Origin of the sequence: Amycolatopsis thailandensis (assembly GCF_042723255.1) — a bacterium.
Taxonomy (GTDB): Bacteria; Actinomycetota; Actinomycetes; order Mycobacteriales; family Pseudonocardiaceae; genus Amycolatopsis; species Amycolatopsis thailandensis.
This window is the reverse complement of sequence record NZ_JBHXJK010000051.1, coordinates 1-48,007: the sequence shown is the minus strand read 5'-3', so window position 1 is coordinate 48,007 and position 48,007 is coordinate 1. Positions and strand designations below refer to the sequence as shown.

At 69.4% G+C, this 48,007-nt stretch carries 41 protein-coding genes; 17 read left to right on the top strand and 24 right to left on the bottom strand.

Annotation, left to right across the window (positions count from 1 at the left end; translation table 11 throughout):
- Positions 1 to 121: 121 nt before the first annotated feature.
- Together ACFWMR_RS21420 and ACFWMR_RS21415 are read right to left on the bottom strand one after the other, a co-directional pair.
- Positions 122 to 988 carry an ATP-grasp domain-containing protein gene (locus ACFWMR_RS21420; RefSeq protein WP_378379618.1) on the bottom strand — a complete coding sequence of 289 codons (867 nt, stop codon included), beginning with the start codon at positions 986 to 988 and terminating at the stop codon, positions 122 to 124.
- Positions 985 to 1,293, bottom strand: coding sequence for a hypothetical protein (locus ACFWMR_RS21415; RefSeq protein WP_037344035.1), 309 nt, complete (start codon positions 1,291 to 1,293; stop codon positions 985 to 987). The genes ACFWMR_RS21420 and ACFWMR_RS21415 overlap by 4 nt, the downstream gene beginning before the upstream one ends.
- 95 nt (positions 1,294 to 1,388) lie before the next feature.
- Between ACFWMR_RS21415 and ACFWMR_RS21410 the strand changes: the two genes are divergently transcribed.
- Both ACFWMR_RS21410 and ACFWMR_RS21405 read left to right on the top strand, forming a co-directional pair.
- The gene (locus tag ACFWMR_RS21410) at positions 1,389 to 2,360 is read left to right on the top strand and encodes a quinone oxidoreductase family protein (RefSeq protein WP_378379617.1); all 972 of its coding nucleotides are present in this window, start codon (positions 1,389 to 1,391) and stop codon (positions 2,358 to 2,360) included.
- On the top strand, positions 2,357 to 2,887 hold the full coding sequence (locus ACFWMR_RS21405) for a GNAT family N-acetyltransferase (protein WP_378379616.1): 531 nt from the start codon (positions 2,357 to 2,359) through the stop codon (positions 2,885 to 2,887). The genes ACFWMR_RS21410 and ACFWMR_RS21405 overlap by 4 nt, the downstream gene beginning before the upstream one ends.
- Before the next feature lie 84 nt (positions 2,888 to 2,971).
- On the opposite strand, the gene ACFWMR_RS21400 is transcribed toward ACFWMR_RS21405, so the two are convergent.
- The 4 genes from ACFWMR_RS21400 to ACFWMR_RS21385 all read right to left on the bottom strand — a co-directional run bounded on the left by ACFWMR_RS21400 (position 2,972) and on the right by ACFWMR_RS21385 (position 7,216).
- On the bottom strand, positions 2,972 to 3,214 hold the full coding sequence (locus ACFWMR_RS21400; protein ID WP_378379615.1) for a cold shock domain-containing protein: 243 nt from the start codon (positions 3,212 to 3,214) through the stop codon (positions 2,972 to 2,974).
- Positions 3,214 to 3,789 carry an FKBP-type peptidyl-prolyl cis-trans isomerase gene (locus tag ACFWMR_RS21395; protein WP_378277315.1) on the bottom strand — a complete coding sequence of 192 codons (576 nt, stop codon included), beginning with the start codon at positions 3,787 to 3,789 and terminating at the stop codon, positions 3,214 to 3,216. The genes ACFWMR_RS21400 and ACFWMR_RS21395 overlap by 1 nt, the downstream gene beginning before the upstream one ends.
- Before the next feature lie 10 nt (positions 3,790 to 3,799).
- On the bottom strand, positions 3,800 to 6,055 hold the full coding sequence (locus ACFWMR_RS21390; RefSeq protein WP_378379627.1) for a HelD family protein: 2,256 nt from the start codon (positions 6,053 to 6,055) through the stop codon (positions 3,800 to 3,802).
- 180 nt (positions 6,056 to 6,235) lie between these two features.
- Entirely contained in the window at positions 6,236 to 7,216 is a 981-nt protein-coding gene (locus tag ACFWMR_RS21385) for a heme o synthase (protein WP_093934265.1), read from the bottom strand.
- A 298-nt stretch (positions 7,217 to 7,514) separates the two neighbouring features.
- On the opposite strand from ACFWMR_RS21385, the gene tkt reads away from it, so the two are divergent.
- From tkt to ACFWMR_RS21350, 7 genes are all read left to right on the top strand, one after another.
- The gene (gene tkt / locus ACFWMR_RS21380) at positions 7,515 to 9,617 is read left to right on the top strand and encodes a transketolase (RefSeq protein WP_378379614.1); all 2,103 of its coding nucleotides are present in this window, start codon (positions 7,515 to 7,517) and stop codon (positions 9,615 to 9,617) included.
- Positions 9,618 to 9,631: 14 nt separating this feature from the next.
- Positions 9,632 to 10,744 carry a transaldolase gene (gene tal, locus ACFWMR_RS21375; RefSeq protein ID WP_378379613.1) on the top strand — a complete coding sequence of 371 codons (1,113 nt, stop codon included), beginning with the start codon at positions 9,632 to 9,634 and terminating at the stop codon, positions 10,742 to 10,744.
- Between the two features lie 8 nt (positions 10,745 to 10,752).
- Entirely contained in the window at positions 10,753 to 12,372 is a 1,620-nt protein-coding gene (locus ACFWMR_RS21370) for a glucose-6-phosphate isomerase (protein ID WP_378379612.1), read from the top strand.
- A complete protein-coding gene (gene zwf / locus ACFWMR_RS21365) occupies positions 12,369 to 13,898 on the top strand; it encodes a glucose-6-phosphate dehydrogenase (protein ID WP_093934261.1) in 1,530 nt (509 codons plus the stop codon). The genes ACFWMR_RS21370 and zwf overlap by 4 nt, the downstream gene beginning before the upstream one ends.
- Positions 13,895 to 14,908 (top strand): glucose-6-phosphate dehydrogenase assembly protein OpcA, encoded by a 1,014-nt coding sequence (opcA, locus tag ACFWMR_RS21360; RefSeq protein WP_378379611.1) that lies wholly within the window; start codon positions 13,895 to 13,897, stop codon positions 14,906 to 14,908. The genes zwf and opcA overlap by 4 nt, the downstream gene beginning before the upstream one ends.
- On the top strand, positions 14,905 to 15,660 hold the full coding sequence (gene pgl, locus ACFWMR_RS21355) for a 6-phosphogluconolactonase (RefSeq protein ID WP_378379610.1): 756 nt from the start codon (positions 14,905 to 14,907) through the stop codon (positions 15,658 to 15,660). The genes opcA and pgl overlap by 4 nt, the downstream gene beginning before the upstream one ends.
- 488 nt (positions 15,661 to 16,148) lie before the next feature.
- Entirely contained in the window at positions 16,149 to 17,351 is a 1,203-nt protein-coding gene (locus ACFWMR_RS21350) for a sensor histidine kinase (RefSeq protein WP_167406117.1), read from the top strand.
- A 7-nt stretch (positions 17,352 to 17,358) separates the two neighbouring features.
- On the opposite strand, the gene ACFWMR_RS21345 is transcribed toward ACFWMR_RS21350, so the two are convergent.
- From ACFWMR_RS21345 to ACFWMR_RS21315, 7 genes are all read right to left on the bottom strand, one after another.
- Positions 17,359 to 17,700, bottom strand: coding sequence for an RNA polymerase-binding protein RbpA (locus ACFWMR_RS21345; protein WP_034311760.1), 342 nt, complete (start codon positions 17,698 to 17,700; stop codon positions 17,359 to 17,361).
- A 65-nt stretch (positions 17,701 to 17,765) separates the two neighbouring features.
- Complete coding sequence (gene secG, locus ACFWMR_RS21340; RefSeq protein WP_005152283.1) at positions 17,766 to 17,996, bottom strand: preprotein translocase subunit SecG; 231 nt, start codon at positions 17,994 to 17,996, stop codon at positions 17,766 to 17,768.
- Positions 17,997 to 18,136: 140 nt separating this feature from the next.
- Positions 18,137 to 18,922, bottom strand: a complete 786-nt coding sequence (tpiA, locus tag ACFWMR_RS21335; protein WP_093934258.1) for a triose-phosphate isomerase — start codon at positions 18,920 to 18,922, stop codon at positions 18,137 to 18,139.
- Complete coding sequence (locus ACFWMR_RS21330; protein WP_378379626.1) at positions 18,922 to 20,130, bottom strand: phosphoglycerate kinase; 1,209 nt, start codon at positions 20,128 to 20,130, stop codon at positions 18,922 to 18,924. The genes tpiA and ACFWMR_RS21330 overlap by 1 nt, the downstream gene beginning before the upstream one ends.
- A gap of 9 nt (positions 20,131 to 20,139) precedes the next feature.
- Positions 20,140 to 21,144, bottom strand: a complete 1,005-nt coding sequence (gene gap / locus ACFWMR_RS21325; protein WP_378379608.1) for a type I glyceraldehyde-3-phosphate dehydrogenase — start codon at positions 21,142 to 21,144, stop codon at positions 20,140 to 20,142.
- Between the two features lie 178 nt (positions 21,145 to 21,322).
- Positions 21,323 to 22,510, bottom strand: a complete 1,188-nt coding sequence (locus tag ACFWMR_RS21320) for a winged helix DNA-binding domain-containing protein (RefSeq protein WP_378379607.1) — start codon at positions 22,508 to 22,510, stop codon at positions 21,323 to 21,325.
- 135 nt (positions 22,511 to 22,645) lie between these two features.
- Positions 22,646 to 23,074, bottom strand: coding sequence for a nitroreductase family deazaflavin-dependent oxidoreductase (locus ACFWMR_RS21315; RefSeq protein ID WP_378379606.1), 429 nt, complete (start codon positions 23,072 to 23,074; stop codon positions 22,646 to 22,648).
- Between the two features lie 87 nt (positions 23,075 to 23,161).
- Here ACFWMR_RS21315 and ACFWMR_RS21310 point away from each other — a divergent pair, with 87 nt between their 5' ends.
- The gene (locus ACFWMR_RS21310) at positions 23,162 to 24,100 is read left to right on the top strand and encodes an AraC family transcriptional regulator (RefSeq protein ID WP_378379605.1); all 939 of its coding nucleotides are present in this window, start codon (positions 23,162 to 23,164) and stop codon (positions 24,098 to 24,100) included.
- On the opposite strand, the gene ACFWMR_RS21305 is transcribed toward ACFWMR_RS21310, so the two are convergent.
- The 5 genes from ACFWMR_RS21305 to ACFWMR_RS21285 are packed head-to-tail and all read right to left on the bottom strand — an operon-like array spanning position 24,084 to position 31,541.
- Positions 24,084 to 24,599 (bottom strand): type II toxin-antitoxin system VapC family toxin, encoded by a 516-nt coding sequence (locus ACFWMR_RS21305; protein ID WP_378379604.1) that lies wholly within the window; start codon positions 24,597 to 24,599, stop codon positions 24,084 to 24,086. The two genes, ACFWMR_RS21310 and ACFWMR_RS21305, sit on opposite strands and share 17 nt — an antisense overlap.
- Positions 24,487 to 24,753 (bottom strand): type II toxin-antitoxin system Phd/YefM family antitoxin, encoded by a 267-nt coding sequence (locus tag ACFWMR_RS21300; protein ID WP_378379603.1) that lies wholly within the window; start codon positions 24,751 to 24,753, stop codon positions 24,487 to 24,489. Before ACFWMR_RS21300 ends, ACFWMR_RS21305 begins: the two co-directional genes overlap by 113 nt.
- A gap of 53 nt (positions 24,754 to 24,806) precedes the next feature.
- Complete coding sequence (locus ACFWMR_RS21295; protein WP_378379602.1) at positions 24,807 to 29,282, bottom strand: hypothetical protein; 4,476 nt, start codon at positions 29,280 to 29,282, stop codon at positions 24,807 to 24,809.
- 10 nt (positions 29,283 to 29,292) lie between these two features.
- Positions 29,293 to 30,033 carry a hypothetical protein gene (locus ACFWMR_RS21290; protein ID WP_051137743.1) on the bottom strand — a complete coding sequence of 247 codons (741 nt, stop codon included), beginning with the start codon at positions 30,031 to 30,033 and terminating at the stop codon, positions 29,293 to 29,295.
- Between the two features lie 56 nt (positions 30,034 to 30,089).
- Positions 30,090 to 31,541: a hypothetical protein gene (locus ACFWMR_RS21285; protein ID WP_378379625.1), complete on the bottom strand. Its 1,452-nt coding sequence runs from the start codon at positions 31,539 to 31,541 to the stop codon at positions 30,090 to 30,092.
- 109 nt (positions 31,542 to 31,650) lie between these two features.
- On the opposite strand from ACFWMR_RS21285, the gene ACFWMR_RS21280 reads away from it, so the two are divergent.
- From ACFWMR_RS21280 to ACFWMR_RS21270, 3 genes are all read left to right on the top strand, one after another.
- Positions 31,651 to 32,088 (top strand): PPOX class F420-dependent oxidoreductase, encoded by a 438-nt coding sequence (locus ACFWMR_RS21280; RefSeq protein ID WP_093934248.1) that lies wholly within the window; start codon positions 31,651 to 31,653, stop codon positions 32,086 to 32,088.
- Between the two features lie 339 nt (positions 32,089 to 32,427).
- Positions 32,428 to 34,932, top strand: a complete 2,505-nt coding sequence (locus tag ACFWMR_RS21275; RefSeq protein ID WP_378379624.1) for a PQQ-dependent sugar dehydrogenase — start codon at positions 32,428 to 32,430, stop codon at positions 34,930 to 34,932.
- A gap of 120 nt (positions 34,933 to 35,052) precedes the next feature.
- Positions 35,053 to 35,562, top strand: a complete 510-nt coding sequence (locus ACFWMR_RS21270) for an NUDIX domain-containing protein (protein ID WP_093934246.1) — start codon at positions 35,053 to 35,055, stop codon at positions 35,560 to 35,562.
- Here ACFWMR_RS21270 and ACFWMR_RS21265 read toward each other — a convergent pair.
- A complete protein-coding gene (locus ACFWMR_RS21265; RefSeq protein ID WP_244199666.1) occupies positions 35,537 to 36,148 on the bottom strand; it encodes a TetR/AcrR family transcriptional regulator in 612 nt (203 codons plus the stop codon). The two genes, ACFWMR_RS21270 and ACFWMR_RS21265, sit on opposite strands and share 26 nt — an antisense overlap.
- A gap of 85 nt (positions 36,149 to 36,233) precedes the next feature.
- Here ACFWMR_RS21265 and ACFWMR_RS21260 point away from each other — a divergent pair, with 85 nt between their 5' ends.
- The gene (locus tag ACFWMR_RS21260; RefSeq protein WP_378379601.1) at positions 36,234 to 37,097 is read left to right on the top strand and encodes a sterol desaturase family protein; all 864 of its coding nucleotides are present in this window, start codon (positions 36,234 to 36,236) and stop codon (positions 37,095 to 37,097) included.
- Here ACFWMR_RS21260 and ACFWMR_RS21255 read toward each other — a convergent pair.
- Entirely contained in the window at positions 37,094 to 38,002 is a 909-nt protein-coding gene (locus ACFWMR_RS21255; RefSeq protein WP_378379600.1) for a hypothetical protein, read from the bottom strand. The genes ACFWMR_RS21260 and ACFWMR_RS21255 overlap by 4 nt on opposite strands.
- Positions 38,003 to 38,079: 77 nt before the next feature.
- Between ACFWMR_RS21255 and ACFWMR_RS21250 the strand changes: the two genes are divergently transcribed.
- Positions 38,080 to 40,995: an FHA domain-containing protein gene (locus tag ACFWMR_RS21250; RefSeq protein ID WP_378379623.1), complete on the top strand. Its 2,916-nt coding sequence runs from the start codon at positions 38,080 to 38,082 to the stop codon at positions 40,993 to 40,995.
- A gap of 77 nt (positions 40,996 to 41,072) precedes the next feature.
- On the opposite strand, the gene whiA is transcribed toward ACFWMR_RS21250, so the two are convergent.
- From whiA to uvrC, 4 genes are read right to left on the bottom strand one after another with little or no spacing between them, the layout of a single operon-like run.
- Positions 41,073 to 42,062, bottom strand: a complete 990-nt coding sequence (whiA, locus tag ACFWMR_RS21245) for a DNA-binding protein WhiA (RefSeq protein WP_005152315.1) — start codon at positions 42,060 to 42,062, stop codon at positions 41,073 to 41,075.
- Positions 42,053 to 43,057 carry a gluconeogenesis factor YvcK family protein gene (locus ACFWMR_RS21240; RefSeq protein WP_308436844.1) on the bottom strand — a complete coding sequence of 335 codons (1,005 nt, stop codon included), beginning with the start codon at positions 43,055 to 43,057 and terminating at the stop codon, positions 42,053 to 42,055. Before ACFWMR_RS21240 ends, whiA begins: the two co-directional genes overlap by 10 nt.
- Positions 43,044 to 43,901, bottom strand: coding sequence for an RNase adapter RapZ (rapZ, locus tag ACFWMR_RS21235; RefSeq protein ID WP_101606758.1), 858 nt, complete (start codon positions 43,899 to 43,901; stop codon positions 43,044 to 43,046). Before rapZ ends, ACFWMR_RS21240 begins: the two co-directional genes overlap by 14 nt.
- A gap of 50 nt (positions 43,902 to 43,951) precedes the next feature.
- Positions 43,952 to 45,910, bottom strand: coding sequence for an excinuclease ABC subunit UvrC (gene uvrC / locus ACFWMR_RS21230; protein ID WP_378379599.1), 1,959 nt, complete (start codon positions 45,908 to 45,910; stop codon positions 43,952 to 43,954).
- A 249-nt stretch (positions 45,911 to 46,159) separates the two neighbouring features.
- On the opposite strand from uvrC, the gene ACFWMR_RS21225 reads away from it, so the two are divergent.
- A complete protein-coding gene (locus ACFWMR_RS21225; RefSeq protein ID WP_378279143.1) occupies positions 46,160 to 46,894 on the top strand; it encodes a S1 family peptidase in 735 nt (244 codons plus the stop codon).
- A gap of 94 nt (positions 46,895 to 46,988) precedes the next feature.
- Positions 46,989 to 47,768: an exodeoxyribonuclease III gene (locus ACFWMR_RS21220; RefSeq protein WP_378379598.1), complete on the top strand. Its 780-nt coding sequence runs from the start codon at positions 46,989 to 46,991 to the stop codon at positions 47,766 to 47,768.
- Positions 47,769 to 48,007 lie beyond the last annotated feature (239 nt).

Below are 48,007 nucleotides of genomic sequence, written 5' to 3'. Positions count from 1 at the left end.
ACCCCGCCATACGTTATCCTGTGGGTAGTGGGGGGATATCATTTTTTTATACTACACCGCAATGCTGGCCACCACTTCGGACGAAAAGTGTCCTATGGGGACCCCTCATGACACGCGCGCGTCAGGCGAGTTGCTGCCGCACAGCGGAGGCGAAGCGCCAAGCGGCGGCCGCGTCGGTCTGCCGGAAACCGAGCGAAGGCTCGACGAGCTCCAGTTCCAGCAGCAGCGGCCGTCCGTCCGGCCCGGCGACGAGGTCCACACGGGCGTAGAGCAGTTCCGCGCGCAGGATGCCGAGCAGCGCCGCCGTCGCGTCCAACGCGTCTTCGGCCAGCGCGCGGAAACCCGCGGCAGGCTGTACCGGCGCGAGGTTTTCCGTCACGTACAGCCCGGATTCGTCGAGTTCCCGGCCCAGCATCGCGGCCTTCGAGAACGCGTGCGAGTACACGCCGCCGAAGTACACCAGCGCGATCTCGCCGTCACTGTCCACACTGGACTGGTACGGCTGGAGCAGCACGGTGTTCCCGTCCGCCTGCAATCCGGACAGGTGCGCGGCGGCCGCGTCGCCCGCGGTGAACCGGCCGGCGCCGCGCGAACCCGCGCCGATGGCGGGCTTCAGCACGAACTCGCCCTTGGGCCAGCCCGGAGCCTTGTCGTCCGGCGCGATCAGCGTCGTCGGCACGACCGCGACCCCGGCGTCGCCTAGTTCGGCCAGATAGGACTTGTCGGTGTTCCAGCGCACGACTTCGGCCGAATTGGCCAACGACGGCACGGATTCGGTCCAGGACAGGAACTCGTCGTGGCGCTCGGCGTAATCCCAGGTGGCACGCAGCACGACGATGTCCGCGGCGCCGAAGTCGACCGTCGAGTCGTCCCAGGCGGCCCAGCGGGTCTTGAAGCCGAGGTCGGCCAGCGCCTCGGGAACGGCGTGCTCGTCGCCGTCGCCCTCCGGCAGCGTGGAGCAGGCGACGAAGATCGCGGAGCCGCTCACTTCCCCGCCATCCGGCGGCGGTGCTCGGCGCCGATCTTGGTGGCCTTCACGGTTTCGCTGTCCCATTCGGCGGGTTCGAGGTCTTCGACGGCCTCGACCAGCGCCTCGCCGGCCTCCACGGAGGCGACGACGACGTCACCGAGCGCACCGTCGGCACCCACGAGCACGACCCGCGCGCCGATCCGGCCGATGTTCTCCACCACCGCGCGCGACGGCTTCCCGTGCCGCTTCACGAAGTCGCGGGCGGCCGCGACCTGGCGCGACGTGGGGGCGGCGGTCTCGGTCTTCTCTTCGGTCTCAGCCACGCGCCGAGCTTAACCGCGAAAGGCCCGGGACGCGGAATAACCGTGGCGTCGGCCATAGTTGTCCCGGTCGGAAGGACCTTGAACTAGGAGGACGTATGCCCGCGGCAGTGCAGATCCGGCGAACCGGTGGTCCCGAAGTCCTTGAACTGGCCCAAGTCGAGGTCGGCGAACCCGGTTCCGGCGAACTGCTCGTGGACGTCGCGGCGGCGGGCGTCAACTACATCGACACCTACCACCGCGAGGGCATCTACCCGGTCGACACCCCGTTCGTCCTGGGCATGGAGGGTGCGGGCACGGTGGCCGCGGTCGGCGCGGACGTGACCGGTTTCACCGTCGGCGACCGGGTCGCCTGGCAGGGTTCGCTGGGCAGCTACGCCCAGCGCCGTCTGCTCCCCGCCACCATCGCGGTGAAGATCCCGGAAGGCGTTTCCGAGGAGACCGCCGCGGCCACGATGCTCCAGGGGATCACGGCGCACGCGCTGATCGCCTCGACCTACGAGGTCAAGGCCGGTGACGACGTGCTGATCCACGCCGCGGCGGGCGGCATGGGCCTGCTGCTGGTCCAGCTGGCCAAGGCCCGCGGCGCGCGGGTCATCGGCACCGTCTCCACCGACGAGAAGGCCGGACTCGCCAAGCAGGCGGGCGCGGACGACGTCATCCGCTACGACCAGGTCGACTTCGCCAAAGCCGTCCGCGACCTCACCGGCGGCAAGGGTGTCGACGTGGTCTACGACGGCGTCGGCAAATCCACTGTGGACGGCAGCCTGGCGAGCCTGAAGATCCGCGGCTTGCTCGCCCTCTACGGCGCGGCCAGTGGCCCGGTCCCGCCGATCGACCCGCAGCAGCTCAACCGCAGCGGCTCGGTGTACCTCACCCGCCCGACCTCCGCGCACTACGTCCTCACCCGCGAGGAACTGGAGTGGCGGGTGAGCGAACTGTTCGCCGCCGTTCAGGACGGCTCGCTGAACATCCGGATCGGCGGCCGCTACCCGCTGGCCGACGCCCGTCAGGCGCACGAAGACCTTCAGGGGCGGCGCACCACCGGCAAGCTCCTGCTGATCCCGTGACGGCGCCTTGGCCGGAAGACGTCCGGCTCACGGGCGAGGGGCTCGTCCTGCGGGAGTGGATCGAAGACGACGTCGCGTACCTGCCGGGACTGTTCGACAATCCCGCCGTCGCCCGGTTCACGCCGCTGCCGTCACCGTTCGACGAGGTGGCGGCGAAGGGGCACTTGGAAAAGGCCCGGCTCCGCCGTGCGGACGGCTCGGGACGGCGGCTCGCCATCACGACCGACGGCGATGAGCCACTCGGCGAGGTGGTGGTGTTCCTGCAAGAAGAGGGCCACGTCGAGCTCGGCTACGCGGTCGGCCCGGCCCACCGCGGGCAAGATCTCGCGGCGCGGTCTCTGCGGGTGCTCACCGCTTACGCGCTGGAACTCGGGCTCGGGCCGCTCCGGCTGAAGATCGACGCGGGGAACGCGGCGAGCGAGGCCGTCGCGCGCCGGGTCGGCTATGCCCTGACCGACGCGCCTCCGGAGCCGAAGGTCGAAAAGGGACTGGAGATCACCCTGCTCACCTGGGAATACGCCGGCTGACGGGAAGTACATGATGGCCCCCTTCCTGTACCTAGGCGCAAGGAAGGGGGCCATCATGTACTTCGGGCAAAGGCACCGGGCCGGTCAGATCGACCGCACCCAGATCGCCCGCAGGCGGAATTCGTCCTGCTCGGCGTGTTCGACGGTGAGTTCCACCTCGCCGTCGACCTGGAGCTGCCGAAACTCACCGGGCGGGACACCGGTCACCGTCGAGTAGTGGACCCAGATGGGATCGGCGAAGTCGGCCGACTCGACGACTCCCCAGCCGTCGTCCACCAGCCAGGAGCGGACCCGGCCCCGGTGAACGCGTCCGTCGGAAGTCCCCATCAGCCCTTGTCGGTCGGGACGCTCACCGCGTCGGTGACGAACACCAGGGTCTCGTTCGGCGCGATGCCGCGGCCGCCCTCGCCGTAGCCGAGGTCCGGCGGGATGATCAGCAGCCGCCGCGCGCCCTGCTTGATCCCTTCGAGACCCTGGTCCCAGCCCTTGATGACCATGCCGGCGCCGAGGGTCAGGTCGAACGGCTCGCCCCGGTCGAAGGAGCTGTCCAGCTTCTGCTTGTTGGACCAGGTGACCAGCGAGTAGTTCATCTTCAGGTTGGCGCCGGACTTGGCGCCCTCACCGGTACCGGGCTCGAGGTCCTTGGTGATGAGCTTCTTCGGCGGGTCGCAGTCGTCCGGGATGGTGATGGTCGGCGCCTCGCCGAACTTCCCGGTGGTCTTCACGTCCTCCGCCGTGCACTCCTTGCCCGTCGGGGCCTTCGAGGCCGGGGCCGACGTCGAGGCCGACGCGGGGGCCGCGCCGGACGACTGGACCGAACCTGCGGTGTTCTCTTTCTCGCCACAGGCCGCCAGGGCGAGCACGCCCGCGCCGATGACCACGATCTTGCCGAATGTGCGCATGCGGCCGACCTTAGCCAAGACCCTCCAGCGCGGGAACAACCTCACCGGTCTGCACTACGCCCATCCGACGGGTCGCCCTGGTCAGGGCCACATAAAGGTCGTTGAGCCCGCGCGGGGACCCGGCGACGACCTCGTCCGGGGCGACCAGCACCACCGAATCGAACTCCAGGCCCTTCGCCCGCTCGACAGGCATCACCGACACCCGGTCACCCGTCTCGCCCAGCGCCTCGGAGAGCGAAGCGATCAGTGACGCCGGGCACAGCACGGCGACCGTCCCACCGTCCACAGCGGACAGTTCGGCGTCGACGATCCCCGGCAGTTCCGCGGTGAGGCCGGCAGGCGCCACGGAACGCAGCCAAGGCTCGAAACCCGTCTCCCGCACCGAAACCGGCGCTTCCAGTTCCGGGTTGACGTCGGCGAGCACCCGGGACGCGACGGCCATGATCTCCGCCGGGGTCCGGTAGTTGACGGTCAGCTCTTCGAGCCGCCAGCGATCGGCGACGTACGGCGAAAGCACCTCTCCCCAGGACCGCGCGCCGCCGGAAGCGCCGGTCTGGGCGACGTCGCCGACCAGCGTCATCGACCGGTTCGGCGACCGGCGCATCAGCAGCCGCCAGTCCATCGCGGTCAGTTCCTGCGCCTCGTCGACGATCATGTGCCCGAACGTCCAGGTCCGGTCCTGGGCGGCCCGCTGCGCCGCGGTCATCTCGCTGCGGCGATGCTGGCGCTCGGCGAACAGTTCCGCGTCGAGGACGTCGCCGACCCGCAGCAGTTCCTCGTCGATGATCTCCTCGTCCTGTTCGAGGATGTCGAGCACGCCTTCCGCGTACGCGCGGTCTTCCCGCTCGCGGCGGGCGCGCTCGGCACGGGCGTCGGTGTCGTCTTCGCCGAGCAGCTCGGCGAGCTCGTCGAGCAACGGGACGTCCGACGGGCTCCACTGCGCGTCCGTCGGGCTGTGGAGATGCTCACGATCGGTGTCGGACAAGGCTTTCCCGGCCGCGCTGCGCAACCGTTCGCGGTCGGCGAACAGCTCGTCGAGCACGATCTCGGGAGTGAGCTGGGGCCACAGGCCGTCGATCGCGGCGGCCACGTTCTTGTCCGCGGCGACCTCGGCCCGGATGTCCTGGACGTCGCGCGCGTCGAGCAGGTCCTCCCCCAGTTTCCGGGCGGCCTGGCGGGTCAGCGCGTCGAGCAGGTCGGACACGAAGATTCGGCGGGCGAGGTTGTGCGGACGGCGCGACCGGCGGGCCCGGGTCCGCGCTTCGGTGCAGGTCTTGCGGTCGAGCATGAGGATCTCGCGCTCGAATTCGATCTCCAGCACCGGTTCCGGGACGCGCTGACGGTCGCGGACAGCGTTGGCGAGGACGTCGGCCATCACCTGGCGGCCCTTGATCTCGGCGGCCTCGCGGGTGACCGGCCCGGTGGCGTCCAGGCCCGGGTACAGCTGCCCCATCGTGGCCAGCAGCACCCCGGTCTCGCCCAGCGACGGCAGGACCTGCCCGATGTAGCGCAGGAACGTGCTGTTCGGCCCGACCACCAGCACGCCGCGCGTGGTGAGCTGCTGGCGGTGGGTGTAGAGCAGGTACGCCGCGCGGTGCAGCGCGACCGCTGTCTTGCCGGTGCCCGGGCCGCCCTGGACCACCAGGACGCCGTTCGGCGACGCGCGGATGATGCGGTCCTGCTCGGCCTGGATGGTGGCGACGATGTCGCTCATCTCACCCGTGCGACGGCGTTCGAGCGCGGCCAGCAGCGCCGCCTCCCCCGCGAGACCGAGGTCCTGCCCTTGATCGGCGGCGGAGAGGTCGAGGATCTCGTCGTCGACGCCGACGACCTTCCGGCTCAGCGACCGGATGTGCCTGCGCCGCCGGACACCTTCGGGTGAAGCGGCGGTGGCGAGGTAGAAGGGCCGCGCGACCGGCGCGCGCCAGTCGACGAGCAGCGGGCGGTAGTCGTCGTCCTCGTCGAACAGCCCGAGCCGCCCGATGTAGGTGGTCTCTTCGGCGTGATCGGGCAGGAAGTCGAGGCGGCCGAAGCACAGGCCCTGCTCGACCGAGCTCAGCTGGGACAGCCTGTCGGTGTACAGCGTCGTGGCGACGTCGCGTTCGGTGCGCGCCTGCGGGGTGCCGCCGGTCTGGCGCAGCGTCTGGTCGAGCCTGCGCTGGGCGTCGACGCGTTCGGCGTCGAGCTTGCGGTAGAGGGTGGTGACGTACTCCTGCTCGAGCGCGACATCCTGCTCGAGCGCGTCGAGTTCCCGGTCCGGGGACACGGACAAAAGCAGCCTGCTTTCGGAGGTGGGACAGGGCCGAAGTGTCTACAACGGCGCCGTCCATCATCTCATTCCCGCTGTCGCACCCCGGGGGTCCGGCGCCCCCTATGCAATTAGTCCTCTGGATGCGGTAGTTGCACGCGCAAGTACCGCATCCAGAGGACTAAATGCGAGATGTCCCTAGAAGGGCAGCCCGATGGCGGGAAGCCCGATCGCCGAGTCCACCGCCAGCGCGACGAACACGATCATCAGGTACGTGTTCGACCGGTGGAACAGCGACATCGGCTTGGTCTCCTCGCCACGTCGCACCGCCGCGTTGAGGCTGTGCGCGTAGAAGAGGAACCAGCCACCGGCGAGCAGCGCGAACGTGGTGTAGATCCAGCTCGTCACCGGGACCAGCAGCAGCGTCCACGCGACCATCACCCACGAGTAGATGACGATCTGCCGCGCCACGTGCTGCGGGGTGGCGACCACCGGCAGCATCGGCACGCCGGCGCGCTCGTAGTCGTCGCGGTACTTCATGCCCAGCGCCCAGGTGTGCGGCGGCGTCCAGAAGAAGATGACGCCGAACATCACGAACGCGGGCCATTCGACGGTGCCCGTGACGGCGGCCCAGCCGATGACGACCGGCATGCAGCCCGCCGCGCCGCCCCACACCACGTTCTGTGACGTACGCCGCTTCAGCACGAGGGTGTAGACGAAGATGTAGAACAGGATCGTCGCGATCGCGAGGATCGCCGAGAGCAGGTTCACCGTGAAATAGAGCACGGCGAACGACAGGACCCCGAGCGTGAGACCGAAGATCAGCGCGCCGCGCCGGGGCACCGACTCCTTCACCAGCGGACGCCGTTTGGTGCGGTTCATCACCTTGTCGATGTCCGCGTCGATGACGCAGTTCAAGGCGTTGGCGCTACCGGCGGCCATGGTGCCGCCCACGAGCGTCGCGAGCACCAGCCACGGCGACGGGATTTCCCGTCCGGCCAGGAACATCGCGGGAATCGTGGTGACGAGGAGGAGCTCGATCACCCTGGGCTTCGCCAGGGCGGCGTACGCGCCGACGACCTGGCGGATTGTTCGCCGGCCACCGTGCGGTCGTTCACCGGTCGGATGTACGGCGCTGGTGCTGTCACTGCGTCCGTGCGCAGCGTTCACCAACGACATTTCACTCCCTGCGTCAGTTTTCGGGGCGGGCCCACCAGGCTTCCGGGTGATGTGGCGGCCCCGGATCCCCGTGCTCTGAACCCTTCCCCGATGTTAGACGTGCTGTTTCCAGAGGGTGATCGCGGGTCCTCGACCGGCCGAACCATTAGGCTGGCCGCGGTAGGTCGCGGCGTGCCTCTGCGAACGGCCCGGAGCAGGAATATCGTCCCTTCCGGATCGATTGAGATTAGTAGCGGTACACGTGGGTTACCCACGAGGGAAGAGAAGCCACAACCTGATGACGGGGAGTTCGAGTTCAGTGTCCGAAACCGCCTCTACCAGCGAGAAGAACCCACTCCTCCGGCGCAACGTGCCCGCCGACTGGACCGACATCGACACGCGGGCCGTCGACACCGTTCGGGTGCTCGCCGCGGACGCGGTCGAGAACTGCGGCAGCGGTCACCCCGGCACCGCGATGAGCCTGGCGCCGCTCGCCTACACGCTCTTCCAGCGGACGCTGCGTCATGACCCGGCGGACCCCGAATGGCCCGCGCGTGACCGCTTCGTCCTCTCCGCCGGTCACTCGAGCCTCACCCTCTACATCCAGCTGTACCTCGCCGGGTTCGGCCTGGAGCTGGAAGACCTGAAGCAGCTGCGCAAGTGGGACTCGAAGACCCCGGGCCACCCGGAGTACCGCCACACCAAGGGCGTCGAGACCACCACCGGCCCGCTCGGACAGGGCCTGGCCAACGCGGTCGGCATGGCGATGGCGGCCCGTCGCGAGCGCGGCCTGCTGGACCCGGACGCCCCGCAGGGCGAGAGCATCTTCGACCACCACGTCTACGTGATCGCCTCCGACGGTGACATCGAAGAGGGCGTCACCGCCGAGGCCTCCTCGATCGCCGGCCGCCAGGAGCTGGGCAACCTCATCGTCTTCTGGGACGACAACGAGATCTCGATCGAGGACGACACCAAGATCGCGCTGTCCGAGGACGTCGTGAAGCGCTACGAGGCCTACGGGTGGCACACCCAGGTCGTCGAGGGTGGCGAGGACGTCGTCGCGATCGAAGAGGCCATCAAGGCCGCGAAGGCCGAGACCGAGCGCCCGTCGTTCATCGCGCTGAAGACCGTCATCGGGTACCCGGCGCCGAAGAAGATGGGCACCGGCAAGGCCCACGGCGCCGCGCTCGGCGCCGAAGAGGTCGCCGCGGTCAAGGAGTACCTCGGTTTCGACAAGGACCGGGACTTCCAGGTCGACGACGAGGTCATCGCGCACACCCGTGCCGCCGTCGACCGCGGCAAGACCGCCCGTGCCGAATGGCAGGAGAAGTTCGAGGCGTGGGGCACCGCCAACCCGGAGCGCAAGAAGATCGCGGACCGGATGGCCACCCGCTCGCTGCCCGAGGGCTTCGCGGACAACCTGCCGACGTGGGAGCCGGACGCCAAGGGCATCGCGACCCGCAAGGCCTCCGGTGAGGTGCTCAACGCGCTCGCCGACCCGCTTCCCGAGCTGTGGGGCGGTTCCGCGGACCTCGCGGAGAGCAACAACACCACGATGAAGGGGGCCGACTCGTTCGGCCCGGAGAAGGCTTCCACCGACATGTGGAAGACCAGCCCGTACGGCCGGACGCTGCACTTCGGCATCCGCGAGCACGCGATGGGCTCGATCCTCAACGGCATCGCGCTGCACGGCGGCACCCGTCCCTACGGCGCGACGTTCCTGATCTTCTCCGACTACATGCGCCCGCCCGTGCGGCTGGCCGCGCTGATGAAGGCGCCGGTCACCTACGTGTGGACGCACGACTCGATCGGCCTGGGCGAGGACGGCCCCACCCACCAGCCGATCGAGCAGCTCTCCTCGCTGCGCGCGATCCCCGGCCTCAACGTCGTCCGCCCGGCGGACGCCAACGAGACCGCGTACGCGTGGAAGGCCGTCCTGGAGGACGTCCACCACCCGTCGGGTCTCGCGCTCACCCGGCAGAACGTGCCGGTCCTGGAGGGCACCAGCGCCGAAGGCGTCAAGCGGGGCGGTTACGTCCTCGCCGAGGCGTCCGACGGCAAACCCCAGGTCGTGCTGATCGCGACCGGCTCCGAGGTCCAGCTGGCCGTCGAGGCCCGCAAGACCCTGGAAGCCGACGGCATCACGGCGAGCGTCGTCTCGATGCCGTGTGTCGAGTGGTTCGACGCGCAGGACCAGTCCTACAAGGACTCGGTCATCCCGCCGTCGGTCAAGGCACGCGTCTCCGTCGAAGCCGGGATCGCCCAGTCGTGGCACCGCTTCACCGGTGACGCCGGGGAGAACGTCTCGATCGAGCACTTCGGTGCCTCGGCCGACGCCGGCACTCTGTTCCGCGAGTTCGGTTTCACCGCGGAAGCCGTCGTCGACGCCGCCCGTCGCTCGATCGCCAACACCAAGAACTGAAGGGGTACGGAAGCATGAGCAACGACAAGCTCGCGCAGCTGTCCGAAGCCGGGGTTTCGATCTGGCTCGACGACCTGTCCCGTGAGCGCCTGAACACCGGCAACCTCGCCGACCTGATCCGCGACAAGCACGTCGTGGGCGTGACCACCAACCCGACGATCTTCGCCAACGCGATGTCGAAGGGCGAGGCGTACGACGAGCAGACCAAGGAGCTCGCCGCCCGCGGCGCCGACGTCGAGGCCACCATCCGCGAGCTGACCACCACCGACGTGCGCAACGCCGCGGACCTGTTCCGCGACGTCTACACCGCCACGAACGGGGTCGACGGCCGGGTGTCCATCGAGGTGGACCCGCGGCTGGCCAAGGACACCGACAAGACGGTGGCCGAGGCGCAGGACCTGTGGAAGACCGTGGACCGGCCGAACGTGCTGATCAAGATCCCGGCCACCGAAGAAGGCCTCCCGGCGATCACCAAGACCCTGGCCGAGGGCATCAGCGTCAACGTCACGCTGATCTTCTCGGTGGAGCGGTACAAGGCGGTCATCGAGGCCTACTTCGCCGGTCTGGAGCAGGCGAAGGCCAACGGCCACGACCTCAAGGGCATCCACTCGGTCGCGTCGTTCTTCGTGTCCCGTGTGGACAGCGAGATCGACAAGCGGCTCGGCGCCATCGGCACCGACGCGGCCACCGCGCTGCGCGGTGAGGCCGCCATCGCCAACGCGCGCCTCGCGTACGCGGCGTTCGAGGAGCTTTTCGCTTCGGACCGCTGGAAGGCTCTCGCCGAGGCGGGCGCGAACGCGCAGCGCCCGCTGTGGGCCTCCACCGGCGTGAAGGACCCGCAGTACTCCGACACCCGCTACGTGGACCAGCTCGTCGTCAAGGACACGGTCAACACGATGCCGGAGAAGACCCTCGACGCGTCCGCGGACCACGCCGACGTCACCGGCGACACGGTGACCGGCAAGGGCCCCGACGCGCAGGCCGTCTTCGACAAGCTGCGTGTGGTCGGCATCGACATCGACGACGTGTTCAAGGTCCTCGAGGACGAAGGCGTCGAGAAGTTCGAGAAGTCGTGGACCGAGCTTCTCGAGACCGTCACCGGGCAGCTGGAAAAGGCAAAGGACTGATCTGGACCATGGCAGGGGAAACGACCGGCGTCGAAATCGTCGACGCCGCCCTGGCCGGCGAAGCCGCTCCGTTCGCGGAGCGGCTCGTCGCCGACCAGGTCGCATCGAAACTGGCGTCCCAGGACGCCACACTGTGGGGTCCCGAAGCCGAGTCCGAAGCGTCGATCCGTCTCTCGTGGACGACGCTGCACAAGTCCTCGCGGCCGTTGATCGGCGAGATCGAGGCACTGCGGACCGACCTGCGTTCCGAGGGCGTCGACCGCGTCGTCCTCGCGGGCATGGGCGGTTCGTCGCTGGCCCCCGAGGTGATCACCGCGACCGACGGCGTGCCGCTGACGGTCCTCGACACCACCGACCCGGGTCAGGTCGCCGACGCGCTCGCCGGTGACCTGGAGCGCACGGTCATCGTCGTGTCGTCGAAGTCCGGCGGCACCGTCGAGACCGACAGCCACCGGCGGATCTTCGCGAAGGCCTTCGCCGACGCGGGCATCGACGCGGCCCGGCGGATCGTGGTCGTCACCGACCCGGGTTCGCCGTTCGCGGAACTGTCCGAAAAGGAGGGTTACCGCAAGGTCTTCCTCGCCGACCCGAACGTCGGCGGCCGGTATTCGGCGCTGACCGCGTTCGGGCTCGTCCCGGCCGGTCTGGCCGGCGCGGACGTCGCCCGCCTGCTCGACCAGGCCGCCTCGGTGGCGGACTCCCTCGCGGCCGACACCGTGGACAACCCCGCGGTCAAGCTCGCGGCGGCGTGGGCGGCGGCGCACGAAAAGGGCGCCGAGAAGGTCGTCATCGCGGACACGGGTTCCGGCATCAAGGGCTTCGCCGACTGGGCGGAGCAGCTGATCGCCGAGTCCACCGGCAAGCAGGGCACCGGTCTCCTTCCGGTCGCCGTCGAAGGCCCGGACTCCCCCGGGTTCGCCGACGCCAAGGACGACGCCACCCCGGTGGCCGTCGGCCAGGCGGAAGGCGCCGCGAAGATCGCCGTGACCGGCTCGCTCGGCGCGCAGTTCCTGCTGTGGGAGTTCGCGACCGCGTTCGCCGGACGGCTGCTCGGGATCAACCCGTTCGACCAGCCCGACGTCGAGGCCGCCAAGAAGGCCGCGCGTTCGCTGCTCGACAACCCGGACAAGCTCAAGGGCGGCGAGGAGCCGTCCACTGTGGACGGCGCGGTCGAGGTGTTCGGATCGGCGGGAGTCGCCACCGACGGGAAGCTCGCGGACATCCTGCGGGCTTTCTTCGACTCCGCACCGGAAACCGGCTACATCGCGGTGCAGGCGTACCTCGACCGGCTCGACGACGCGTCGACGTCGATCCTGCGCGGCGAGATCGCCAAGCGCACCGGCCGCCAGACCACCTTCGGGTGGGGGCCGCGGTTCCTGCACTCCACCGGGCAGTACCACAAGGGCGGGCACCAGAACGGCGTCTTCCTGCAGATCACCGGCGCCGTCGAAGAAGACCTCGACGTCCCGGACAGGCCGTACACGCTCGGCGTGCTCCAGCACGCGCAGGCACTCGGCGACGGCCAGGTGCTCGCCGAGCACGGCCGTCCGGTGCTGCGCCTGCACCTCACCGACCGGGCCGCCGGCCTGGCCGAACTGGTCCGCGCGGTACAGGAGGCAGGCGAGTGACCCGGGCCTGGAGCAACCCGCTGCGCGACCCGCGCGACAAGCGGCTGCCGCGGATCGCCGGGCCGTCCAGCCTGGTGATCTTCGGCGTGACCGGTGACCTCGCCCGCAAGAAGCTGATGCCGGCGATCTACGACCTCGCCCACCGCGGGCTGCTGCCCGCCGGGTTCTCGCTGGTCGGATTCGCCCGCCGGGACTGGGAGCACCAGGACTTCGGCGAGCTCGTGCACGACTCGGTCAAGGAGCACGCGCGGACGCCGTTCAAGGAGTCGGTGTGGAACCGGCTCGCCGAAGGCATCCGGTTCGTCCAGGGCACCTTCGACGACGACGACGCCTTCGACAGGCTCGCGCAGACGGTCAAGGACCTCGACGCCGAGCGCGGGACCGGTGGCAACACCGCGTTCTACCTGTCGATCCCGCCGAGCGCGTTCCCGGTGGTGACCAAGCAGCTCGCCCGCTCCGGCCTCGCCGACGCGAGCGACGAGACCTGGCGCCGCGTCGTCATCGAGAAGCCGTTCGGCCGCGACCTCAAGAGCGCCAAGGAGCTCAACGAGATCGTGAACGACGTCTTCCCCGAGGAGTCGGTGTTCCGCATCGACCACTACCTCGGCAAGGAGACGGTGCAGAACCTGCTGGCGCTGCGGTTCGCGAACCAGCTGTTCGAGCCGATCTGGAACGCCAACTACGTGGACCACGTGCAGATCACCATGGCCGAGGACATCGGTCTCGGTGGCCGCGCGGGGTACTACGACGGCATCGGCGCCGCTCGCGACGTCATCCAGAACCACCTGCTGCAGCTCCTCGCGCTGACGGCGATGGAGGAGCCGGTCTCGTTCGCTCCGCGCGCTCTCCGCGCGGAGAAGGTCAAGGTGCTCTCCGCGACGAAGCCCCTGGGCCCGCTCGACGAGACCACCGCGCGCGGGCAGTACGCGGGCGGCTGGCAGGGCGGCATGAAGGTGCCGGGTCTGCTGCAGGAAGGCGGCTTCGCGAAGGACTCGACGACAGAGACCTACGCCGCGGTGACGCTGGAGGTGCAGAACCGCCGCTGGGCGGGTGTGCCGTTCTACCTGCGCACCGGCAAGCGGCTCGGCCGCCGGGTCACCGAGATCGCCGTGGTGTTCAAGCGGGCGCCGCATCTGCCGTTCGACTCGACCTCGACCGAGGAACTGGGCCAGAACGCGCTGGTGATCCGGGTGCAGCCCGACGAGGGCATCACGCTGCGGTTCGGGTCGAAGGTGCCGGGGACCACGATGGAGGTCCGCGACGTCACCATGGACTTCGGCTACGGCCACGCGTTCACCGAGTCGTCGCCGGAGGCCTACGAGCGGCTCATCCTGGACGTGCTGCTCGGCGAACCGTCGCTGTTCCCGGTGAACGAAGAGGTCGAACTGTCCTGGGAGATCCTGGACCCGATCCTCGACCACTGGGCCAAGAAGGGCGCGCCCGAGGCGTACCCGCCCGGTTCGTGGGGACCGCCGTCCGCCGACGAAATGCTGGAACGTACCGGCCGGAACTGGAGGCGTCCGTGATCATCGACCTGCCGTCGACCACGACGTCGCAGCTGAACAAGAAACTCGTCGAGATCCGCGAACAGGGCGGGCAGGTCGCGCTCGGCCGGGTGCTGACGCTGGTCATCGTGGCCGACGACGACGACCGGCTCGAAGAGGCGATCGAGGCCGCCAACGAGGCCAGCCGGGAGCACCCCTCGCGGGTGATCGTGGTGGCCAAGGGCGCGCGGACCGCCGCCCCGCGGATCGACGGCCAGATCCGGGTCGGCGGCGACGCCGGCGCGAGCGAGGTCATCGTCCTGCGGCTCTACGGTCCGCTGGCGGCGCAGGGACAGAGCGCGGTCGTGCCGCTGCTGCTGCCGGACGCGCCGATCGTCACCTGGTGGCCGGGCACCGGTCCGAAGGCCCCGGCCAAGGACCCGCTCGGTGAACTGGCACAGCGCCGGATCACCGACTCCGCCGCGGAAAAGGCTCCCATAAGAGCACTCACCACCCGGGCGAAGTCCTATGTGGAGGGTGACACCGATCTGGCGTGGACCCGGCTGACCAGCTGGCGCGCGCAGCTCGTGTCCGCCTTGGACCTGCCGCCGCACGAGAAGGTCACCGGCGCGACCGTGACCGGCGAGGCCGACTCCCCGTCCACCGAGCTGCTCGCCGGCTGGCTGGCCGAGTACCTCAAGGTGCCGGTGAAGCGGGTCAAGAGCACCGGCGCCGCCGGCATCATCTCGGTGACGCTGGACCGGCGGTCCGGCCCGGTGGAACTGCACCGGCCGGACGGGCGGGTCGGCACGCTGACCCAGCCGGGCCAGCCGACACGCCGCATCGCCCTGCAGCGGCGGGACAACAAGGACTGCCTGATCGAGGAGTTGCGGCGGCTCGATCCGGACGAGATCTACGAGGCTTCGCTGAACGGGCTCGGCAAGATCTCGTCGGGTACCGCGTCCAAGGCCGCCCCGGCGAAGAAGGCGGCTCCGGCGGCGAAGAAGGCTCCGGCCGCCAAGAAGGCACCTGCCGCGAAGAGCGCCTCATGAGCAAGACCGAGGTAGTCGTCTACGAGAACCCGGACCTCCTGGCCGCCGCCGCGGCGGCCAGGCTGGTCACCCGGATCGTCGACGTCCAGGCCGCCAAGGGGTCCGCTTCGGTGGTGCTCACCGGCGGCGGCACGGGGATCGCGATCCTGCGCGAACTGCGCGACTCCAGTGCGCGGGACGCCATCGACTGGTCGCGTCTCGACCTCTACTGGGGCGACGAGCGGTTCGTCCCGGCGGACTCGGACGACCGCAACGAGAAGCAGGCCCGCGAGGCGCTGCTCGACCACGTCCCGCTCGATCCGAAGCGGGTGCACGCCATGGCACCCTCGGACGGCGAGTTCGGCGACGACGTGGATGCCGCCGCCGCGGCCTACGCGGAGGTCCTGGCTGCCAACGACGCGGCGTTCGACATCATGCTGCTGGGACTCGGCGGGGAGGGGCACACCGCCTCGATCTTCCCGGACAGCCCGGCGGTGCACGAGAAGGAACGCTCGGTCGTCGCGGTACGCGACTGCCCGAAGCCGCCGCCGACCCGGATCTCGCTGACCCTGCCCGCGATCCGTCGCGCGCAGGACATCTGGCTGGTCACCGGTGGCGACGCGAAGGCGGACGCCGTCTCGCAGGCGCTGGCGGGCGCGGGCGAGGTCGAGATCCCGGTAGCGGGGGCACGCGGCAGCCGTCGCACGCTCTGGCTGCTGGACCGGGGTTCCGCCTCGAAACTCACGAAGGTCTATCAGTCCCCGACAGCCTGACTTCGTAACGCGTGAAGGCCCCCTTCCCTCGGCCCCGGTTTTGGAATGATCGGCCGAAGGAAGGGGGCCTTCGCGCGCATTCGGCGGTTTCGTGACACCCCCATGGCGGACGTCCGCGGGGCGGCTTCTTCCCTACGCTGAAGGAACCCGAGCTCCTGTCCCCGGCCCACAGTCACCGTCCGAACGCGAAAAGTGACATAGATCAACTCTGACCGGTTTCGTCGTCAGAACCGGACCACTCACCCGTCGAAGTGATCAGCGGACCACCGAGCCCGGGTGGTCCGGTGTGGATTCGACCGACCGAACGTTCATGCACTTGTCCGCAGAACGGACAGTGACCGGACAGTCGCTAGCCCGACTGGGGGAAACTTACCGCCCTTGTACATCCACCCGTTAGCATCCGCACATTTGTTCGTTCCTGCGCGTCCCGATCGGGCGAAGAACACGTCTCACCATTCAAGTCCACAAGACGAGTGAGGTCGCCAGCGATGAGCACAGAGGGTCTCTCGATGCCAGGTATCTCGGTGGGCGGCTCCGGAGCGGACGCCGCCGACCGGATGCGCCGTGCCGCCGGGGTCATGTCGTTCGCCAAGATCAAACGTCCGGCGCTGGTCGCGCTGGGCATCGACACGCTCGCGATCTTCCTGGCGGCCCTCGACGTCTGGCTGGTGATCCCCGAGAAGGCCCAGCCGTACTCCATCTACCTGTCCGGCGCCGCGTGCCTCGGCCTCGCCTTCCGCCGCAAGCTGCCGTTCCTCGCGGTGATCGTCACCGTCCCCGGCTTCCTGGCCGGCTGGTCGCAGCTGGCCGCGATGATCGCGCTGGGCTTCCTCGCCACCCGCAAGCAGATGCACTGGCAGACCTGGACCGGGTTCGCGCTCGTTTTCACCTGCCGGTTCGTCCAGTGGCCACTGGCCGACTTCGTCGAGCTCAGCTGGCGCGAACACGTCCTCGACGGGATCTACGGGGTCATCGTCGCCGGGATGCCGGTGGCCATCGGCCTGCTCATCGGAGCGCGGACCGAGATCTCGCAGAAGCTCGCCGAACTCGCCGCCAGCCGCGACCGCGAACGCCGCTTCCACGCCGACGCCGTCCGCGCGGAGGAGCGCGCCCGCCTCGCGCGGGAGATGCACGACGTCGTCTCGCACCAGATCACGCTGATCGCGATGCAGGCGGGCGCGCTGCAGGCGCAGACCTCCGACGCCCGGTCGCTCGAAACCGCGCAGGTCATCCGGAAGCTGAGCACGAAGACGCTCGAAGAACTGCGCTCGCTCGTGAGCGTGCTCCGCTCGGGCTCCGAAGAAGACGGGCCGCGGCCGGGGATCAACGAACTCGACCGGCTGATCCGCGGCTCGGACGTCCCGGTGCACCTGACCGTCGAGCGGATCCCCGATCTCCTGCCCAGCCAGGTTTCGGCCGCCGCCTACCGGACAGTGCAGGAATGCCTGACCAACGTGCACAAGCACGCACCGGGCGCCACCGCGACCATCCGGATCCAGGGTGAGCACGGTTCGCTCAAGGTCGAAATACGCAACGAGCGCGCTCGGACCCCCGGTGCGGCCCTGCCCTCGGGAGGGCACGGGCTGACCGGTCTGGCCGAACGCGCTCGACTGCTGGGTGGGAGCTTCGAGACCGCCGACACCGAGGACGGCGGGTTCCGGGTGCGTGCCCGGTACCCGCTCGACCGGTGAGGGACTGCTAGATCTCCCGGCGCTGGCGCAACCGCTCCAGCGCCTCGGCGAGAATGGCCTCGCCGTCGGCGTCGGAACGCCGTTCCTTCACGTACGCCAAGTGAGTCTTGTAGGGCTCGGTCCGCGGCGCGGCAGGCGGGTTCTTCTCGTCCTGCCCACCGGGGAGTCCGCAGCGCGGGCAATCCCACTCGTCGGGAATCTCGGCGTCCATCGAGAACGAGGGCTGCGCCTCGTGTCCGTTGGCACACCAGTAGGAAATGCGGCGCCGCGGCGCCGACTCACCCCGCTCCGATTCGCCCGAAGGCCCGGCACCCACACGGGTGCCCCGAATCGCGTTACCGCCAACCATGAATCCTCACACCTATAGGGATCGGCGGCGCGCCCCCCATAGGCACGCCGAAACACCTGGATCGATCAGACCTTGAGCAGGAGCCCGAGGCCGATGATGCTGATCAGCCACACAGCGCCCAGCAGCAGCGTGATCCGGTCGAGGTTCTTCTCGGCCACGCTCGAGCCGGACAGGCTCGACTGCATACCGCCACCGAACAGCGAAGACAGACCACCGCCACGGCCGCGGTGCAGCAGCACCGCTACCACCAGGAAAAAGCTGGAGGCGATCAACAGGATTTGCAGGAACAGCTTCATGTCATCCTCTGCGCTCTTGGAGAATGCAGGAAAACGGTGTGCCACCGGCGGCTCATGACCGCCAGAACACACCGTACTCCTGGACTCGTCCACTGCTGTGTGACGGACCGGATACCCAGGTTACCCGGTAGGTGCCCCGATCAGGGCAGGGGCCCGCCCGCGGCGAGTGCGCAGAGTTTGGTGAACTCCTCACCATCCAGGCTGGCACCACCGACGAGCGCACCATCGATGTTCTCGCACGCGACGAGGTCACTGATGTTGTTGGACTTGGCCGAGCCCCCGTAGAGCACGCGGACCGAGGACGCGACCTCGGCCCCGTACTTCTCGGCGAGGGTGGCGCGGATGGCTCCGCACACCTCCTCGGCGTCCGCCGGGGTCGCGACCTTGCCGGTCCCGATGGCCCAGACCGGCTCGTAGGCGACGACGACGTCCTTGACCTGCTCGGCCTTGAGCCCCTTCAGGCCCTCGACCAGCTGGGCCGTGGTGTGGGCGATGTGCTCGCCGGCCTCGCGGACCTCGAGCTTCTCCCCCACGCACAGGATCGGCGTGATGCCGTGCTTGAGCGCGGCCTTGACCTTCTTGTTGACCAGTTCGTCGGACTCGCCGTGGTACTCACGCCGCTCCGAGTGCCCGACGGTGACGAAGCTGCAACCCAGCTTCGCCAGCATCGGGCCCGACACCTCACCGGTGTAGGCACCGGAGTCGTGCGGCGACAGGTCCTGGGCGCCGTAGGTGAGCGACAGCTTGTCGCCGTCGGTCAGCGTCTGGACGCTGCGGATGTCGGTGAACGGCGGCAGGACCGCGACGTCGACCTTCGCGTAGTACTTCTCCGGCAGGGCGAAGGCGATCTTCTGAACCAGCGCGATGGCTTCGAGGTGGTTCTGGTTCATCTTCCAGTTGCCGGCGATGAGCGGTTTGCGCGCCACTAGTCGTTCTCTCCCAGCACAGCGACTCCGGGCAGTTCCTTGCCCTCCAGGTACTCCAGCGACGCGCCGCCGCCGGTCGAGATGTGCGAGAAGCCGTCCTCGGGGAGGCCGAGCCGCCGCACCGCCGCGGCGGAGTCGCCACCGCCGACCACGGTGAAGGCGTCGCTCTCGACCAGCGCTTCGGCCACGGCACGGGTGCCACCGGAGAAGGACTCGAACTCGAACACGCCCATCGGGCCGTTCCAGAACACGGTCGCGGCGTCGGCCAGCTTCCCCGCGAACAGTTCGCGGGACTTCGGGCCGATGTCGAGACCCATGCGGTCGGCCGGGATGGCCGTCGCGTCGACGACGTCGAACTCCGCGTCGGCCGCGAAGCCCGTCGCGGCGAGCACGTCCACCGGCAGGATCAGCTCGACACCGCGCTTCTCCGCCTCGGCGAGGAAGCCGCGGACCTGGTCCAGCTGGTCCTCCTGAAGCAGCGAGTTGCCGACCTCGTGGCCCTGGGCCTTGAGGAAGGTGTACGCCATGCCGCCACCGATGAGCAGCCTGTCGACCTTGGTCAGCAGGTTGGCGATGACGCCCAGCTTGTCCGACACCTTCGCGCCGCCGAGGACGACGACGTACGGGCGGGCGAGGTCCTCGGTGAGCTTCTTGAGGACCTCGACCTCGGCGAGCACCAGACCGCCCGCGTACGCCGGAAGCGCACGGGCGATCTCGTAGACCGAGGCCTGCTTGCGGTGCACGACACCGAAGCCGTCGGACACGAACGCGCCGCCCGGGACGAGCGCGGCCAGCTCGGCGGCCAGTTCCTGGCGTTCCGCCTCGACCTTGCTGGTCTCGCGCGCGTCGAAACGCACGTTCTCCAGCAGGGCCACCTGACCGTCGGTCAGGCCCGCGACGGTGGCCTTGGCGGACTCGCCGACCAGGTCACCCGCCAGCGGGACGTCGACGCCGAGCAGCTCGGTGAGCTTCGCGGCGACGGGCGCGAGCGAGAACTTCGGGTCCGGCTCGCCCTTGGGACGGCCGAGGTGCGCCGTGACGACCACCTTCGCGCCCGCTTCCGCGAGCCGCTTGAGGGTCGGCAGGGCCGCGCGGACGCGGCCGTCGTCGGTGATCTTGTCCCCGTCGAGCGGGACGTTCAGGTCGGAACGCACGAGTACGTACCGGCCCGAAACGTCCCCGCTCAGCAGGTCTTCGAGGTTCTTCAGCGCCATCGGTCAGGAAAGCTTGTTGCCGACGAGCTTGACGAGGTCGGCGAGGCGGTTGGAGTAGCCCCACTCGTTGTCGTACCAGCCGATGACCTTGACCTGGTTGCCGATGACCTTGGTCAGCGGCGCGTCGTAGATGCAGGACGCCGGGTCGGTGACGATGTCGGCCGAGACGATCGGGTCGTCGTTGTAGCGCAGGATGCCGGCCAGGGGGCCCTCGGCGGCGGCCTTGTACGCGGCGTTGATCTCCTCGAGGGTCGCGCTCTTGGTGAGCGTGACGGTGAGGTCGGTGGCCGAGCCGGTCGGGATCGGGACGCGCAGCGCGTAACCGTCCAGCTTGCCCTGCAGCTCCGGCAGGACCAGGCCGATGGCCTTGGCGGCACCGGTCGAGGTCGGGACGATGTTCAGCGCGGCGGCGCGGGCGCGGCGCAGGTCCTTGTGCGGCGCGTCCTGCAGGTTCTGGTCCTGCGTGTACGCGTGGATGGTGGTCATCAGGCCCTGCTCGATGCCGAACGAGTCCTGCAGGACCTTGGCCAGCGGGCCGAGGCAGTTCGTGGTGCAGGAGGCGTTCGAGATGATGTTCTGCGAGCCGTCGTACTTGTCGTCGTTGACGCCCAGCACCACGGTCAGGTCCTCGCCCTTGGCGGGCGCGGAGATGATGACCTTCTTCGCGCCGCCGGCCAGGTGCGCCTTGGCGGCGTCGGCGTTGGTGAAGAAGCCGGTCGACTCGACGACGACGTCCACGCCCAGGTCGCCCCAGGGGAGGTTGGCCGGGTCGCGCTCGGCGAGGGCCTTGATCGTCTTGCCGTCGACGACGATGCCCTCGTCGCTGACGCTGACCTCGCCCGGGAAGCGGCCGAGGATGGAGTCGTACTTCAGCAGGTGGGCCATGGTGGCGACGTCGCCGAGGTCGTTGAACGCGACCACCTCGATGTCGTGACCGGCGGCCTGCACGGCCCGGAAGAAGTTGCGGCCGATGCGGCCGAAGCCGTTGACACCTACGCGAACCGTCACTGCTGCCACTCCCTAGAGACTCGTCCGGGATCGCCCCGGTAAGACGTCCTTTACTCGGGCGCAACCCTAGCGTGCGTGCTCGGGTGACCCTCTTTGCCCTGACGAGACTTCCACCACTCGGTGGGTCAGGTCAAGAATCGATTAAGTGCGTCGCTACCAGGACGTCTTGGGAAAACTCTCAGGTTCGTTGTGCTAGCCGTCGCTCCAGCGGGGTCCGCATCCGTGGCGTGACTCGCACCTCTCCGAACCACTCGGCCAGGTGGTTCGCCTCCGCCTCGACGGCCCGTTCGACCTCCGCGCCGACGTCCTCCAAGAGGTGATGGACGACCTCGCCGTCCGGGCGTTGCGCCCAGCCGCCGACGATCCGGCCGTCGGCCCAGACGGTGGGGCCGATGTTGCCGGTGCCGTCGAACAGCGGCGCGCGGTGCGGGCCGAGGTACCAGTCCCGCTCGATCCAGCCCATCGCCGCCGGGTCGAGGGACGGGAGCAGCGCGACCCAGGGCCCGGGCTCCTCGACCGGCTCCAGATCGTTGGCGAGCACCATGCCGGGGACTCCGTCGAGGTCGACCTCGATCGGCTGAACCGCGGCGAGGGCCTTCTTCGTCTGCCCGACCGTCCAGCCCGTCCACCACCGCAGGTCCGCTATCGGCGCCGGCCCGTAGGCGAAGAGCCACCTGCGGGCGAGCTCGGCCCTGGCCTCGTCGGCGTCCCACTCGGCGAAGCCCTGGGGCAGCCAATCCCCCATCGTGGCCCAGTAGTGCTGGCTGCTGATCCAGCTCCCGCGCGGGCGGCCGCGGACGATGCGGCCGTCGACCGCGAGCTGGAACAGGACCCTGCTGGTGACGTTGGCGATCGCCTCGTACGGCTTCCCCTTCGCCATCAAAAGTTGCTGTCTGAGACGTGGCTCGTCCTGGGAGAGCTCTTGTGCCGTGGCGGAACCACGGGCCTTCAGCGCGCGCTCGGTCGCGTCCTCGACCTCGGCGAGCCAGCGGTCCGGCTCGGGCACGTTCTCCGGATGTCCCTGCTTGCCGAGATGCTGTTCGAGCAGGCGGCGCTGCTTCTTGGCGATATCCGCCGAGCACGCCGCCTGGACCAGCGCCGCGTTCTCGTGGCCGACCACGAAAACGGTGCGGCGCATGCCAAGCATGCGGATCAGCGTGCGCTCGTCGTAGAGCGCTCGCTCCACGTCCGCGACGCCTTCGCGCTTGAGCCGGGCCCACGTCGAGAGATGGACCGTCGCCGGGTCCGTGGCGTGCAGCGCGACGACCGCGTCCGCCACGGCGTGCACCGACTCGGCGGGCGTGGCCAGGTGATGGCGCGCGGCGAGGCGGGCGCGGCGCTGCCGGACGTCGATCTTGGGGGTCACGGATCGTTCCTACCACCGGGCCCCGACAGGTTCGGTCCCCAGCGGCTGAAGGGCGCTTTCCCTACATGCGACGTGGGGAAAGCGTCCTTCACCGCGTGAGACGCGGGGAAAGTTCCCTTCAGCCCGCCCTGGACCTCACTGCCGCTCGAGCTCGAACACCGGGATGATCCGGCTGGTCTTGCTCTGGTACTCGGCGAACTGCGGCATGACCGCGGACTGCCGCGCGTAGACGTCTTCGCGCTCGGAGCCGGTGAGAACCCGCGCGCGGACCGGGAAGGTCTCGGTGCCGAGCTCGACCTTGGTGTCGGGGTGGGCCACGAGGTTGTGGAACCACGCCGGGTTGTCGTCGGCGCCGCCCTTGCTGGCGAAGATGTAGATCCGGTCGCCCTCCAGGAGCGGGACGAGCGGCGCGATCCGCTCCTTGCCGGACTTCGCGCCGGTGTGGTGGACGAGGACCAGCGGCATGCCCTCGAACATGCCGCCCGCCTTGCCGCCGGTCTCGCGGAACTCGGCGATCACGTTGCGGTTGATCTCGTCGAAGTCGAAATCGATCGTTTCTGCCATGGATCCGATCGTATGGCTCACCGGGTGACCGTATCGATGCCTGAAACAGCCATGGGCATACCCGTTTGTCGCACTATCATCGCTCTCATGGACCTCTTGGCCGAAACCCTCGCCGTGGGCGGTGTCCGGGGCACCGCCGGAGCCCGGATCGAGGGATCCGGGCCGTGGGGCATCCTCTGGCACCGCATCGCCGGCGCGGCCTTCTACGCCATCACCTGCGGGACGGCCTGGCTGGACCTGCCAGGCCACCCACCGCGGCAGCTCATGCCCGGCGACGTCGTCCTGCTGCCGAACGGCCAGGAGCACACTCTGCGCAGCGCCCCGGACGCCCCGGTCATTCCCCAGCTCTGCACGGTGGCGGAGCGGGCACGCAAATGCGGCGGCGTGCTGCGCCTCGGCTCCGGGGACGTGCAGACCCATGTCCTCGGCGCGTCCTACGACTACGACCCGGCGGTGTCCACCCAGGTGCTCGCCACCTTGCCGGACGTCGTGCACATCCGCGCGAACCGCGGCGGCGACGGGCTGGACGACACCGTCCGCCTGCTGTCGCGGGAACTGGCGGGCCCGCAGATCGCCACGGACTTCGTCCTCAACCGGCTCGTCGACATCCTCCTGGTCCAACTGCTTCGCGTGTGGCGGACCGAGAAACCGGACGAGGCGCGGGGAACCTGGCTCGGCGTCCTGGGCGACCCGTTGGTGAGCGTGGCGCTGGTCAAGATCCACGAGGATCCGGCGAGGCCGTGGACGACCGATCTGCTCGCGGCGGAACTGGCGACCTCGCGCAGCACGCTGACCCGCCGTTTCCGTGAAACGACCGGCCGGACCCCCGGCGACTACCTGACCCAGTGGCGGATGGACCTCGCCGCGGTCCGGCTCCGCGACACCGACGAAACGGTGGACAGCATCGCCCACTCGGTCGGCTACACGTCGGTGTTCGCGTTCAGCCGGGCTTTCCGGCGCGCCCGGAACGAAGCCCCCGGGCAATACCGCACCTCGGCCCGCGCGGGGCTCAGGACGGTCGGGTGACCGGAACGACGTCCAGAAGTTCTTTCAGGCCTTCGAAATCCTGCGGATTGGTGGTGTACAGCGGCATCCGGTGCGCGATGGCCACGCTGGCGATCATCAGGTCGGCCACCCGGCGTCGGGGTGTCCTGCCCATCGCGAGCACGGACGCCGACACCCTGCCGAAGATCCGTGCCGCTTCGGTTCCGAAGGGCAGCGGGTCGAACTCCGATTCCACCCGTTGCAGCAGATCCGTGCGCCGGGCCCGTTCGGCCGGGTCGGCGGCGTAGTGCGGGCCCGCGGACAGTTCGGCGAGCGTGATCGTGCTGATCGACATCAGATCCGGCAGCTGGGCATGATCGATCGTCCGGCGCAGGATCAGGATGCTCGTGTCGAGCAGGCCGTGGACCTCAGCGGTTATAGGGATCGTCCGCCTCCCCTTCGAGAGCGTCGTCGAGGTCCGCGCGGAACCTGTCCGGGTCGATGAGCGGAGCGTTCGCCGAGACGGCGGCGAACTGGTCACGGGAAACGGCGTGCCGCCGACACAGCGGGACCAGCTGGGCGATGGGCGAGCCGCTGCGGGTCACGGTGAAGCTTTCCCCGTGCTCGACCGCGTCCATGATCTCGCCGGACCGGTTCCGGAGATCACGCTGGGAGATCTCGTGCTGAACGCTCATACGCACATTTTAGTGCCCTGTGCCCCACAGTGCCACCCTGTGCCACACCCCCGTCAGGCCAGCTCTTCCTCCGGCTCGGGCTCCTCGGCAGGCCGCGTGAACAGCCGTGTCGCCGAAAGCCGCGCTACGCCGTCCGGGTCCCCGAGCTCGTCGGTCGCGTTCCGGATCGTCGCGTCGACGGACAGGTACTTGCGGCCCGCCCGCAGATCCGCGTCGTTGCGCAGCCGCACGATCAGCGGGAACTCGCTCAGCGCGCCGGCGTCGAACAGGCCGGTGGTGTAGATCAGCTGGACACCCAGCGCCTCCGCGACAGCGCGCTGCAGCTCCAGCAGATACCCGGCCGACGCGCGGCCGATCGGGTTGTCGAGGAACAGCACGCCGGAATGCCGGTTGCGTGCCTTGCCGCGGTTGTTCGCCCGCAGCGCCGCCAGGGTGCAGTACAGGATGATCGCCGCGGTCAGCTGCTGCCCGCCGGAGAACACGTCCCGGATCTCGGAAACCCGCTGCCGTTCGGTCCGCAGCACGGAGTCCGGTTTCAGCATGTCGACCCGGAATCCCTTGGGAGCGGCGGCCTGCACGCCGCGCAGCACGAGCGAAAGCCCGTCCCGCTTGACGTCCCGGCCATCCGAGGTCTTCCCCACCGCGGCTTCGTCGACGACCTCGCCCAGCTTCTCGGCGAGCACGTTCTCTTCGAGTTCGGTGAAACGGATCCGCAGGAACTCCTGACCCGACCAGTCGCCGAGACCGTCCGGCAGCCGCGAAACCCGTTGCGCCGCGCGGAGAGTGCGCAGCGCGCCGTCGACCATGCCCTGCAGCCGGGTGATGATGCCGCCGCGGTGCCGGTCGATCTGCGCGAGGTCGTCGGTGAGCGTGCGCAGCCGCGGCCGCAACGCCTCGGCCCATTCCGCGGCGTGGGCGGGCAGCTGGTCGCGGCGGACCGAGATCACCTGCTGGCGCACCGGCGTGGAGAGCTTCTCGAACCGCTTGTCCGTGGCGTACTGCGCCAGCTGATCGGCCGCGGCCCGCACCCGGCGGTCGCCCGCGTCGGCGGCGTCCTGCGCCTCGGTGAGCGCGCTGTTGAGCCGGGAGTGCTTGGCCCGCGCGGATTCCACGTCGCCGTCGAACGCCGCCTCGTCATCGTCTTTGGAAAGCAGGTGCGCCATGGACTCGGCCAGCAGACCGAAGCCGGACGCGGACGTCTTCGCGGACTCCAGTGTCGCTTCGGCGGCGGCGCGGCGCTCCTGGAGCTCTTCCCATTTCCGCGCGGCGGCGGACACTTCGAGGCTGGCGTCGTCAATCAGCGCCAAGCCGTGCTCGATGTCCTTCGGCCGCGCGTCGGAGGAGATCGCGGCGAGGGCCGACGGCTGCTCCGGGAGCTGACTCAGCTCGGCCTTGCGGGTCGCGACGAGACCGACGATCTCGGTGCGCTCCTCCTCCAGGACCGCGACCGCCCGGTTCGCCCGCGCTTGCGCGGCCGCCCGCGCCGAAGCGTCGGAACCGTCCGGCGTCTCCAGCAACGTCGAGGCCCGTTCGCGGACGGCGTCGTCCAGCGCTTCGAGGGCCGCCCGCGCGGACGCCTCGACACTTTCCGCCTGATCGAGCTCGGCCCGGAGGTCGCTGCCGACCTCGACCTTCGCATACGCCTCGGAAGCCGAGGCGAAAGTACGCCGCAACGCGTCCACCGGTTCGGCGGGCGCGGGGTCGTCCTCGGTGACGTCACTCGATCCGGGCACCTCGGCCAGTTCCGACTTCGCCGTCGTCGCCGTGCGCCGGTGCCCGTCCGCGGTGCGCTGTTCCTCACCGGCCTGCTCACGCAGCCTGGACGCCTTCACCGCGGCTTCGGACGCCGTCGCCTCGGCCCGTTCGGCGGTCTCCGTCGCGCGCTCGACGTCGTCCGTCCACTCGGGGATCTTCGTGGCGCGCGTGGCGAGTGTTTCCAGGCCGCGGGCGCGCTCCCCCGCCTCGGCCGAAGCCGTGCGCAGCTCGGGAACCCGCTCCCGCAACCCGGTCGCCTTCTCGCCGAGTCGCTGGAACTCCTTTTCCGCCTGGTCCAGCGCGGTTCGCGCGGTCTCGTGCGCGGCGCGCGCGTTCTGCCGCTGCTCGGCCAGGGTCGCGATGCTGCCGGGCGGGTAGTCCTCGCGCCAGGTCTTGAGTTTCCACGACAGCGCGCTGTCGTCGGCCAGCGCCGTCGTCAGCGCTTCCAGACGCCGCTGCCGTTCCGCGTGCCGGAGCGCGATCGCCTCGCGCTCGGCGTCGGCGGCCTCCTCGTCGTACATCGCCGGATTGGGCGGCACGAGGAACTCGATGCCCGCCTCACCCGGCAGGCGGTCGGTCGTGGTGGCCTCGGTCGTGGCCACCGGGATGATCGTGCTGGGCAGCAGCCGCCGCTCCGCGAGGACCTTCTCGGCGAGCCGGACCTGCTCCGGCTCGTTGAGCAGGATCCCCGAGACCAGCTGGGGCGCGCGGGCCAGCACGGCCGCCCGCCGCTTCTTGTCCAAAGTGGACAGATAGCGCCAGCCGGACCACGCGTTCATCCCGGCGGCTTCCAGCGCGTCCAGCGCGGCCTGGACCTCTTCGGGAGCGGGCAGGAGGCCGCCGGAACCGAGGGCGTTGAGCGCGCGCTCGTCGACGGATTCCTCCATCCGCAGCGCGGTCTGTTCCTTCTCCGCGGCCGAACCCGCCTCACGCAGGCGTTCCAGCAGTACCGGGAGGTCGGTCTCCAGCGCGACGTCGTCCGCGCCGAGGAGTTCGCTCAGCCGGGGTTCGACGGCGAGCGCGTCGGTGCGCCGGTTGGCCCTGTCGAGTTCCTCCGCCGCGCGCTCCAGCCTGTCCTTTGTGGACCCGGCGAGCCGGTGCGCGTCGTTGACGGTGGCCTGCGCGGACCGCAGATCCTCTGCCACGCGTTCGAGTTCCTGCTCACGGCGGACGAGTTCCGCGGCGGTCGTCTCGGCCTCGGTCCGGGCCGCACGCGCCGCCTCGGCGACGTCGGCCCCGGCCTTGAGCGCGCCGGACCGGACGCTTTCCGCGATCTCCTCGCGGATCTCGGCGATCCGCGCCCCCAGGCCGCGGGCTTCCGCCCGGCGCGAGGCCGCGAGGTTCGCCGACTCGTCCCGTTCGGCTTGGGCCTTCTCCGCTTCGGCGCGCAGGGCGCCGACGTGGGCTTCGGCCTTCGCCGCCTGCTCGGTCGCGTTCTTGGCCAGCGCCAGCAGGCCCCTGGCGAGCGCGGCGGCAGCGGTGTTGCGTGCCTGGAGCGCGGGCTGCGCCTTCTGCTCGCGATTCCCCACCAGTTCCCGGAAATCGCGGGCCTTGCGGGCGGCGTTGAGGTGGTTGAGCACGGTGGCGCATTCACGCCAGGCCTCGGCGGCGGTCTTGGCCTCGGCCAGTTCGCCGTCGATCCGCTTCTTGCTCTCCTGAGCCTCGTCGAGCCGCAGTTTCCCGACCAGGCGCCGGAGTTCGGTGACCCCGGCGGTGAGACGGCGATGATCGCCCTCGGCCAGCTTCTCGGCGGACTTCACCTCGTCGACGTGCTGGTCGAGCCCGCTCAGCCGCTCGTTCTCCAGTTTGTCGCGGGCGGCGACCCGACCGGCGAGCGTCCGCATCTCGGCGCGGGCCGCGTCGGCGAGTTTCCGCGACGCGGCGGCGACGCCTTCCTCCTCCGCCAGCGGCGTGAGCAGGTCGAGCGCCCCCGCGACGAAATCCCGCTCCGACAACAGATCCCCGCGCTGGGCGAGGTTGTGCGCGTAGGTCGCGACGACCTCGGCGAGGTCCTTCGGCTCCTCTTCCGAGAGGACAGCGCGCAGCAGGAACTCGACGAACGCCTCGTCGGTGCTGAACGCGAAGGCGTCCGCCGCCTCGCCCTCACCGGCGTTCATCGCGCGCTGGTACCGGAAAAGCTCGGTGTCGAGGCCGAGGCCGTCGAGCCGGGACGTCCATTCGTGGTGGCGCCGGGTCCAGAACAGCTCCAGCTCCGGCTCGCCGCCGTGCACCTTGTCGAGCTGGTCGTGGAAACCGGACATCGTCAGCAGCCTGCCGTCCGACGTCAGCGGCAGCGTGTCGAGATCGAGCGACGGGGTGGGGCGGAAGCAGTACCAGGAGTCGACGAGGTTCTCCGAGTCCGCCGACACGACGTGCCCGCGCCATTCCGACACCTTGCCGGTGATCACGCGGTGACCGGTCTCGACCTGGAGCCACTCCAGCACGACGTGCGAGACGTCCTTGGCGGCGACGAACTTCTCCAGCACCTTGGTGTTGGTCGTGCCGACGACCTGACGGCGGCCGGGCAGCATGACCGAGAAGATCAGCTTGATCAGGACGGATTTGCCACCGCCGTTCTCCAGGAACAGCACGCTCGCCGGCGACGGCCGCCGCGGCGGCCCCTCCCCCGCCAGGTGGATCCCGGCGCTGAACAGCGCGTCCTGCTTGGGCGCGGTGATGGCCGCGCCGACGCCGCTGAAGTCCAGCACGACGTCCTGGTACCGCGCGCCCGCCGGGCCCACCGAATGCAGGCGAACCCGCGAAAGCTCGTACATCTCTTCCCCTCTAAAGCGTGTCCGACGAAGTGGCACGCAGAGTCCCGCCGCCATTGGCGACCGAGACCACGTTCAGCTCCAGCAAATCGTCGAAAGCCGCGTCGGCGGCGAGTTCGCGCACCTGCACCTGATAGCGCGGTGTCGTGCGGTAGGTCCCGCCCTGTTCCCCGCTGACCTGGACGAGAAATCCTTGGTCGGCGAGGAAACGCAGCGCCCGCGCGACCATGCCGCGAGTGGTGTCCGACGCCAGCCTGCCGTCCTTGGTCGCCGCGGCCGCCGGACGCCGGGCGTAGGCGCGCCAGGCCTGTTCGAGTTCGGGCGCGTCGGCCAGCGGGTCGTTGTTCGCCTCGGCCTCCGCCGCGCGCTCGTCGAGGATCCGGCAGGCCTCGCGCACCATCGCGTCCACCTGCTCGACACTGACGCGGCCGATGTAGGTGTCGTTGGCGAGGTCGTCCGGGCGCGGGTAGCCGAGCGCGGCGGTGGCGAGGTGGACGAGCCCGTGCAGCACCTTTTCGGTCTCACGGCGTTCGCGGATCTTGCTCTGCCGCGCGTAACTGTCCATCTTGATCTCGAAGACGGACTCGTCGGTCGCGGCCAGCACGGCACCGGCCTGGAGGTTGACCTCCAGCACCATCAGCCCGAGCCCGGCCGCGACCGCGTGCGTGAGCTGCTTGAACGCCCTGTCCTCGCCGTAGCGCCGGACGAGGTCGCCGTAGACGACGTCCCGTGACGGCAGCTGCTTCGGCCGCATGCCGAACGAGACGAGCCGGGCCGCGGATTCGACGTCCCCTGTAGAAATCCCCGTCGTCACGCGACCTCCTCCTCTTCTTCGTGGCGATCGACCCTGGCCGACGAAAGCAGCAGATCCGCTCCGCCGAACTCGGGGTCTTCGAGCAACGTGCCGTCGTCGACGGCCAGCAGCACCTGGCGCTCACCCAGCCGCAGCGCCGCGCCGACCTCGGGACTGTAGGCGTGCACCGCCCGCAACGCGACCAGGGCGGGCAGCCGGGGATCGATCCGCCGGGCCTCTTCGAGCAGCCCAGACAGCCGTCGCGGCACCTCCGGCAGGTCGAGCAGGTCGTCGGCTAGCCGCCACTGTTCGTCGCCGAACTTGTCGGTGACGTCGGCGGGCATCAGCTCGGGTTCGGGGATCTCGCCGACCAGCTGGTCGCGTTCCGGCGCCGGCCGCAGCAGCAGCGACACCAGCGAGGACAGCGACGGCACCGTCGGCGGGGAGATCCCGGCACCGGCGTGGAAGAACGACTCGGCGGGCGCGACGGCTTGGGCGATCGGCAGGCCCAGCGTCGGCAGCAGGAGCTGGCCGAACAGGTCGATAGTCGCGCGTTGCGGCGGCCCGGAGAACTGCTGGCGGTCCTGTTCGGCGCGGAACACCGCACCGGCGTCGGCGAGCCTCGACTGGAGCCGCGTGTGGCGGCGGATGCAGTCGCCGACGATGTCGACGAGTTCGGCGGCGCGGCGTTTGCGGTCGAGGTCCTCGGTCTCGTCCCTCGACGCGGTGATGTTCTTGAGGATCGCGTTCTCGGCGCGGAAACGGGACTCGATATGGGACAGCGCCTGGTCCAGCAGGTCCGGGACCTCGCGCTCCCAGTCGACCGCGCGCACGTCACGCCGGGTGGCGTCGAGTTTGGCGCGCAGGGTCTCGCCGTATTGGACGGTCCGGTAGCGGGCCTGCTCGGCGGCGAGCTTGGCGTCGGCGAGGCGGCCGCGGTTGATCAGGTTCTCCAGTTTGACCTCGGCCGCGATCTGGGCGGACTCGACGTCGGTGTCCAGCGCGCCGACGAGCACGTTGATCGCCTCGTCCGTGGCGCGCAGGTAGACCTCGCCGTCGGGCGCGGCCAGCTCGACCAGCAGCTTGAAGTCGAACTGACGGCGCTGGTAGCCGCCACCGGGACCGATGGAGCCATAGACGCGCCGGAACCCGCGATCGGTGGTGCCGACGTTGATCAGGTTGTCCAGCACCCACCGGGCGACCTTGGCGTGCTCGTCCGGCGTCCGGCCCGGCGCCTGGAGCGCGACGAATGGCAGCAACCGCGTGATCACCTGTTCGTGGTCGGCGCCGGTGTCGAAGTCCATCGACACGGTGACCTGGTCGATCGTGTGCAGGGCGATCTCCGCCATCTGGTAGATCGTGGCGTCCGCCCAGTCCAGCTTCGCCTTGCGCGCGTCGAGGTCGTGCAAGGGCGCGGTGCAGGCCAGCGCCTTGAGGCGGCGGGTCAGCCCCTCGTCGGCCAGCCCCATCCCGGTCAGCTCGTCGTCTCGCACAGCAGGCCAGGCTAGTCGCCGCCCCCGACACCCCGCACGGGTGACCGGGGTGCCCGGCCCTCCGGGCGGCGGTAGCGTCTGGTTCATGCGTGAAATGAGCCGGGACGAATGGTGGGCCTTCGCGAGCGAGGGCACGCGGACGGGCATGCTCGGCCTGGTCCGCGCGAACGGTGCGGCGATCGTGACGCCGGTGTGGTTCCTGCTGAACGAGGGCCCCGACGGGGACGAGCTGATCTTCACCACCGGCACGGACACGCTCAAGGGGAAGGCGCTGCGGCGCGACCCGCGGCTCTCGCTGGCCGTCGACGACCAGAAGCCGCCGTACTCGTATGTGCAGTTCACCGCCGAAGCCGTGTTGCACAGCGACTACGACGAGATGCTCGAATGGGCGACCAGGCTCGGTGGCCGGTACATGGGCGCGGACAAGGCCGAGGCCTACGGCAAGCGCAACGCCGTACCCGAAGAGTCCTTGGTGCGGGCCAAAATCGTGAAGGTGATCGCGCGGGCCGACATCGCCGGCTGACGCTCCCTCTCTCCGTCGCATTCAGTCCTCTGGATGCGGTACTTGCGCGTGCAACTACCGCATCCAGAGGACTGAATGCGTTCTAAACGTGTCCTCGTCCCGCTGATCGCGACGCCGGGCAACACGCTCCGTGAGTGTCTTCGTCGACTATTGACACGAAGCACCCGCTGGTGTGTGATCTGAACCATAGATAGGAAAGTTTCCTAACTAAAACCTTCCCTCGCCGGGTCCAGCCCCGGTCCGCCGTTGCACCTCCCGTCCCCCACTTCACGCATGGAGGCTCCAGTGGCACCCCGACCACCGTGGCGCGCGCTTGTGACGTGTGCCGCCGCGACGGCGATGACCCTCGCCGTCCTGCCGGCCCTCCCCGCCGGCGCGGCACCGACAGACCACGAATCCGAAGCCGCGACGATCTCCCAAGGCGCCGTCGAGAAGAACCACGCGGGCTATTCCGGCACCGGGTTCGTGAACTTCGACAACGTCGTCGGCAGCTATGTCGAGTACACGGTGAACGCCGCGCAGGCCGGAACCCAGACACTGACTTTCCGCTATGCCAACGGAACCACGGTCGACAGGCCGGTCTCGCTGACCGTCAACGGCACGTCCGCCGGGACACTGTCCTTCCCCGGCACCGGCGCGTGGACCACCTGGAAGACCGTCACCAAAGACGTCGCGCTCGCCGCCGGGGCCAACAAGATCCGCACCACCGCGACGACCGCGGAAGGCGGTCCCAACGCGGACAAGCTCACCGCGAGCGGAGTGTCCGACGCCGAAGCACCGACCCCGCCCAAGAACCTGGCCGCCAAGGACGTCAAGGCCCGGAGCGCCACCTTCACCTGGGAGGCCGCGACCGACAACGTCGGCGTGGTCCGCTACGACGTCATGCGCGGCGGCAACGTCCTCAAGAGTGTCGACGGGAACACGCTCACCGCGACCGTCGACAACCTGCAGCCGAACACGGCCTACGACATCTCGGTCGGCGCCTTCGACGCGGCCGGAAACCCTTCGCAGCAAAGCAATGTCGTACAGTTCACGACGCCGTCCAGCGGGGACACCACCCCGCCGACCGTGCCGGGGAACCTGCGCTCGACGTCGGTGACCGCGAACAGCGTCTCCTTGGCGTGGAACGCTTCCACGGACGACAGCGGCACCATCGCCGGCTACGACGTCTATCAGGGCACCGCGAAGGTCGCCACGACGCCGTCCCTCGACGCCACGATCACCGGGCTGACGGCGAACACGTCGTACACGTTCACGGTGAAGGCCCGTGACCTCGACGGCAACGCCTCCGCCGCGAGCACCGCGTTGACCACCAAGACGAGTGGGAACGCGGGTGGCGGGATCCCGGAGTACGACAAGGACGTCACGAAGGTCGACCTCGCCTGGTCGGTCGGCTTCCTGCCGGACGGCAGCGCGCTGGCGACCGAACGGGACCGGTTCGAGATCCTGCGGATCACGCCGTCGGGCGAGAAGACCACGGTCGGCAAGGTTCCCGGCGCGGTCGGCACCAACGGCGAGGGCGGCCTGCTCGGTATCGCGATCTCCCCGAACTACGCCACCGATCACGCGATCTACCTCTACCACACGGCTTCCGGCGACAACCGGATCGTGAAGATGACCTACGACAACGGAAAACTGTCGTCGACGTCGACCCCGGTGCTCACCGGCATCGCGAAGAACCGCTACCACAACGGCGGACGGATCCGCTTCGGCCCGGACGGCAAGCTCTATGTCACCGCCGGCGACGGGCAGAACAAGGACACCGCGCAGAACAAGGGTTCGCTCAACGGGAAGATCCTGCGGGTCAACCCCGACGGTTCGGCGCCGAACGACAACCCGTTCTTCTCCACCGGCGGCAACGCCCGCTACGTCTGGAGCTTCGGGCACCGCAACCCGCAGGGGCTGGCGTGGGACTCGCGCGGCCAGCTGTGGGCATCGGAGTTCGGCGACGGCAAGCTGGACGAACTCAACCTGATCCAGAAGGGCGGCAACTTCGGCTGGCCCCAGTGCGAAGGCACCGACGGCAGCTGCGGCGGCACTGTCGCGCCGAAGAAGACCTGGCCGACCAGTTCCGGCGGGCCGAGCGGGATCGAGATCGTCAACGACTGGATCTACGTCGCGGCCGTCACGAGCGAGCAGCTCTTCGCCACCCAGATCAACGCGGCGGGCAACGGCGTCGGTTCGGTGCAGTCGCTGTTCTCCGGCCGCTGGGGCAGGCTCCGCTCGGTCACCAAAACCCCGGACGGCGGCCTGTGGGTCACCTCGACCAACGCGGACAAGAACGGCGGTACGCCGAGCGGGATCGACAACGTGGTGGTGCGGCTGAAGTTCCCCGGCGGAGTCCAGCCAGGAGCGTTCAAGCTGGCCAGTTCCGCGTTCGCCGACAACGCCTCCATCCCGGACAAGTACACCTGCGCCGGTGACGGCACCGCGGGTCAGGACACTTCCCCGCCGCTGGCATGGGGTGCCGGGACCACCGGCGCCAAGGGATACGCGATCGTCTTCGCCGACGTGGCCAACAACGGCAACAAACTGCACTGGGCGATCTGGGACGTCCCGGCGTCCGCGGCGTCACTGCCCGAAGGCCTGGGAACGGGCTACACCGTCCCGAACCAGAACGGCGCGAAGCAGAAGGCCATGGGCAGCGGGGCGAACACGCAGAAGTACTTCGGCCCCTGCCCCGGCGGTTCCAGCCATCCCTACACGTTCACGCTCTACGCGCTGAACACGGCGACCGTGCCGGGCTTGTCCTCGTCCTCGACGATGGCGCAGATCGAGACGGCGATCAAGAACGCCTCGACGGCCAACGTCAAACTGCGCGGCAACTCCAAAGCCGCGTCCTGAGTCACGGCCGGGGTGTCCGGAGCGGCGCCGGGCACCCCGACCGTATCCAGTGTGAACTGGAGAGACGCCACCTCGTCCGGGATTTCCCGGCGGGGTGGCGTTTTCAGTAGGCTTCACCGGGTGAAGGACTGGACGTTCTGCCCGCGCTGCGGCGACCGGACGAGGCTCGCCGGCGAAGGCGAGGACACACACGCCGAGTGCCCCGCCTGTGGCTTCACCAAGTACGACAACCCGCTGCCGACCACGGTCGGTCTCATCCTCGACGGCGACCGGATCCTGTTGCTGCGCAGGGAACACGAACCCCGGAAGGGCAGCTGGGACACCGTCGGGGGCTTCCTCGCCGGCGCCGAGACAGCGGAGGAGAACCTCGTCCGCGAAGGACTCGAAGAGATCGGCTGCGAGCTCCGGAACCTGCGCTTCGCCGGGTCGTACTCGTCGGTCTACGGCGACACCGGTCTGAAGACGATCGGCCTCGCCTTCACCTGCGAGCTCCCGCCGGACGCGGAAATCGTGCTGTCGGAAGAGAATTCCGAATACGCCTGGTTCCCGTTGGCCGAACGCCCGCCGCTCGCCTTCGCCGACTGCGAGGCCGCGGCCGCCGCGCTCACCAGCCGAACAGGTTCCGCATGATCCGCGAGCAGCGTTCGGTCATCGCCGCCGCGTCCTGATCCGGCTGGTCGATCCACCAGCTGATCAGCGAATCGACCACCCCGGTCCACACCTGCGCGATCGCCTCGATGTCGCGGTCGTCGTCCAGCCCTCGCGAGTGCATCAGCTGGGCGGCACCGACCAGCGCGAACCCGTCGAGCCGGTAGCGATAGTCGACCGCGACCCCGGCGATCTCCCCGGTCGAGGGCACCGTGGGGTCACGGAGCAGCTTCCACGCGTACCGGTCGTTGTCGAACGTCCGGAAAATCGCCGAGAGCACCGCCAGCGGCATCCGCTCGGGCGGTTCACCCTCCTCCGCCATCGTCTCGGCGACCCCTTCGGTCAGCCGGTCCCCCGCCCGGTGCAGACACGCGAGGTACAGCCCGTCCTTCGAACCGAAGTACTGGTACAGCAAGGGTTTCGTGACGCCGACCCGGCGGGCGATCTCCACCATCGACGCCCCGGCGTACCCGTTCTTGCCGAATTCCTCCGTCCCGGCGCGCACGATCTGGGTTTCCCGCTCTTCGCGGGGCACCCCCTTCGTGCCGACGGCCCTTGCTTCTGTCACGGCCGGTATCTTACCCTGAGGTAAATGACCCTAGGGTAAGTTACCTGAAGGTCAGATAACCGGGGGCGAGCCAGGGAGAGGTGCGGTGGCGGATTTTCTTGCCCATCTGAGTGACCCGGTGCTGATGGCGACGCCGGTGTTCCTGCTGTTCGTCGCGATCGAGATCCTCGCGCTGCACGTGCTGGGCCACGACGACAACGTCATCGGCTACAGCGTCAAGGACACCCGGACCAGCATGTCCATGGGCGCGGTGGCGGTGGTGATCAACGGCGTCTTCCGCATCGCCATGCTGTTCGTGTTCGCCGCGCTCTACGAACTGGCGCCGGTGAAGTTCAGCCCGCACGACTGGTGGACCTGGGTCCTGATGCTGCTGGGTCAGGAGATCGTCTTCTACGCCTACCACCGGGCGAGTCACCGCGTCCGGCTCATGTGGGCAGGCCACCAGGTCCACCATTCGAGTGAGCACTACAACTTCTCGACAGCGTTGCGGCAGAAGTGGACCCCGTACTTCCAGCTGCCGTTCTGGTCGATCCTCGCCTTCGCCGGCATCCCGCCGTGGATGATCCTCACCGGACTGTCGATCGATCTCGTCTACCAGTTCTTCGTGCACACCGAGAAGATCCGGAAGCTGCCGCGCTGGTTCGAGTACGTGTTCAACACGCCTTCACACCATCGTGTGCACCACGGCAGCGACAAGGAATACCTGGACGCGAACTACGGCGGCATCCTGATCATCTGGGACCGGATGTTCGGCAGCTTCGTGCCCGAGGGCAAGCGCCCGACCTACGGGCTGACCAAGAACGTCGAGTCCCACAACCTGCTCAAGGTCGGCTTCCACGAATACGGCTCGATCCTGCGCGACGTCCGCGCGGCCGGGTCGTGGCGGGACAAACTCGGCTACGTGTTCGGGCCGCCGGGCTGGCAACCCGCTGAGGTCAGGGTGGCCTAGCCCAGCGCGGCGGAGAGGACCTCGCCGGTCCGGCGCTTGGCGAGGTAGAACGCCGCCTCGTGCGGTTTCGCCCCGTTGTCGACGGTGTAGCCACTGTCCAGGACGCCGTCGGCTCCGGGGAACAGCGGGCCGAGGTCTGGTTTCGCGGCGACGAGATCGTCCCGGTCGGCGAGGTTAACCCAGCTCGCGACGCCGGGCGGGACGGACGGCGGTTGCGGGCGGGTCCGTTCGTAGACCACCGTGCGCAGGCCCAGCGGCGACCCCAGGGTGAGCAGCAGCGGCAGCGGGCGGCCGTGCAGATGAGCGGCTTCGTAGGCGACGACCGAGCCGAGCGAATGCCCGATGATCGCTTCGGTCTCCGGGCCGATGTGCTCGGCGACGCGATCCTGCACCTGTTTCCGGATCGTCTCGTCGGTGAGGTACAGCGTCACCTGCTTGAGCGCCTTGACCACCACGCGCTCGGCGAACGCCACCCCGAGCCTGGCGAACGGCCGCAGCCGCATCAGCGCGTTCAGCACCGGCCGGACGGCCGCGCGGACCCCTTGAACCTCGTCGGAAGTCCCGCCGAGGTGGGCCAGATCGGTTCGCGCTCGTTCCCGATCGCTTTCGCGGGACGACCGGGAGGCCGCGTTCCGGAGCCACTCCCCCGCCAGCGCCTCCGCGAACTCCCACTCTTCGACGGTCAGTTCGTCGGCACCACCCTGCTGGCCGTCGCGAAGGAAGAGGTCACCGTAGAAGGCCATCCGCGCGTCACGGGGCCGGGAGTCGCGCCACAGGGTGTCGGCCAGCGCGGGATCACCGGCGAGCCGGACCCCGCCCGCCAGGCTCGGCAGCCATTCCGCCTCGAGGGTGTCCGCGGACTTCTGCTCCTGGGCGATGCCGTGCACGAGGACGATCCGGGCCATGGCGCACAGTATCGCCGAAGTGCTTGCCGGTGCACCGCCGATGAGACAAAGTGATCTCCGTGGGAGAGCGGAGGTCGTTGGTCGTCGCGTCGCAATGCGATTCGCTGAATCTTCTTTCGTTCCTCCCCGACGTCGGACACGACGTTTCGACGGCCTTGCTCGATCCCGGCATCGGCGGCTGTGTCCCCGCGCTCGCGGACGGCCGGGGACTGCTCGTCGACCCGACGATGGTGGAACTCGACGACGCGCTGGTGGAGGCGTTCGAACGCGCGTCGGAGGACGAGGCGACCCTTTTCCTGTCGCTCGTCGGGCACGGCGAGTACGCCGACGACGACTTCTACTTCCTCACCAAGGAAACCAGCCTGCCGGTGGACAGCCGGAAGTCGTTCCTGTTCGCCCAGCGGATCAAGGAACTGCTCGGTCGCTACTCGACGCTCGACGGTCTGGTCATCCTGCTCGACACCTGCCACGCCGGGATCGGCGCGATCCAGGCGGGCAGACGCTGGTTGCGGATCGTCGGCGAAGCGGGCAGGCGGTTCGACCTGCTCACCGCGTCCGACGACCGGGTCGCCGCGAACGGCTGTTTCAGCCGTTCCCTGGTCACCGTGCTGCGTTCGGGGCACACGAGTTTCGGCGAGCACGTCCGCTGCGCGGATCTCAAACGGGTCATCACCGGGTTGTGCCCGGCACAGACCGCCGTCCATCTCGGCTTCGACGGCACCCGCGAGATCATCGGCGCGGATCAAGGCCTGTGGCTCACGCTCAACTCCTCCCCCGCGTGGCGTCGTTCGCCGCTGGCAGGCAATCCCGCGGCTCCGGACATCGAGCGGCTGACCGAGAACTACCGGCAGAAACCGGAACTCGGGGAGACCGTCGGGCATCTGCTCACCGGGGCCCGCCTGGTCGCGATCGCCGGAGAGGCCGGTGCCGGGAAATCGGCGACGCTGGCCGCGCTCGCCCGCCCTTCGGTGGCCGGATCCTATGTGCCGCCGGACTTCCTGCACGCCGTGCTGTTCGCCACCCGCGGGCAGACCGCCGAACAGCTCGCCCGGGAACTGGCCCGTCAGCTGCGGCACACGATCCCGTGGTTCGCCGAGTCCCGCGAGGCGTTCCTGAACGGTCTCGACGACAGCGCGCGGAACGGCGCAAGCGCTTTCGATCTGGAGATCCTCGGACCGCTCCGGACGGTCACTCCACAGTGGACGGACAGTCCGGTGCGGATCGCGGTGGACGGGCTCGACGAGCTCGACACGGTCGTCGCCTCGCGCCTGACCGGCCTCCTGTGGAGCCTGTCCACCGACCCTGACCTGTCGTGGGTGAAGACGGTGGTGGCGACGCGGGCTCCGGAGAAGCTGCCGTCCGCGACCGTGGTGCGCCTGATCCCGACGCCCGCCGTGGATCCGGCGATCCGGCCGATGGAACGAACCCGCCCCGGGCCACGGCCGCCGCACGACTTTCCTGGCGGGGGTAATGGCGACTCACCGACGTCCCCGAGACTCACCCCGGCGACGCTGATCGTCGACGTCCCCGGCCGGGCTCCCGTCCACCACGAACTGTCCTACGGGTTCACGACGCTCGGCCGCAGCCGTCGCGCCACCCTCCAGCTCGGTGACTCGCGGGTTTCCCGGATGCACTGCGAAATCCGGTGGGACGGAACGACGGCGTGGCTGACCGACCTCGATTCCGCCAACGGCACCTTCGTCGACAAGCGACGGGTCCTGAACGCCGAGCTGGCGCATCGCGACGTGGTCCGGGTCGGCGACTCGACGGTCACCTTCATCAGCGTCGGCCAGGAAGAGGAATGGCCCGAGGCCGACGAGGACACCGGCTCGCTGCCCGCACCCCGGCCCGCACGGGCGGTCCTGCTGGACCTGCTGTGCCTCGCTGCCGGCCGCGGCCCGATCCCCATCTCGATCCTGACCGAGGCGAGCGCCCTGAGCGGCGGCCCGGACAAGGTGGTGCACGTCCGCGACGTCCTCGCCGGTCTCCGCACCGCCGTCCGCCGGACTCAGCCGGGTCTGCCGTCCGAAACCGTGCTGTGGACCGGCCCCCTGCCCGAGGTGACCCCGAACCTGCACGCCCGCCTGGCGGTCGCGATGTCGGAAATCGAACCGGCGACCGGGGACGACGAGCCGACGCCGGAACAGGCGTACGCGGCCACCAACGAAGCCGAGTTCCTCTGGCTCGCGGGTCTGCACGAGGACGCGCTCGCTTCCGTGGAGCGGCGGGCGTCCGGCATTCCGGTGGAGAACCGGGAGACCTGGGCGATGTGGGCGCGGCGGGCGGAGCGGGAACTCGGGGAGACGCATCGGATCACGCTGCGCTGCGAGGCTCGGCACGCGACTTGGACGGGCAAAGCGGGTGACCTGGCGGGAGCACTCGCACTGTTCGAGGCGCTGTCCCCGATCGCCGTCGACACGTTGGGCGCGGGTGACGAGGACGTACTGAGCATTCGCAACAACGTCGGTCATCTGCTCGGCGAACTGGGACGCCCGGAGGATTCGCGGGCCGCTTTCGAAGCCCTGGTCCGGGACGCGACCGGCGCGCTGGGCCCGAGCCATCGGGAGACCCTGCACGCCCGGCATCTCCTCGCGGTCGCGACCGGCAAGACCGGCGACGGCGCAGAATCCTTGCGGTTGAGCCGAGAGCTGCTGCCGAGAGCCAAGAACGCGCTGGGCGACGACGCGATCGTCATGCACGTCCGGCACAACATCGCCTTCTGGAGCGCCCTGACCGAGGGCGCTCCTCCGGCGGTTCAGGAGTACGAACAGCTGTTGACCGAAGCCCGGGAACGGCTGGGCGACAGGCATCCCGACGTCCTCGATCTCCGATTCGGGCAGGCACTGGTTCGCGCCGAAGCGGGCCAGGTCACCGAAGCACTCTCGGAGTGGGCGCTGCTCTTGGAGGACTCCCTCGAGATCCGGGGCGAACGGCATCCGGAGACGGAGAAGGTCCGGGAACAGCTGGCGCACTGGCGTCCGCGGGAAGCTTGACCCACGCGTTTAGTCCTCTGGATGCGGTACTTGCGCGTGCAACGACCGCATCCAGAGGACTAAACGCGTGAAGGGGGTCAGGCCTCGTCTTCTTCCAGCATGTCCGGGGTCACCGCGGATTCGGTGTCCGGGATGCCTTGTTCCTTCGCCTTCTTGTCGGCCATCGCGAGCAGCCGGCGGATGCGGCCGGCGACGGCGTCCTTGGTCATCTGCGGGTCGGACAGCTGGCCCAGTTCTTCGAGCGAGGCCTGCCGGTTCGACAGGCGCAGCTTGCCCGCGGCGAGCAGGTGCTCCGGGGCGGACTCGCCGAGGATGTCCAGCGCGCGCTCCACGCGGGCCGCCGCCGCGACGGCCGCGCGGGCCGAGCGCCGCAGGTTGGCGTCGTCGAAGTTCGCGAGCCGGTTCGCGGTGGCGCGCACCTCGCGGCGCATCCGCCGCTCTTCCCACGCGAGCACGCTCGTGTGGGCGCCGAGGCGGGTCAGCAGGGCGCCGATGGCGTCACCGTCGCGCACCACGACCCGGTCCGCGCCGCGGACCTCGCGCGACTTGGCCTGGATGCCCATCCGCCGCGCGGCACCGACGAGCGCCAGCGCGGCCTCGGGGCCGGGGCAGGTGACTTCGAGCGACGACGAGCGGCCGGGTTCGGTGAGCGAACCGTGTGCCAGGAACGCACCGCGCCACGCGGCTTCCGCGTCGGCCACGCCACCGGACACGACGGCGGCGGGCAGTCCGCGCACCGGGCGGCCGCGCTGGTCGATCAGGCCGGTCTGCCGGGCGAGTCCCTCGCCGTCCTTGACCACCCGGACGACGTACCGCGTGCCCTTGCGCAGCCCGCTGGAGGAAATGACGTGGACGTCGGACTGGTGTCCGTACAGTTCGTGGATCTCCTTGCGCAGCCGCCTCGCCACCGACCCGGTGTCGAGTTCGGCCTCCACCACGACGCGGCCGGCCACGATGTGCAGCCCGCCCGCGAATCGCAGCATCGACGCGACCTCCGCGCGGCGCGGGCCGATCTTGGTGATCTCCAGCCGGCTCAGCTCGTCCTTCACGGCGGCGGTCATCGCCATCGCTGCCCCTCCATACCTTCAGCTCCTCCCCCGGTGAGACCGAGAGCGTCTCGCATACAGCCCGCGAGCGCATCAGGATCATGCCGCCCCGTCACGACCGGGTCAGCCACCGCCCCCAGCAACGCCCGCGCGCCGAGTTCCCCGGCCGCGTCCCGCAACCGGGCTGGTGAGGGCACCGAGTCCCGATCCGCGATGACCGCGTCCACCCTCAATTCCGGGGCGTGTTCGAAGAGTACGTCCAAATGCTTCTCCGGAGAGAATCCCGCCGTCTCCCCCGGTTGGGGGATCAGGTTGAGGATCACGACCTTCGTGGCCTCCGTTCGGAGCAACGCGTCGTGCAGGTCCGGCACCAGCAGATGCGGCAGCACACTGGTGAACCACGACCCCGGGCCGAGGAACACCACATCCGCGCCGAGGACGGCCTCGATCGCCTCGGGACACCCGCGCGGCGGCCGGTCGGCCTGCCCGGTCGGGTGCAGGCTGATCCGGTGCACCTGCCCCGGTGTCGTCGCCACCGCCACCTGACCGCGGATACGCCGGAGCGCCTCGGGGTTCTCGGCGTCCAGCCCCGAGACCTCACCCTGGATTTCCAGCGGTTCGGGTGACATCGGCAGGACCCGACCGGAGATGCCCATCAGCCTGCTCGCCTCGTCGAGCGCGGCGACCGGGTCGCCGAGCACCTCGAACAACCCGGCCAGCAACAGGTTCCCGACCGCGTGCCCGGCGAGCGCGCCGTCACCGCCGAACCGGTGCTGGAACACCTCCGCCCACAGCGTTCCGCCGTCTTCGGCGGCGAACGCGGCGAAGGCCTGCCGCAGGTCGCCCGGCGGCAGCAGCCCGAGTTCCCGGCGCAGCCTGCCGGACGAGCCTCCGTCGTCCGCGACGGTGACCACGGCGGTGACCTGCGAGGTCACCCGGCGCAACGCGGTGAGGGTGGCGTGCAGGCCGTGCCCGCCCCCCAGTGCCACCGCTCGCGGCTCGCTACTCGCGGCCAAGGTCGCGGTGCACCACCTTCACGGCCATACCGTCCTCATTGGACAGACGCTGGGCGAGTTCCTCGGAAATGGCGACGCTGCGGTGCTTCCCGCCCGTGCAGCCGACGGCCAGCGTCAGGTACCGCTTGCCCTCACGCTTGTAGCCGGCACCGATCAGGCGCAGCAGCTGGTGGTAGCGGTCGAGGAACTCGTCCGCGCCTTCCTGGCTGAGCACGTAGTTGCGGACCTCGCCCTCGAGGCCGGTGTGGTCGCGCAGTTCCGGGATCCAGAACGGGTTCGGCAGGAACCGGACGTCCATCACCAGGTCGGCGTCCATCGGCAGGCCGTACTTGTAGCCGAACGACAGCACGGTGACCCGGGTCTGCGTGCTGGCCTCGGAACCGAAGGCGTCCTCGATCTTGGCGCGCAGGTCGTGCACCGAAAGCGACGACGTGTCGAGCACGAGGTCGGCCTCTTCCCGCAGCGGCTCCAGGAGTGTGCGCTCGGCGGTGATGCCGTCGGCGAGCCTGCCGTCACCCTGCATCGGGTGCCCGCGGCGGACGGCCTCGAACCGGCGCACCAGCACCGCGTCGGTCGCTTGCAGGAACAGCACGCGCGGCTTGTAGCCCCGGGCGTCCAGGTCCTTGATGACCGAGGCCAGGTCGTCGGTGAACGCGCGCGAGCGCACGTCCATCACCACGGCGACCTTGGTGATCGCGCCCCGCGCCTGCGCGCCGAGCTCGACCATGGTGGCGATCAGCTCGGGCGGCAGGTTGTCCACCACGAACCAGCCCAGATCCTCCAGGCATTTCGCGGCGGTACTGCGGCCCGCTCCGGACAGCCCGGAAACGACCGCGACCTCCATCCCCGATCCGCGGCCTTCTTCTTGCGCACTCACGATGGTCCCTTCCCCGATCACGTACTGGACTCCCCCGCCGCCGACGACGTCTCCCCTGCGAGTGCCGCGACGACCGCTTCCGCGGTGCGCCTGCCGAAGCCGGGCACCGCCTCGATCTCCTCGAGTCTCGCCTCGCGGAGTTTCTTCACCGAGCCGAAATGCTTGATCAGCGCGGTACGGCGAGCCTGCCCCAGTCCCGGCACACCGTCCAATGCGGACACCTGCATCCGCTTGGACCGCTTCTCCCGGTGGTACCGGATGGCGAAGCGGTGTGCCTCGTCACGCAGCCGTTGCAGCAGGTACAGCGCGTCGGAGGTGCGCGGCAGGATCACCGGATCGGGATCGCCCGGCAGCCACACCTCCTCCAGCCGCTTCGCCAGGCCGACCACGGCGACGTCGGTGACGCCCAGTTCGGAGAGCACGTCCGCGGCGGCGGTGGCCTGCGGGCCCGCGCCGTCGACGACGAGCAGATTCGGCGCGTAGGCGAACTTGCGCGGCTTGCCGGTCTCCGGGTCGATGCCGGGGCGGTCCGGATCGACCTCGACACCCTCGGCGTTTTCCTTGAGATACCGGGAAAAACGGCGGCGGACGACCTCGGCGATCGACGCGACGTCGCCTTCCTCCGCCGCCTCGCGCAAGGCGAAACGCCGGTACTCGGACTTGCGCGGGATCCCGTCCTCGAACACCACGAGCGACGCGACCACGTCACTGCCCTGGATATGGCTGATGTCGACGCATTCGATGCGCAGCGGCGCGGTCTCCAGCGCCAGGTAGTCCTGCAGTTCCGCCAAGGCGGCCGAGCGGGCCGTGAGGTCACCGGCGCGGCGCAGTTTGTGCTGGGTGAACGCCTCGCCGGCGTTGCGCGTCACCGTTTCCGCGAGCGCGCGTTTGTCGCCGCGCTGCGGCACCCGCAGGCTCACCCTCGAACCGCGCAACCCGGAAAGCCAGTCGCCGAGCGCTTCCGCGTCGGCGGGCAGTTCGGGGACGAGCACCTCGCGCGGGACCGGCGATCCGAGTTCGGGATCGTCCGCGCGTTCGGCCTCCTCGCCGTAGAACTGTGTGAGGAAGTGGTCGACGAGGTCCTTGACGTCCATCTCTTCGGCCTTGTCGATCACCCAGCCGCGCTGGCCGCGGACCCGGCCGCCGCGCACGTGGAAGACCTGGACGGCGGCTTCGAGCTCGTCGTGGGCGAAGGCGACGACGTCCGCGTCGGTGCCGTCGCCGAGCACGACCGCCTGCTTCTCCATCGCGCGCCGCAGGGCGCCGAGGTCGTCACGAAGCCGGGCGGCGCGCTCGAACTCCAGCTCTTCGGAAGCGGCCGCCATTTCCTGTTCCAGGCGGCGGATCAGCGCGTCGGTGCGGCCCGCGAGGAAGTCACAGAAGTCCTCGACGATCGCGCGGTGCTCGTCGGCGGAGACCTTGCCGACGCACGGAGCGGAGCACTTGCCGATGTAGCCGAGCAGGCAGGGCCTGCCGATCTGGCCGTGCCGTTTGAAGACGCCCGTCGAGCAGGTGCGCGCGGGGAACACCCGGAGCAGCAGATCGAGCGTCTCGCGGATGGCCCAAGCGTGCGCGTACGGGCCGAAGTACCGCACGCCCTTCTTGCGCGCGCCGCGATAGACGTGCAGGCGCGGGAACTCCTCGTTCATCGTGACGGCGAGCATCGGGTAGCTCTTGTCGTCGCGATAACGGACGTTGAACCGCGGGTCGAACTCCTTGATCCAGTTGTACTCCAGCTGGAGCGCCTCGACCTCGGTGCCCACCACGGTCCACTCGACGCTCGCCGCCGTGGTCACCATCTGGCGGGTGCGCGGATGCAAGCCCGTGAGGTCGGCGAAGTAGGAGTTCAGCCTGCTGCGGAGGCTTTTCGCCTTGCCGACGTAGATGACCCTCTTCGTGGCGTCACGAAATTTGTACACGCCAGGGGCGTCCGGGATGCTCCCCGGCGAGGGACGGTAGGTGGTCGGGTCAGCCACGTGGTCAAGCCTATGGGGCACCACCGACAGTCTTACGAGCCCCCGTCCTAAGCCGGGCTCCGGTCAACCCTTCGAGTGGCCGTTCCCACGATCCGGTCCGTATTTCACTACGTATACCGACCTAAGTCGGGTATTGGGCCGGAACCGACGTTCGTTGGTTCCTAGCGGGTGAACCGGGTGATTACTTTCCGTCCCAGTTCCACTTCACTCGGTTCTTCGTCAGATGACGCTCGAAAGGACTCCTGCACCGTGAGCCGTCTTCGCACGCTGGGCGCCGCCACACTCGCCGCCGCAGCCCTCACCATGACCGCCGGCGTCGCCTCCGCCGGCACCCCGACCGGTGTCCAGCCCAACATCGTGGGCGGCGGCACCGCCCCCACCGTGAGCTGGGGCGCCCAGGTCTACGTCAACACCCCCGGCCGTCAGTGGGACGGCTTCAACTGCTCCGGCAGCGTCATCGCCCAGCGCTGGGTCCTGACCGCCAAGCACTGCCTCGACTCCGACGGCAGCGGCATGCGCGTCCGCGTCGGCAGCAACCAGCTCCAGGGCGGCCGCGTGATCGCCGTCGACCGCAAGGTGTCCTCGCCCGCCGGCTCCGACATCTCGCTGCTGCACCTGGCCTCCGACGCCGGTGTCACACCGATCAGCCTGGCCAGCTCGAACCCGTCGGTCGGGTCGACCAACCAGCTCTACGGCTGGGGCCGTGAGACCCCGACCGGCCCGCCCGCCTCGGCGCTGAAGGTGGCCAACGTCCGCGTCAGCGGCAGCTCTTCGGACGCCTACGGCGGCCCGGCGATCCAGAGCGTCGGCATCAACGGTTCGGCGTGGAAGGGCGACTCGGGCGGCCCCCAGGTCTCCAACGGCGTCCAGGTCGGCGTCGCTTCGACCGTGCAGAACCAGAGCGGCTCGAACACCCGCGGCACCAACAACTACGGCAGCGTCGCTTCGGCCCGCTCCTGGATCCGCACGACCGCCGGGGTCTGACCTCACACCCCGGTGGGGCCCCTCCGAGACGCGACCCGTCTCGGAGGGGCCCTTTCGCGTCCGGGTGTCGGTGGGGTGTGGGACGCTCGCGGGCATGCGGATCGCGACCTGGAACGTGAACTCGATCGGGCCCCGGCTGCCGAGGGTGCTGGAGTGGCTCGGCTCGGCCCAACCGGATGTGCTGTGCCTGCAAGAACTCAAGAGCGGCACCGACGCCTTCCCCTATGACGCCGTGCGGGAAGCGGGTTACGAGACGGCCGCGTACGGCATCGGGCGCTGGAACGGCGTGGCCATCCTGTCCCGCGTCGGCCTGGAGGACGTGACGCGCGGCCTGACCGGCGAGCCCACCTTCGAGGACAAGACCGACGCGCGGGCCATCGGCGCGACCTGCGGCGGGCTGCGGCTCTGGTCGGTCTACGTGCCGAACGGCCGCGACCTCGAGAACCCGCACTACAACTACAAACTCGCGTGGCTCTCGGCGCTGGAAGCGACCGTGCGCGAGGAGCAGGCGCGCGGATTGCCGTTCGCCGTACTGGGTGACTTCAACATCGCGCCGACCGACGCGGACGTCTGGGACATCGGTGTGTTCGCCGAGTCGACGCACGTGACCGAGCCGGAACGGAAGGCCCTGGCCGCGCTGCGCGACCTCGGCCTGTCCGACGTGTTCCCGCGGCCGCTGAAGTACGACCACCCGTTCACCTACTGGGACTACCGGGCCGGGAACTTCCCGAACAACAAGGGAATGCGGATCGACCTCGTGTACGCCGACTCTCGAATCTCCGGCGCGGTGACGGATTCCTATGTGGACCGTGAGGCGCGGAAGGGGAAGGGTCCCTCGGATCACGCGCCGATCGTGGTGGATCTTTCGCTTTGAGGGCCTTCACACCTCCCCCAAGTACGTGAAGGCCCCCTTCATTGCGCTAGGCGCAGTGAAGGGGCCTTCACGTACTTCAGGCGACCAAGGTGCCGAACCGCGGAGGGCCGGGTGGGTCGTGAGTCTGGAGGCAGGCGAAAACCCGTACCGGATGTCATGAAAGGGTCGTTCAGGACGAAAAACGTCTTGAACGACCCTTTCATGACATCCGACGGTGAGCCACTGGGGTACGTGAGCCC

What these genes read in the sequence shown, in the direction of transcription:
- ACFWMR_RS21410 (WP_378379617.1), top strand. Translation starts at nt 1,389, where the DNA reads ATGCCCGCGGCAGTGCAGATCCGGCGAACCGGTGGTCCCGAAGTCCTT.
- ACFWMR_RS21400 (WP_378379615.1), bottom strand. Translation starts at nt 3,214, where the DNA reads ATGGGGACTTCCGACGGACGCGTTCACCGGGGCCGGGTCCGCTCCTGG.
- ACFWMR_RS21395 (WP_378277315.1), bottom strand. Translation starts at nt 3,789, where the DNA reads ATGCGCACATTCGGCAAGATCGTGGTCATCGGCGCGGGCGTGCTCGCC.
- ACFWMR_RS21385 (WP_093934265.1), bottom strand. Translation starts at nt 7,216, where the DNA reads ATGTCGTTGGTGAACGCTGCGCACGGACGCAGTGACAGCACCAGCGCC.
- tal (WP_378379613.1), top strand. Translation starts at nt 9,632, where the DNA reads ATGAGCAACGACAAGCTCGCGCAGCTGTCCGAAGCCGGGGTTTCGATC.
- ACFWMR_RS21370 (WP_378379612.1), top strand. Translation starts at nt 10,753, where the DNA reads ATGGCAGGGGAAACGACCGGCGTCGAAATCGTCGACGCCGCCCTGGCC.
- pgl (WP_378379610.1), top strand. Translation starts at nt 14,905, where the DNA reads ATGAGCAAGACCGAGGTAGTCGTCTACGAGAACCCGGACCTCCTGGCC.
- ACFWMR_RS21350 (WP_167406117.1), top strand. Translation starts at nt 16,149, where the DNA reads ATGAGCACAGAGGGTCTCTCGATGCCAGGTATCTCGGTGGGCGGCTCC.
- ACFWMR_RS21345 (WP_034311760.1), bottom strand. Translation starts at nt 17,700, where the DNA reads ATGGTTGGCGGTAACGCGATTCGGGGCACCCGTGTGGGTGCCGGGCCT.
- secG (WP_005152283.1), bottom strand. Translation starts at nt 17,996, where the DNA reads ATGAAGCTGTTCCTGCAAATCCTGTTGATCGCCTCCAGCTTTTTCCTG.
- ACFWMR_RS21315 (WP_378379606.1), bottom strand. Translation starts at nt 23,074, where the DNA reads ATGGCAGAAACGATCGATTTCGACTTCGACGAGATCAACCGCAACGTG.
- ACFWMR_RS21310 (WP_378379605.1), top strand. Translation starts at nt 23,162, where the DNA reads ATGGACCTCTTGGCCGAAACCCTCGCCGTGGGCGGTGTCCGGGGCACC.
- ACFWMR_RS21300 (WP_378379603.1), bottom strand. Translation starts at nt 24,753, where the DNA reads ATGAGCGTTCAGCACGAGATCTCCCAGCGTGATCTCCGGAACCGGTCC.
- ACFWMR_RS21295 (WP_378379602.1), bottom strand. Translation starts at nt 29,282, where the DNA reads ATGTACGAGCTTTCGCGGGTTCGCCTGCATTCGGTGGGCCCGGCGGGC.
- ACFWMR_RS21290 (WP_051137743.1), bottom strand. Translation starts at nt 30,033, where the DNA reads ATGCGGCCGAAGCAGCTGCCGTCACGGGACGTCGTCTACGGCGACCTC.
- ACFWMR_RS21285 (WP_378379625.1), bottom strand. Translation starts at nt 31,541, where the DNA reads ATGGGGCTGGCCGACGAGGGGCTGACCCGCCGCCTCAAGGCGCTGGCC.
- ACFWMR_RS21280 (WP_093934248.1), top strand. Translation starts at nt 31,651, where the DNA reads ATGCGTGAAATGAGCCGGGACGAATGGTGGGCCTTCGCGAGCGAGGGC.
- ACFWMR_RS21275 (WP_378379624.1), top strand. Translation starts at nt 32,428, where the DNA reads ATGACCCTCGCCGTCCTGCCGGCCCTCCCCGCCGGCGCGGCACCGACA.
- ACFWMR_RS21255 (WP_378379600.1), bottom strand. Translation starts at nt 38,002, where the DNA reads ATGGCCCGGATCGTCCTCGTGCACGGCATCGCCCAGGAGCAGAAGTCC.
- whiA (WP_005152315.1), bottom strand. Translation starts at nt 42,062, where the DNA reads ATGGCGATGACCGCCGCCGTGAAGGACGAGCTGAGCCGGCTGGAGATC.
- rapZ (WP_101606758.1), bottom strand. Translation starts at nt 43,901, where the DNA reads ATGGAGGTCGCGGTCGTTTCCGGGCTGTCCGGAGCGGGCCGCAGTACC.
- ACFWMR_RS21220 (WP_378379598.1), top strand. Translation starts at nt 46,989, where the DNA reads ATGCGGATCGCGACCTGGAACGTGAACTCGATCGGGCCCCGGCTGCCG.